The organism is Hydrogenophaga aromaticivorans (genome assembly GCF_013387465.1).
GTDB lineage: Bacteria > Pseudomonadota > Gammaproteobacteria > Burkholderiales > Burkholderiaceae_C > Hydrogenophaga > Hydrogenophaga aromaticivorans.
In genome coordinates this window covers 1-54,822 of the sequence record NZ_VYGV01000013.1, presented here as the reverse complement: position 1 = coordinate 54,822, position 54,822 = coordinate 1, and the positions used below count along the sequence as shown (strand labels likewise).

The window sequence follows — 54,822 nt, the reverse complement described above, 5'->3', positions numbered from 1 at the left end:
CTGGGACGCCTACGCGGCAGCGCTGCGGGAACCGGACGCCTGGTCCGCCATCCGGCTCACCTTCCTCACCGCGCTGGTGGCCGTGCCGCTGAACCTGGTGTTCGGCGTGGCGGCGGCCTGGTGCATCGCCAAGTACGAGTTCAAGGGCAAGTCCTTCCTGACCACGCTGATCGACCTGCCGTTCTCAGTGTCGCCCGTGGTGGCGGGCCTGATCTACGTGCTGGTGTTCGGCGCGCAGGGCTGGTTCGGTCCCTGGCTGGCCGAGCACGACATCCGAATCGTGTTCGCCGTGCCCGGCATCATCCTCGCTACCATCTTCGTCACATTCCCCTTCATCGCGCGTGAACTCATCCCGCTGATGCAGGCGCAGGGCAACGACGAGGAGCAGGCGGCCCAGGTGCTCGGCGCCACCGGCTGGCAGACCTTCTGGTACGTGACCCTGCCCAACATCCAGTGGGGCCTGATCTACGGCGTGATCCTGTGCAACGCGCGGGCCATGGGCGAGTTCGGCGCGGTCTCGGTGGTGTCGGGCCACATCCGCGGCCAGACCAACACCATGCCGCTGCATGTGGAGATCCTCTACAACGAATACCAGTCGGTGGCGGCGTTTGCCGTGGCTTCGCTGCTGGCCCTGCTGGCGCTGGTGACGCTGGCCATCAAGTCGATGGCCGAGTGGCGCATGGAGCGCGAACTCAAGGCCCTGGCCGAGCTGCCGCCCGAGCGGCCCACCCCTGCGCTGGGCGCCACCGCCGGCAGCGCCCACTGACTTTCACCGGGAATCCCCATGAGCATCCAGATCCGCAACGTCAACAAGCACTTCGGCAGCTTCCAGGCCCTGCGCGACGTCAACCTCGACATTGCATCGGGCGAACTGCTCGCGCTGCTCGGCCCCTCGGGCTGCGGCAAGACCACGCTGCTGCGCATCATCGCGGGCCTTGAAACGCCCGACACCGGCAGCATCCACTTCAGCGGCGAAGACACCACCGACGTGCACGTGCGCGAGCGCAACGTGGGCTTCGTGTTCCAGCACTACGCGCTGTTCCGCCACATGACTGTGTTCGAAAACGTGGCCTTCGGCCTGCGCGTGAAGCCGCGCGGCGAGCGCCCGAGCGAGGCCCAGATCCAGCAGAAGGTGACCGACCTGCTCAAGCTGGTGCAGCTCGACTGGCTGGCCGACCGCTACCCCTCGCAGCTCTCCGGCGGCCAGCGCCAGCGCATCGCGCTCGCCCGGGCGCTGGCGGTGGAGCCCCAGGTGCTGCTGCTCGACGAGCCCTTCGGCGCGCTCGACGCCAAGGTGCGCAAGGAACTGCGCCGCTGGCTGCGCCGCCTGCACGACGAACTGCACGTGACCAGCATTTTCGTCACGCACGACCAGGAAGAGGCGCTGGAGGTGGCCGACCGCGTGGTGCTGATGAACCAGGGTGTGGTCGAGCAGTGCGGTTCGCCGCAGGATGTGTGGGACCACCCGGCCAGCCCGTTCGTGTACGGCTTCCTGGGCGACGTGAACCTGTTCCATGGCCGCGCACATGAGGGCTTGTTGCACCTGGACGGCGTGGCCATTCACACGCCCGAACACGCCGGCGCGCAGAACGCCCAGGCCTTCGCCTACGTGCGCCCGCACGACCTCGACGTGCAGCGGTACACGGCGGGCGCCAGCGGCATCGTCGCCACGCTCAGCCGCGCCATCGTGGTCGGCCCGATCGCGCGGCTGGAGCTGTTGCCGGTGGAAAACAACCATCCGGCGGGCCACGACCCGCTGATCGAGGCTCAGATCCCCGCGTTGCAGTTCCGCGAGCTGGGCTTCAAGGAGGGCGAGACGCTGGTGGTCTCGCCGCGCAAGGCGCGCGTGTTCCTGCAGCCGCAGGCGAGCTGACCCCGTCCTTTTGACGCTTTGCCTGGCAGGTGCCACGGCGGACACCGGTTTGCCTGCCGGTGAGGTCCTGTCGCATCATGTCGGCTGGCCCTCGCCCGTCGCTGTCCCATCCACCCACCCGGAGCTCCCGACCATGTCTCCTTCGCTGCTGGCCCTGCTGGGCTTCATTGCCTGGACCCTGTTGCTGCTGGTGATCATGGAGACCATCCGGTCCAGGCTGGTCCTGATGGGCGCGGTGGCGGCCAACGGTTTCCAACCGGACAACGCCAACCTGTCGCCCTTCATGCAGCGCCTGGCGCGAGCCCACGCCAACTGCCTCGAAGGTCTGCCCGTTTTCGGCGGGTTGTTGCTCGTGGCGGCGGTGGCGGGCCGGACCGCGGTCACCGATCCACTGGCCTGGGTGCTGCTGGGCGCGCGGGTCGTGCAGTCGCTCATCCACCTGGCGTCCACCTCGCCGGCGGCCGTGACGGCCCGGTTCACCGCGTTTGCGGTGCAGATGGGCATTGCGGTCTATTGGGTTGTCCGCCTGTACGTCGCATAGGGCGCAGCGACTCGCAGTTTCAGAACCCCACCGCCTGCCCGTCGCGCCGCGGGTCGCTGGCCGCCACGTAGCCCTCGCTCGCCGGGTCGCCGAGGCGCCAGATGAACTGCCCCGCGCCGAAGTCCTGGTAGGGGTCGTCGATCAGGCGGGTCTGGTGGCCCAGGTCTTTCAGGCCCTGCACCGTGGCCGGGTCCATGGCGGATTCGACGTTGATGTGCAGTCCGGCGTCGAAGCGCCAGCGCGGTGCGTCGCAGGCGGCTTGCACGCTCTGGCCGTGGTCCAGCAAACGCACGAGGGTCTGCACATGGCCCTGGGGCTGCATGTTGGCGCCCATCACGCCGTAGCTCATCACCGGTTGCCCGTCTTTCGTGAGGAAGGCCGGCACGATGGTGTGGAACGGCCGCTTGCCCGGCGCCACCAGGTTGGCCGTGTTGCGGCCGGGGCTGGCCTGCAGGTTGAAGCCATGGCCGCGGTTCTGCAGGCTGATGCCGAACAACGGTTCCACGGTGCCCGAGCCGAAGCCCATGTAGTTGCTCTGGATGAAGCTGACCATCATGCCGCGCTCGTCGGCCGCGCTGAGGTACACCGTGCCGCCCTTGGCGGGGTTGCCGGCACCGAAGTCCTGCGCGCGCTGCCGGTCGATCAGCTTCGCGCGTCCGCGCAGGTAGGCCGGATCGAGCATCTGTTCGGTGCTCACGTCCATCGCGCCGGGTTCGGCCACGTAGCGGTAGACGTCGGCGAAGGCGAGTTTCATGGCTTCGATCTGCAGGTGCTGCGCGGCCACGCTGTCCACCGGCATGGATGCCAGGTCGAAGTTCGAGAGGATGCCCAGCGCGATCAGCGCGGCGATGCCCTGGCCGTTGGGCGGGATCTCGTGCAGCGTGTGGCCGCGGTAGTCCTGGCCGATGGGCGCGACCCACTCGGGGCGGAAGGCCGCCAGGTCGGCCTCGGTCAGCGCGCCGCCGTGTTGCGCCGCGAAGCGCGCCAGCGCCTGCGCGATGGGGCCGCGGTAGAAGGCCTCGCCTTTCGATTCGGCGATGGCGCGCAGGCCGCGCGCGGCGGCCGGAAACTTGAACAGTTCACCCACCTGCGGCGCGCGGCCCCAGGGCAGGAAGTGCTCGGCAAAGCCGGGCTGGCTTTGCAGCTCGGGTGTGGCGGCGGCCCATTTCTGCCGCACCACCACCGGCACCGCACAGCCTCGCTCGGCCAGTTCGATGGCCGGTTGCATGAGGTCGGCAAAGGGCAGTTTTCCAAAGCGTTCGCTCAGGGCCGCCCAGCCGGCCACGGCGCCGGGCACGGTGACCGAATCAATCCCGCGCTTCGGGGGCGTGAGTGCATCGCTGCCGTGCTTGCGGTGGAAGTAGCCCGGCGTCCAGGCCATCGGCGCGGTGCCCGACGCGTTGAGACCGTGCAGTTGCTGCCCGTCCCAGAGGATGCAGAACGCGTCCGAGCCCAGGCCGTTGCTCACCGGCTCGGTGATGGTGAGCGCGGCCGCGGCGGCGATAGCCGCGTCCACCGCGTTGCCGCCCTGCAGCAGCATGCGCAACCCGGCCTGCGCTGCCAGCGGGTGCGAGGTGCTGACGATGTTGCGCGCGAAGACCGGCAGGCGGGTGCTGGGGTAGGAGTTGGGGGTGTGCAGGTTCATGGCGTGGTGAGTGGGCATGATCGAAAGACGCTCCGCCTCTCAGGCGTAGTCGTAAGTGCCGCCCTTTTTCAGCGCGCGCTGGTAGGCCGGGCGGGCATGGATTTTCTTGAGCCAGGCCATGGTCGCGGGCCGCGAAGGGCCCAGGCCGGCGCGCGAGACGGCCGCTTCGAGTGGGAAGCTCATCATGATGTCGGCGGCGCTCATCTGTTGGCCCGCGAACCATGGGCGGGACGCCAGCTCCTGCTCGATGTAGTCCAGGTGTACGTCCACCATGGGCTGCACCTTCTTGATCGCGATCTTGCCCACCAAAGGAATCTTGGACATCGCCAGCATGAGCAGCAGCATGGGCATCACCGAACCTTCGGCGTAGTGCAGGAACTGCCGGTAGCGGCGCAGGCCCTCGCCCTGGTCGGCGGGGCCGAGAAGACCGGTCTTCTCGACCAGGTACTCGCAGATCGCGCCGGTTTCCACCAGCTTGACACCACCGTCCTCCAGCACCGGTGATTTGCCCAGCGGGTGCACTTCTTTCAGCTCCGGCGGCGCGAGCATGGTGTGTTTGTCGCGTTCGTAGAAGCGGATCTCGTAGGGCAGCTTCAGCTCTTCCAGCATCCAGAGCAGGCGCTGCGAGCGGGAGTTGTTCAGGTGGTGGACGATGAGGGGCATGGCAGAGGGCATGGAAGGAGACAAGGTTTGCATTGTGGTGCACAGCAACCGTCCCGTTTCAAACAGGGGCTCAACATGTCCACCAGCCCGCACGCCATCAACGGGTTTGAAATCCCCGCCACCGACTTCGCCCGCGCCAAGGTGTTCTACGAAGCCGTGCTCGGCCGCGGCTTCGGCTTCTTTGCCCACTTCATCGACACCGAGGGCAACAAGGTCGGCCTGCACTCGATGGGTTGAGCGCGGGCGCTCAGGCCCGCAGCGTTGTCCGTGCGGGCGACAGCATCGCTGCCGTCAGTCCGCTGTCCGCGATGTGCGCCGGCAGTGGCAGCCCGCGCGCCAGCGCCGCGCAGGACTCGCCCATGGCCGCGCTGGTCTGGATGCCGTAGCCGCCCTGCGCAGCGCACCAGAAAAAGCCCGGCGCGTTTGCATCGAAGCCACCCACCAGATCACCGTCGGCCACGAAGGAGCGCAGGCCGGCCCAGGTGTGGGAGGGGCGCGGGCTGAGCGTGGTCCAGGTCTCGATGGCGTACAGGCCGAGCGCGATGTCCAGCTCTTCGGGTTGCACGTCCTGCGGCACGGTCGGGTCGGCGTTCACCGGCGAGGCGAGCAGGGCGCCGGCGTCGGGCTTCATGTAGAAGCTCTCGTCGGCGGCGAGCAGCAGCGGCCAGTGCGCCGTGTCCACGCCGGCCGGGGGCGCGAAGGTGAAGGCTGTGCGGCGTTTGGGCACCAGGCCGATGGGCGCCACACCCGCCAGGCCGGCGATGGCATCGCACCACGCGCCCGTGGCATTGATCAGCACCGGCGCGGTGTATTCGCCACCGGCCGCGGTGCGCACGCGCCAGAGATCGCCCACGCGTTCGATGGCCGTGACCTCCGCATCCGTCACCAGCTCGCCGCCCGCGCGCCGGAAGCCGCGCAGGTAGCCCTGGTGGATGGCGTGCACGTCCATGTCAAAGCTGTCGGGTTCCAGGATGGCGGCGCTGACCTTCTCGGAGCGCAGCGCGGGCACCATCGCCAGGGCTTCGTCGGCGCCCAGCCAGCGGCCGCGGGGGCTGATGGCCTTGAGCACGTCCCAGGCTTCGTGCAGGTGGTGCATCTCGTCAGCACCCGCCACCGTCAGCAGGCCGCGTGGCGTGAGCAGCGGCGCGCTGGCAAAGCCTTCGGGCGGGTGCTGGAAGAAGGGCTCACTGGCCCGCGACAGCGCGCGCACCTGGGGCGTGCCGTAGGTGGCGATGAACTGCGCGGCCGAGCGGCCGGTGCTGTGGTAACCGGGCTGGCTCTCGCGCTCCAGCATGACGCAGCGACCGTGCGGCGCGAGGAAGTGGCCGGTGGAAGCGGCGGCAATGCCGGCGCCGATGAGGATGAAATCGTGCGTTGGAGTGCTCATGCTTGGCATGTTACGGCGCGCCGGATTGGCCCGGCGCCAACGTGGATTCACCAGCGGTCCAGGGCCTCGCGCAGCCGGGTTTTGACGTCCGCGTTGGCGAAGCTGGCGTCGATGGACGTGCGGGCCACGGCGCGCAGATCGTCGTCGGTCCAGCCGAAGGCGGCCTGGCACAGCGCGTATTCGGCTTCGAGCGTGGTCTCCAGCAGGGCCGGGTCGTCGGTGTTGAGCGAGACGGGCACACCCGCGCGGCGCAGCCGGTCCACCGGGTGGACGTCGATGGAAGGGTAGACGCCGAGTTTGAGGTTGGAGGTGGGGCAGACACCCAGGGGAATCTGGCGCTCGGCCAGCAGGGCCACGAGCGCGGGGTCTTCGATGGCGCGAACGCCGTGGTCGATGCGGTCGGCGCCCAGCCATTCGATCGCATCGCGCACGCCTTCGGGGCCGCTGGACTCACCCGCGTGCACGGTGCGCTTCAGACCCGCGGCGCCCGCGCGGCGGAAGGCCTCGGCAAAGCGCGGACCGGTGCGCCCCGCCGAGGCCTCGTTGCCGTCGATGGAGAGGGCGACCACACGCGGGTGCCGCAGCGCCACCAGCGTATCCACCAGTTCCGCCGCGGCGTCGGCCGACTGCGTGCGCAGCAGGCTCACGCACAGACCCACGGGGGGCAGACCGTCCTGCTCGGCGGCGCGAAACCCGGCGTCGAGCGCGTCGACCATGGCCGCCAGGCGGCCGTGCCAGGGCTTCCAGTGGGTGGGGTTGAAGATCAGGTCGACGTAGCCCGTGCCGCTGGCGGCCAGGCGCTGGCTGAAGCCGTAGGCCGCTTCGGCCAGTTCTTCCCGGCTGCGCACCAGTCCGCAGGCCCAGTCGAGAAAGTGCAGAAAGTCGGCGAGACCCTCGAACTTCAGCAACTGTTCGGGCGGGCGGGGCAGCGGCTCGCCGAAGCGCCGGGCCCAGGCCTCCAGCTGCGGCACCGGCAGGCAGCCCTCCAGGTGCACATGGACTTCGGCGCGTGGCAGGGTGCGCAGGCGGTCGTGCGGCGTGTCTGGGGTGATCGTTGTCATGGACTGGCGGTGATGTCTGGATGAACCGCCATGATCGGTGATGCCAGTGGCTGTGCCATACGGCCTGTCGCATAGCGGTTATCGGATCACCATGTAGACCGCCACCGCAAGCGGTGTGTGTCTGCGACCGGTCGCGTTGAGCCAGCAAGTCGCTGGCTACACTGGCCCCACCGGCGCCAGGAGGTGCCGCTCCAGGTCACCTTGAATCCCGCAACGCCTTCGTCAACCACCACCGGCATGCACGATCCGTTCAACCTCCAGCGTTTCATGGACGCCCAGTCCGGCGTCCATGAAACCGCGCTCGCCGAGCTGAAACAGGGTCGCAAGCAGACCCACTGGATCTGGTTCGTGCTGCCCCAGCTCCGGGGCCTGGGAAACAGCCACCACGCCCAGTTCTATGGCATCAGCGGCAAGGCCGAAGCGGTGGCCTATCTGGCCCATCCGCTGCTGGGCCCACGGCTGATCGAATGCATCCGCGCGATCAGCCACCACGTTGGCCAGAGCGCCGAGTCCATCCTCGGCCCCATTGACGCTCTCAAGTTCCGCAGTTGCCTGACGCTGTTCGAGGCGGTTTCACCGGAAACACCCGAGTTCTCTGCCGCGCTGCGGCAGTTCTACGGCGGCACCCGCTGCCCGAAGACGCTGGCGCTGCTGGCTGATGGGTAGAAGGCGTCGGTGAGCAGGTCCGCGGGTTGATCGGTTGAAGGCAAAAAAGGGGCGACGGTCACCCGGCGCCCCTTCGCATTTCTGAACCCCTCGGCCGAACTTAGACGAAGAAACTCTTCGCCTTTTCAAACCAGCCTTTGTCGTGCGGGCTGTGCTTGTGGCCGCCTTTCTTGAACGACTCGTCGAGTTCCTTGAGCAGCTTGCGCTGGTGCTCGGTGAGCTTGACCGGCGTTTCCACCGCCACGTGGCAATACAGGTCGCCGGGGTAGCTGCTGCGCACGCCCTTGACGCCTTTGCCGCGCAGGCGGAAGGTCTTGCCGCTCTGCGTGCCTTCGGGCAGGTCGATGGTAGCCTTGCCTTGCAGCGTGGGCACGTCGATCTCGCCGCCGAGTGCGGCGATGGTCATGCTCACGGGCACCTGGCAGTGCAGATCGTCGCCCTCGCGTTCGAAGATGTCGTGCTTGCGCAGCCGGATCTCGATGTAGAGGTCGCCCGAGGGGCCGCCGTTCTGGCCCGGCTCGCCGTTGCCGCTGCTGCGGATGCGCTGGCCGTCGTCGATGCCCGCGGGGATCTTGATCTCCAGCGTCTTCTGCTTCTTGATCTTGCCCTGGCCGTGGCAGCTGGTGCAGGGCTCGGGGATGATCTTGCCGCTGCCGTGGCAGGTGGGGCAGGTCTGCTGCACGCTGAAGAAGCCCTGGCGCATCTGCACCTGGCCCTGGCCGTGGCAGGTGGAACAGGTCTTGACGCTGGTGCCGGGCTTGGCACCGGTGCCCTTGCAGGCCTCGCAGTCGTCCCACGACGGGATCTTGATCTGTGCGTCCTTGCCGGTGGCGGCCTCTTCGAGGCTGATTTCCATGGCGTAGGACAGGTCGGCGCCGCGGTAGACCTGGCGGCCGTTGCGCTGGCCGCGGGCACCGCCAAAGATGTCGCCGAAGATGTCACCAAAGGCGTCGCCGAAGCCGTTGAAGCCTTCGGCGCCACCGCGCATGTTGGGGTCCACGCCGGCGTGGCCGTGCTGGTCGTAGGCGGCCTTCTTCTGCGGGTCCGACAGCATTTCGTAGGCCTCTTTGGCCTCCTTGAACCGTTCTTCGGCGGCCTTGGCCGCATCACCCTGGTTGCGGTCCGGGTGGTGCTTCATCGCCAGCTTGCGATACGCCTTCTTGATTTCGTCGTCCGAGGCGTTCTTGGGCACGCCCAGCACTTCGTAAAAATCGCGTTTAGCCATGGTCTTTTGCAGATCTGTTTGAACACAAACGCCGCGTCAGGTTGCCCAGACGCGGCGGCGGCTTGAAAGCCATCGAAATGGCGATCAGCCCTTCTTGACTTCTTTCACTTCGGCGTCAACGATGTCGTCGTCGGCCCCGGCCTTGCTGGCGCTCTCCTGGCTGGCGCCTTCGCTGGCACCGGCTGCAGCGGCTTCGGCCTGCGATGCGGCGTAGACTTTTTCACCCAGCTTCTGGCTGGCGCTCATGAGCGCTTCGGTCTTGGACTCGATGGCTTCCTTGTCCTCGCCCTTGAGCGCTTCTTCCACGTCCTTGATCGCGGCTTCGATGGCGTCTTTTTCGCCGCCGTCGAGCTTGTCACCGTGTTCGCCCAGCGACTTCTTCACGCTGTGCACCATGGCTTCGCCCTGGTTGCGGGCCTGCACCAGTTCGACCTTCTTCTTGTCGTCGGCGGCGTTGAGCTCGGCGTCTTTCACCATCTGCTGGATCTCGGCTTCGGACAGGCCGGAGTTCGCCTTGATGGTGATCTTGTTTTCCTTGCCGGTGCCCTTGTCCTTGGCGCCCACGTGCAGGATGCCGTTGGCGTCGATGTCGAACGACACTTCGATCTGCGGCATGCCGCGCGGTGCGCTCGGGATGCCTTCGAGGTTGAACTCGCCCAGCGCCTTGTTGCCGGCAGCGATCTCGCGCTCGCCCTGGAACACCTTGATGGTCACGGCCGGCTGGTTGTCTTCGGCGGTGGAGAACACCTGGCTGAACTTGGTCGGGATCGTGGTGTTCTTCTGGATCATCTTGGTCATGACGCCGCCCATGGTCTCGATGCCCAGGCTCAGCGGGGTCACGTCGAGCAGCAGCACGTCCTTGCGGTCACCGCTGAGCACCTGGCCCTGGATGGCAGCGCCCACGGCCACGGCTTCGTCGGGGTTCACGTCCTTGCGCGGTTCCTTGCCGAAGAATTCCTTGACCTTCTCCTGCACCTTGGGCATGCGGGTCATGCCGCCGACCAGGATCACGTCGTGGATGTCGCTGACGCTGATGCCGGCGTCCTTGATGGCCATGCGGCAAGGCGCGATGGTGCGTTCGATCAGCTCTTCCACCAGGGCTTCAAGCTTGGCGCGCGTGAGCTTGATGTTCAGGTGCTTGGGGCCCGATGCGTCGGCGGTGATGTAGGGCAGGTTCAGGTCGGTCGCGGCCGAGCTGGACAGTTCGATCTTGGCCTTTTCAGCGGCTTCCTTCAGGCGCTGCAGGGCCAGCACGTCCTTGGTCAGGTCAACGCCTTGTTCTTTCTTGAACTCGGTGACGATGTAATCAATGATGCGCTGGTCGAAGTCTTCGCCGCCCAGGAAGGTGTCGCCGTTGGTGGACAGCACTTCGAACTGCTTCTCGCCGTCGACGTCGGCGATTTCGATGATGGAGACGTCAAACGTGCCGCCACCCAGGTCGTACACAGCGATCTTGCGGTCGCCCTTTTCCTGCTTGTCCAGGCCGAAGGCCAGGGCCGCGGCGGTGGGCTCGTTGATGATGCGCTTGACGTCGAGGCCGGCGATGCGGCCGGCGTCCTTGGTGGCCTGGCGCTGGGCGTCGTTGAAGTAGGCCGGCACCGTGATCACGGCTTCGGTCACGGGCTCGCCCAGGTAGTCCTCGGCGGTCTTCTTCATCTTGCGCAGGATGTCGGCGCTGACCTGCTGGGCCGAGATCTGCTTGCCGCGCACTTCCACCCAGGCGTCGCCGTTGTCGGCGGCCACGATGGAGTAGGGCATGAGGTCGATGTCTTTCTGGACTTCTTTCTCGGTGAACTTGCGGCCGATCAGGCGCTTGATCGCGTAGAGCGTGTTCTTGGGGTTGGTCACGGCCTGGCGCTTGGCGGACGCGCCGACCAGCACTTCACCGTCTTCCTGGTAGGCCACGATCGACGGCGTGGTGCGCGCACCTTCCGAGTTCTCGATCACCTTGGTGGTGTTGCCTTCCATGATGGACACGCACGAGTTGGTGGTGCCCAGGTCGATGCCGATGATTTTTCCCATTTGTGTGCTCCGGTTCTAAAAAGTGAATGTTGAAAAGGGTGTGGATGCGGTGTGCATCCCTTGTGGAAGATGTGTGGATAACTCAGGTGTTTTTCAAGGCCCTGGCCACGCAAATGCCTTTATTTGGGGGCTGCCACGGTGACCAGGGCCGGGCGCAGCACGCGGTCGGCGATCAGGTAGCCTTTTTGCAGCACGGCGACCACGGTGTTGGCCTCCTGCTCGGCGGGCACCATGCTGATGGCCTGGTGCTGGTGGGGGTCGAACTTGCTGCCGCTGGCCGGGGCGATTTCCAGCACCTTGTGGCGCTCCAGAGCGCTCTTCAGCTGCTTGAGCGTGGCTTCGGAGCCTTCGCGCAGCTGCTCGCGCGTGGCTTCCTGGATGCCCAGACCGGCTTCGAGGCTGTCAGCGACGGCCAGCAAGCTCTCGGCAAAACTTTCCACCGCGAACTTGCGCGCCTTGCTGATGTCGTCCTCGGCCCGGCGGCGGGCGTTTTCGGCCTCGGCCTTGGCACGCAGGAACTGGTCGGCCAGATCGGCGTTTTTCGCTTTGAGTTCGGTGACTTCGTTGGTCAGGGCGGCCAGCGCATCGGCTTCGGCCACGGCCGCAGCGGCGAGGGCTTCTTCCGCGTTGAGGGGGGAGGTGTGCTCGGGGGTGGCGGCGGGGTTCGGTGGTTGGATCATGTCGATGAAGAATGGTCGTGAAATCGATGGCAAAGCTGGCCGTGCGCGGTAATTCGGGGCGGTCTGGCCGGATTCAAGGGGGCTGGCGGCAAAAGGGCCCGATGCGGGTGAAAATTGGCGTTTTTCACAGAGACAAGTCCATGAAACTCTTTCGCCACGGCCCACAGGGCGCCGAAAAACCCGGTCTGATCGACGCCAGCGGTGCGCTGCGCGACCTCTCGGGCGTGGTGCCGGACATCGGCCCGGCCACCCTGGGGCGTGATTTTATGTCGCGGCTGGCGGCGCTGGATGCGGCGACCTTACCGCTGCTGCCGGCCGACACCCGCCTGGGCCCCTGCGTGGGGGCTGTGGGCAATGTCGTGTGCATCGGTCTGAACTACGCCGACCACGCCGCCGAAGCCGGCCTGAAGGCGCCCGGCCAGCCGATCGTGTTCAACAAGCACAACGGCGCCATCAGCGGGCCGAACGACAGCGTCTGGCTGGCGCCCGGCTCGCAGAAGCTGGACTGGGAGGTGGAGTTGGGCATCGTGATCGGCGAGCGCGCCTTCCATGTGAGCGAAGCGGATGCGCTGAACCATGTAGCCGGGTTCTGCCTGGTGAACGACGTGTCGGAGCGGGCCTACCAGATCGAATACGAGGGCCAGTGGACCAAGGGCAAGAGCTACCCGACCCACTGCCCCATCGGTCCCTGGCTGGTGACACCCGACGAACTGGGCGATGAGCAGGACGTGGACCTGTGGCTGGACGTGAACGGTGTGCGCCGCCAGACCGGCAACACGCGCACCATGATCTTTGGCGTGAAGACCATCGTGAGCTATCTCTCCCGTTTCATGGCGTTGCAGCCCGGCGACGTGATCCCGACCGGCACGCCGCCGGGAGTGGGCATGGGCCAGAAGCCGCCGGTCTACCTGAGAGCCGGTGACGTGATCACGCTGGGCGGGCGCGGGCTGGGCGAGCAGCGCCAGGTGGTCAGGGAAGCCCCCCTGCGCCGCTGACACGACTTCCCCCTGAGGGGGACCACACCAGTGGCCCGGCAAAGCCGGTCCCACGGTGTGTGCTGGAAGGGTGCCCCTTCTCCGGCTGACGGTTCAGGCTGCGTGTGCCGCCGCACGCGCCAGCTGGTGCGACCACTTGCTGGCGAACTGCTGCACGTCGGTCATGCGGCGGGCGAGGTCGGCGCCCTGGCTGGTGAGCCGGTAGCCGTCGCCACCGTGGTCCACCAGGTGGGCGGCGCGCAGTTCCTTCAGGCGGGTGTTGAGCGTGTTGGGGGTGACCCCACCCACGCTGTCCTGCAGCAGGCGGAAGGTCTGGGGGTGACCATCGCTCAGTGCCCAGATCACACGCATGGCGTAGCGCGATTCCAGCAGATCAAAGAGCTGGATCACGGCGGAATGGTCTTTGGCACTCATGTTGTGTCTCCTGGTGCAGCCCTCTGTGACGGGGCTTGAGAAACACTATACGGCGCCTGCTAGCAGTTTGCTAGCTGTGTGCACTGCAGCAATGTGGCGCAATGTCCAAGGCTCCGGATATACCCGGATTGCGCGAGCCTGGGGACTACCGCAGATACACCTTGCGCAGCAGGGTATTGAGCGTCTCCAGCTCGGCGGGCGTCAGGGCGTGGGAGACGTCGTGCTCCAGCCGGGTGGCGGTGGTCTGGGCCTGCTTCTGCAGGCGCTTGCCCTCGGCCGAGAGGTGCAGCCCCTGCGCGCGGCGGTCGGACGGGTGGGGTTTGCGCACGATCAGGCCGCGTTTGTCCAGGCTCTTGATCATGCCCACCAGGTTGGGCGGCAGGATGTCGAGCTCAGCACACAGCTGGCGCGAGGTCACACCCGGGTTGTGGGCGATGAGCGTGAGCACCGAAAAATCCACCGGGCGCAGGCCAAAGGGTTCCATGCGCCGCAGGAACACGGTGATCACCGCCAGCGCGGCGCGCCGGGCGTTGTAGCCGAGCAGGGTTTCGAGGTAGCTGGTGTCCAGGCCCGAGGAGGGCTCGGGCGTGTCGACGGACGGACTCACCGGATCGGTGCTGGCGGTTTTGCGGGGCGCACGGGGACGGCGCAGGGTGTTGGCGACGGAAGGTTCAGACATGGCTGGCAAGCATAGCGCGAGCGCAAAGTTCGTCCTTGACAGGGGTCATGCCGCGTCCAGGCTGGCGTCGAGCATGGCCAGGCGCATGTCGAACTCGGGCCAGACCCAGCGCCAGAAACCGGTTTGTGTGGCTTGCCAGCGCGGCGCGTAGCCCCCGGTGGTGGCGCCGATGCGGGCCCAGGCCCAGGCCATCAGCAGCATGGCCACGGCGCGCAGAAAGTCGTCGGCCAGCCAATGGGCCAGGTCGGCGGGGGCGTCCTTGGCGGTGGCGCGGGGCAACAGGCGCTCGCGCAGGAAGCTTGTGAAGCGGGCGAATTGTGCCTTCACGCGCACGGCTTGTGCATCGTCGCCCAGCTCGCCGCCGATGTCGGCCAGCAGCTGCAACAGGGCCGCGCCGCCGTCGGGCAGGGTCTTGCGCAGCAGCAGGTCGATCGCCTGGATCTCGTTGGTGCCTTCATAGATCATGGCGACGCGCGAATCGCGCACGATCTGCTCGATGCCCCATTCGCGCACGAAACCGTGGCCGCCGAAGACCTGCAGGCAGGCGCTGGCACCGTGGAAGGCCTGATCGGTCCAGGCCGACTTGAGCACCGGCGTGACCAGGCTGCACCAGCGGCTGGCGAGCTCGCGGCGGGTGGCGTCGCCGTGGTTTTTCAGGATGTCCAGCTCCAGCGCGGTGCGGTAGGCCACGACCCGGCCGGCGTCGATCCAGGCGCGTTGGGCGTCGAGGATGCGGCGCATGGCGGGGTGTTGTTCGATCAGGTCTGCCTCGCCGGCCTTGGCCGATCCGCCGGGTGCGCGCATCTGACGGCGTTCCTTCGAATAGGCGTCGGCCTTCTGCCAGGCGGCGTCGAGCAGGCCGATGCCCTGCAGGCCCACGTGCAGGCGGGCAGCGTTCATCATCACGAACATGGCGTTCAGGCCTTTGCCGGGTTCGCCGACGATCCAGCCCGGGGCTTCGTCGAAGCGCATCACGCAGGTGGGGCTGCCGTGCAGGCCCATCTTTTCTTCAATGCGTTCGCAGACCACCGCGCTTCTGGAGCCGTCTTCGTAGAACTTCGGCACCAGGAACAGCGACAGGCCTTTCGGACCGGGTGGGCTGTCGGGCAGTCGCGCGAGCACCAGGTGCACGATGTTGTCGGTCAGGTCGTGTTCGCCGCCGGAGATGAAGATCTTGGTGCCGCTCAGGGCGTAGCGGCCATCGGCCAGGGGCACAGCTTTCGTGCGAACCAGACCGAGGTCGGAGCCGGCGTGCGGTTCGGTCAGGCACATGGTGGCCAGCCATTCGCCGGTGGCCACTTTCTCCAGGTAACGCGCCTTCAGCTCGGGCGAGGCGTGGTGTTTGATGCACTCATAGGCGCCGTGCAGCAGGCCGGGCGCCATGGTCCAGCCGTGGTTGGCCGCGCTCAGCATTTCGTAGAGCATGGCTTCCAGCGCAGCGGGCAGGCCCTGGCCACCGTCTTCGGCAGCGCAGGCCAGCGAGGGCCAGCCGGCCTGCCAGAAGGCCTGGTAGGCGTCGCGGAAACCCGGCGGCATGGTGACGGCCCCGGCCTTCCACTGGGCGCCGATTTCGTCACCTTCGCGGTTGAGCGGGGCAATGACTTCGGCGACGAACTTGCCCGCTTCCTCGACCACCTGCTGCATCAGCGCTGCGTCGGCCTCGGCGTGGACGGGCAGCGCCTGCAACTGCGCGGGGGCTTGCAGCACCTCGAACAGGATGAAGTTCATGTCGTCGGTGCGGGGCTGGAAGGCGTTCATGGGTTCACTCGAATTCGGATGGTGCGGTCTGACGGGTCAGCTGCAAAGGGCCTTGATGTCCTCAGGGACCGGGATGGCCTTGATGCGGGTCGGATCGTCGGGGTGCTTGATGCAGAAAGCGCGTGTCTCCGTGCCTTCGCAGAGCACGGTGTCGCCACGCATCACCACGTGTTTGTGGATCAGCACCTTGTCGCGCCACTCGGTCACGCTGGTGTGGATCTGCAGGCGCTCGCCGTAGGTGGCGGGCCGCATGAACTTGGTGTGTATCTCCAGCAGCGGGGTGCCGATGATGCCGGTGGTCTTGACCAGCTCGCGCCACGGCGGCACACCGCACTTCACGAAAAAGTTCAGCGACGAGGCGTCCATCCACTTCGAGAAATTGGGAAAGAACACGATGCCGGCGGGATCGCAGTCGCCGAACATCACCTCGACTTCGTACACAACGGTTTTTGACATAGGAGCTTCTGGAAAGTGGGGCTTGAACCGAGGGCGCCGCGGAACTGGCTTTGCCGGGCCGCCAGCGCCGCCCCCTGGGGGGTGACGCCGCGCAGCGGCGGCGCGGTGGGTACTTACCGTGGTGCCATCCTCAGAGCGCCGTCGAGGCGGATCGTTTCGCCGTTCAGGTGACCGTTGGTCACGATGTGGGTGGCCAGTTGCGCGAACTCCTCGGGCTTGCCCAGGCGCTGCGGGAACGGGATGCTCGCGGCCAGCGATTGCTGCACCGGCTCGGGCAGGGTCTTCATCAGCGGCGTGAGGAACAGGCCGGGGGCGATGGTGCAGACGCGGATGCCGTGCTGCGCCAGGTCGCGCGCCATGGGCAGCGTCATGCCGGCCACGCCGGCCTTGGAGGCGCTGTAGGCCTGTTGGCCCACCTGGCCGTCGAAGGCGGCCACGCTGGCGGTGAACACCATCACGCCGCGTTCGCCGTCTTCCATCGGTTCCAGCTTGGCACAGGCCGCCGCGAACAGGCGGGCTGCGTTGTAGGTGCCGATCAGGTTGATGTTGATGACCCGGGCGAAGTCTTCCAGCGGGGCGGCGTTGCCGTCCTTGCCGACCACGCGCTTGGCGCTGCCGATGCCGGCGATCTGCATCAGGATGCGCGCCGGGCCGTGGGCCGCGGCGGCGGCGTCGATGGCGGCCTGCATGCTCTCCGGGTTGCTCACGTCGCACTGGCAGGCGACGCCGCCGATCTCGGCCGCGACGCGCAGGGCGTTCTCCAGATTCAGGTCGAGCACCGCGACCCTGGCACCCAGGCGGGCGAGTTCGCGGGCGGTGGCTTCACCGAGGCCGGAGCCCCCGCCGGTGACGAGGGCGGCTTGTCCTTGAATGTTCATTTCAGTTTCCTTCCAGGTTCTCAATGAGGAGGGCAATGCCCTGTCCACCGCCCACACAGGCGCTGGAGATGCCGTACTTCTTGCCGCTGCGCTGCAGTTCGCGCGCCAGCGTGAGCGTCAGGCGAACGCCGGTGGTAGCGAGCGGATGACCCAGCGCGATGGCGCCGCCGTTGACGTTCAGGCGCGTGAGGTCCAGCCCGAGTTCGCGGCCCACGGCCAGCGTCTGCGCGCCCTGGGCTTCGTTGATCTCGAATCGCGCGATGTCGTCCAGCTTCAGGCCGGTGCGCTCCAGCAGCAGGCGGATGGCCGGCGCCGGGCCGATGCCCATGATCTCGGGCGGCACGCCCACGGCCGCCGCAGCGACCACGCGCGCCAGCGGCGTCTTGCCCTGGGCCTTGGCGTAAGCACCGGAGGCGACCACACAGGCCGCGGCCGCATCGACCAAAGCAGCGCTGTTGCCACCGGTCTGCACGCCACCCTCGTACACAGGTTTGAGTTTGGCCAACACCTCGGGCGGTGAGATGCGCGCGTGGGTGTCGGTCGCCACTTCGGTGACTTTGCCCTGCAGCCGGATGCCGCGCGGCTTGTAGCCGTCGAGCTCGAACTTCTCGCTGACCACCGGCACGATTTCGCCCGCCAGGAAACCGCTCTCTTGCGCAGCCACGGCCTTGGCGAACGAGGCCGAGGCAAACGCATCGACCTCTTCGCGCGTGATGCCGTATTTCTTGGCCAGGTTCTCGGCGGTCTGGATCATGTTGATGCCGGCCGCCGGGTCTTTCAGGGCTTCCCACATGTAGTCCTTGAAGCCCACCGGCGCGCCGAGCTTGAAGCCGGTGCGGTGGTCAAACGCTGCGATGGGGTTGCGCGTCATGCTCTCGGTGCCCACCACCAGCGCGGCCTCGCAGGCGCCGCCCTGGATGTGTTCGCCGGCCTGGCGGAACAGCTCGAAGCCGGTGCCGCAGATGCGCTGCGCCATGATCGCCGGCACGTCCACCGGCACGCCGGCGTAGAGGCCGATGTGGCGCGGCAGGAAGAACTGGTCGAAATCGCCGGGCGCCATGTTGCCCGTGACCACCGAGCCGATGTGATCGCCCGGCACGCCTGCGCGCGCCAACGCTTCGCGGGCGGCCTTGATGCCCAGGTCGGTCGGAGAGATGTGACCCAGCGCGCCGCAGTAGTCCACCATCGGCGTGCGCACGCCGTCGAGGATGAACACGTCGGCAAACGCGTTGAAGAAGCCTTTTTGTGCCATGGTGGGTGTCTCCTCAGACTTGAGGTTTGATGATGTAGCGCAGGCCTTCAGCGTGCAGCTTGGCTACCGTGTCGGCGCGGTGCGTCAGCACGGCGCGCTGGTTGATCGATCCCTTGTCGGTGACTTCGCCGCGGTCGATGGTGGGCGGGTCGGCCAGCAGACACATGCGGGCGATGCGGTTGGCGCTGCCGGTGGCGGTCTTGGCCAGTTCGTTCACGATCAACTGGAACTGCGCCAGCACGGCGGGGTGGTCGAGCACGTCGTGCAGGGAGGCGTCCGCGGGCAGGTCGCTGAGGTTGCGCACCGCCGCGGTGGGGAACACCATGGCACCGACCTCCTTGAGGTTGATGCCGGTGAGCACCACGTCCTGGATGTAGGGTGCGCCGGCCGCGATGATCTTGCCGCGCAGCGGACCCACGCTCACGAAGGTGCCGGTGGCGAGCTTGAAGTCTTCGGCGATGCGGCCGTCGAACTTCAGGCCCATGTGCACGTCGGTTTCGTCGATCCACTTCACCGCGTCGCCGGTCTTGAAGAAGCCTTCTTCGTCGAAGGCTTCGGCCGTCTCCTCGGGCTGGCGCCAGTAGCCGGGCGTGATGTTGGGGCCGCGGTAACGCACCTCGGTCTTGCCCTGCATGTCCACCAGCTTGAGCTCCAGGCCGGGCGTGGGCAAGCCGAGGTCGCCGGCCTTCACGTTGGGGTTGGTCACGAAGATGCCGAATGGGCCGGACTCGGTCATGCCCAGGCCCGTGGTCATGACGATGCGTTCGCCGATCTCGCGCTCCTGGCTTTCGAACAGGCTGTCCCAGATCGGCTGTGCCAGCGCCGCACCGGCGTAGAAGAACATGTTCACCTTGGACAGCAGCGTCTTGCGCAACAGGTCGTCGGTCTTCATCGCGTTGGCAATGGCTTCGAAGCCGGTCGGCACGTTGAAGTACACCGTGGGCGCGATCTCACGCAGGTTGCGCAGGGTCTCGTTCATCAGCGCGGGCGTGGGCTTTCCGTCGTCGATGTACAGCGTACCGCCGTGGTAGATCACCATGCCGAAGTTGTGGTTGCCGCCGAAGGTGTGGTTCCAGGGCAGCCAGTCCACCAGCACCAGCGGCTTCTCGGCCAGCACGGGCATGGACTGCGTCATCTGCTGCTGGTTGGCGCACCACAGGCGCTGCGTGTTGATCACGGCCTTGGGCATCTTGGTCGAGCCCGAGGTGAAGAGGAACTTGGCGATGGTGTCCGGCCCGGTGGCGGCCATCGCGGCGTCCACGGCGGGCGTGGGCTCGGTGGCCAGCAGCGCGGCGAACGAGGTGGTGTCGCGGCCTGGCACGGTGCCTTTGGTGGTGACCAGTTCCACGCCGTCACCCAGCGTGGCGAGCATGGCGCGGCTGTAGCGCAGCGCGTCGCTGGCGAACACCAGGCCCGGCGTCAGCGTCTTCACCACGTGGTGCAGCTTGTCGAAGTCCTGGCTGATCAGCGAGTAGGCCGGCGAGGTCGGGCAGTAAGCCACGCCGGCGTACAGGCAGCCCAGCGCCAGCAGCGCGTGTTCGAGGTCGTTCTCGCTCAGGATCAGCACCGGTCGCTCGGCGCTCAGGCCGCGGTTCAGCAGGCCCTGGCCGATGCGACGCGCCGCGTCCAGCGCCTGCGCGAACGTGATGTGTTGCCAGTCGCCGGTGCTGCCGTCGGCGTTCTTCACGCGGCGCGCAAACAGGGTCTGGTCCGGGCGTTCTTTCGCCCAGTGCACCAGCCGGTCGGTCAGGCGATCGGGGACGGGCAACAACGCCTGGTCAGCGGCCAGGTAGTGCACACCGGTGTCACCGTCGCGCAAGGTGGCGCGGGTGACGCCGAATTTCAGGGGGCGGTATTTCGCTGCGGTCATGTCTTGTCTCCAGATGCTCTTGTTTGCTTGCGCTGGGGGGTTCAAATTGCTCCGGCGCGCGTGTCTCAACACAGGGATGCCGAGGAACCGGCTTTGCCGGGTCTCTGGTATCGCCCCCCTTGGGGGGTGACGCCGCAGGCGGCGCAGGGGGGTTATTCCTTGGTCACCTTCGCAGCCTTGCCTTCGAGGAAGGCTCGCACTCGTTCTTTGGCTTCGGGCGCGCTCTGGGCGATGGACGCCATCAGTGCTTCGGTGAACAGACCGTGGTCGGCGGGCTGTTCGGCAATGCGGGGCAGGGCGTGCATGAGCGCGTAGTTGGTCATGGGCGCGTTGGTGGCGATGCGGGTGGCGAGCTCGATGGCTTTGTCCAGCGCGGTGCCGGTGGGCACGAGGTATTGCGCCAGTCCGATGCGCTCGCCGTCGGCGGCGTTGTAGACGCGGCCGGTGAGCATCATGTCGGTCATGCGCGCCGCGCCGATCAGCTTGGGGATGCGCACCGCGCCACCGCCGCCCACGAAGATGCCACGCGTGCCTTCGGGCAAGGCGTAGAAGGTGGTTTCGTCGGCCACGCGGATGTGGCAGGCGCTGGCCAGCTCAAGGCCGCCACCGACCACCGCGCCGTGCAGCGCAGCGATCACCGGCACGGTGCCTTTTTCGACGCAGTCGAGCGCGGTGTGCCACATGCGCGAGTGCATCACGCCTTCGCCCGCATCGCGCTCGCTCAGTTCCGACAGGTCCAGGCCGGCGCAGAAGTGTTCGCCGCTGCCGTCGATCACCGCCGCGCGCACGCTCTTGGGCAGGTTCTGGAACAGATCGCGGATCGCGAGGATCAGACCATCGTTCAGGGCGTTGCGTTTGGCTGCGCGGTTGAGCGTGACCACGGCAACTTCGGACTGTTCGCCACGCAGGCTCAGGGTGAGATCGGGATGGGTATTGGCGTTCATGATGAAGGGAGTAACCTGCTTGTTGAGTGATGCGATTATTGTTATAACCCATAACTAAATCAAGAAAAACCCTTCGGATCAACCTCCGTGTTTACCCTTAGAAGAGAGCCACCATGGACCACCACAACCTCATCGCCATCGACATCCACACCCACGCCGAAGTGAGCTGCCGCAACCCCTTTGACAACTATGGCGAGGAATACGATCGCGCCGCCGACAAGTACTTCGGTAGCGACCGCCGGCCGACCATCGCCGAAACGGTGGCGTACTACCGCGAACGCAAAATCGGTCTGGTGATGTTCACGGTGGACAGCGAGTCGCAGCTGGGCCGCCGCCGCATCCCCAACGAAGAAATCGCCCAGGCCGCACGCGAGAACAGCGACATGATGGTGGCCTTCGCCAGCATCGATCCGCACAAAGGCAAGATGGGCGCTCGCGAGGCCGAACGCCTGATCCAGGAAGAGGGCATCAAGGGCTTCAAGTTTCACCCCACGGTGCAGGGCTACCACCCCTACGACAAGATGGCCTGGCCGATCTACGAGGTGATCAACGCGCACAAGCTGCCCGCCATTTTTCACACAGGGCACAGCGGCATCGGCTCGGGCATGCGTTGCGGCGGCGGTCTGCGCCTGGAATACAGCAACCCCATGCACCTCGACGATGTGGCGATCGATTTCCCCGACATGCAGATCGTCATGGCGCACCCCAGCTTCCCCTGGCAGGATGAGGCGCTGAGCGTGGCGACGCACAAGCCCAATGTGTGGATCGACCTTTCGGGCTGGAGCCCGAAGTACTTCCCCAAGCAGCTGGTGCAGTACGCCAACACGCTGCTGAAGGACCGCATCCTGTTCGGCAGCGATTACCCGCTGATCACCCCCGAGCGCTGGATGAAGGATTTTGAAGTCGCCGGCTTCAAGCCCGAGGTGATGCCTGGCATCCTGAAGGGCAACGCAGTGCGTCTGCTGGGACTGGCCTGAACAACCCTCAGGCTCTGGTGCACGGCTCCTGTGGTGCCGTGGCCGGAAGGTGCCGATGGGACCGGGGCGCTAGGGAAAACACCCATGCAGTCCGGTGCGCTTATGGTTATAAACAATAACTAAGCGGTTGCGATGACGCAGAACGCTCGCCACCGCTCATTGATTGAGCACCACCATTGGAGAAACGCATGACTGCATGGAAATTCAAGATCGCCACATTGGCGCTGGCTGCCTCGGCCAGCTTGTCCGCTTTCGCGCAGGAAGTGACCCTGCGCCTGCACCAGTTCCTGCCGCCGCAGGGCACGGTGCCGGCCAAGGCGCTGACTCCCTGGGCGAAGAAGATCGAGGCCGATTCGAACGGTCGCATCAAGATCCAGATGTTCAGCTCGATGCAGCTGGGCGGCACCCCGCCGCAGCTGTTCGACCAGGCGCGCGACGGCGTGGTGGACATCGTCTGGACGCTGCCGGGCTACACGCCGGGCCGCTTCCCCAAGTCGGAGGTGTTCGAGCTGCCTTTCATCGCGGGCCTGTCGGCCGAGAAGACCTCTCGTGCGCTGTGGGAGTACGTGCAGAAGAACGCCATGGATGAGTACAAGGACGTCCACGTGCTGGCTGTGCACACCCACGGTCCCGGCCTGTTCCACACCAAGCAGCCGGTGGTTGGCCTGGAAAGCCTGCGCGGCATGAAGATCCGCGGTGGCACCCGTGTCGTCAACAACATGCTGGTCAAGCTCGGCGCCACGCCCGTGGGCATGCCGGTGCCGGCCGTGACCGAAGCGCTTTCCAAGGGCGTGCTCGATGGCACCACGATTCCCTGGGAAGTGGCGCCTGCGCTGAAGGTGCATGAACTGGTGAAGAACCACACCACCTTTGCCGGCGACAAGGCCTTGTATGTGACAACCTTCGTCGTCGCCATGAACAAGGGCGCCTACAACAAGCTGCCAGCCGATCTCAAGAAGATCATCGATGACAACTCGGGCCTCGAATTCAGCGCGATGATTGCCCGCACACAGGATGTGGGTGACAACGTCGGTCGCGACCTGGCTGTGAAGGCCGGCAACAAAATCACCGAACTCGACGTGGCCGAAGTGCAGCGCTGGAAGCGCACCGCTGGCGTGGTCGAGAGCGACTGGATCAACGACATGAAGGCCAAGAACATCGACGGCGCCAAGCTGGTGTCCGATGCGCGCGCGATGATCGCGAAACACGCCAAATAAGCGCCGGTCCCGGGTACAGGAAAAAGCCGGGCCGCACAAGCCCGGCTTTTCCACGCCGGGCCGATCAGCCTTGTGCCCCGTCGGAGCAGGCCAGAGCAGAACATCTTTCAACGACAGGAGACTGCAATGCGTACCATCAAACGCCGAGCCGCGTTGGCAGCCTTGGCCGCCGCCGCCGCCAGCACCTTGTTCGCGGGCACCGCCTCGGCCCAGCAGACCATGACCCTGCGGCTGCACCAGATGCTGCCCCCGCAGGCCACCATCCCCGCCAAGGCCATCGTGCCCTGGGCCCAGAAGGTGGAGGCCGAGTCCGGCGGCCGCATCAAGATCCAGCTGTTCCACGCCATGCAGCTGGGCGGCGCGCCTCCGCAGCTGTTTGACCAGGCGCGCGATGGCGTGGTGGACATCACCTGGACCGTGCTGGGTTACACGCCGGGGCGTTTCAACAAGTCCGAGGTGTTTGAACTGCCGTTCATGAGCGGCTCGGCCGAGCAATCCTCGCGCGCCTTCCAGGAGTACGTGGAGAAGTTCGCCGCCGACGAGTTCAAGGACGTCAAGCTCATCGCGGTGCACACCCACGGCCCGGGTCTGTTCCACACCAAGGCCCCGGTGACGGGTCTTGAGAGCCTGCGCGGCATGAAGGTCCGCGGCGGTTCGCGCATCATCAACAACATGCTCACCAAGCTGGGTGCGAACCCGGTGGGCATGCCGGTGCCGGCCGTGACCGAAGCCTTGTCCAAAGGCGTGATCGATGGCACCACGATTCCCTGGGAAGTGACGCCCGCGCTCAAGGTGAGCGAGCTGGTGAAGAACCACACCACCTTCGCCGGCCAGCAGGGTCTGTACACCCAGACCTTCGCGTTCTCCATGAACCGCTCGGCCTACGACAAGCTGCCCGCCGACCTGAAGAAGGTGATCGACAACAACTCGGGCATCGAGACCGCGGCCATGTTCGGCCGGGCCATGGACGAAGGCGACAAGGTGGGCCGCGCGATCGCCGAGAAGGCCGGCAACAACATCGTGGCGCTGGACGTGGCCGAGACCCAGCGCTGGCGTCGCACCGCTGGCACCGTGGAGACCGACTGGGTCAACGAGATGAAGGGCAAGAACATCGATGGCGCCAAGCTGGCCTCGGAGGCCCGTGCACTGATTGCCAAGTACTCGAAGTGAACGCCTGAGCAGGCGATGGGCCGTCGGGCCCATCGCCCGTGCGCTTCCGGATGCGCCAGCACGACAGGGGTTGGCGCTTTTTTTGGGGTGCGTGCGCTTGTTCGTTCGATGGCATCAGGTTTTGTCATGTCATACCAATCTGACATTGAACCAGTTGGTACATATCAACCCGGCATAGCTGAAAGAAGCGTTCCGATCTGGTCAGCGCCCTTGATCAGGTTCAAAGTTCCGGCGCTTGCCAAACGATGGCCGCGCTATGACGCAGCCACTTGCGCCGTGATCAGCGGACGACTTTTTTCATCCCCGGAGAACCCATGAGCTTCTTGAAACGCCGAACCACCCTGGCCGCGCTGGGCGCCGCCCTGACCACCCTGATGGCGGGTAGCGCGCTGGCCCAGCAGACCGTGACGCTGCGTCTGCACCAGTTCCTGCCGCCCCAGGCCCCCATTCCCTCCAAGGCCCTGGTGCCCTGGGCCAAGAAGATCGAAGCCGAATCGGGTGGCCGCATCAAGGTGCAGCTGTTCCACGCCATGGCCATGGGCGGCACGCCGCCCCAGCTGTTTGACCAGGCGCGCGATGGTGTGGCCGACATCACCTGGACCGTGCTGGGTTACACCCCGGGCCGTTTCAACAAGTCCGAAGTGTTCGAGCTGCCTTTCATGGGTGGTGTCTCCGAACAGTCCTCGCGGGCCTTTCAGGAATACGTCGAGAAGTTCGCGGCCGACGAATTCCGCAGCGTCAAGCTGATCGCCGTGCACACGCACGGCCCGGGCCTGTTCCACACCAAGCAGCCGGTGACCGGCCTGGAGAGCCTGCGCGGCATGAAGATCCGTGGCGGCTCGCGCATCATCAACAACATGCTGGGCAAGCTGGGCGCCACGCCCGTGGGCATGCCGGTACCGGCGGTGACCGAGGCCCTGTCCAAGGGCGTGATCGACGGCACGACCATCCCCTGGGAAGTCACGCCTTCGCTCAAGATCACCGAACTGGTGAAGAACCACACCACGTTCGCGGGCAAGGAAGGTCTGTTCACCCAGACCTTTGCCTTCACCATGAACCGCACGGCTTACGACAAGCTGCCGGCCGACCTGAAGAAGGTGATCGACAACAACTCGGGTGTCGAAACCGCGGCCATGTTCGGCCGCGTGATGGACGATGCCGACAAGGTGGGTCGTGACATCGCCGTCAAGGCGGGCAACAACATCGTGGCACTCGACGTGGCCGAGACCCAGCGCTGGCGCCGCACCGCGGGCGCGGTCGAGGCCGACTGGGTCAAGGAGATGAAGGGCAAGAACATCGACGGCGCCAAGCTGGCCTCGGAGGCCCGTGCGCTGATTGCCAAACACGCGAAGTAAGGGCTTTTTGGTGCCGCCCCGGGGTGGACGCTGTCTTCTGACGGACGGCCACTCGGGGGCGATGTCCTGCCAGGGGCAGGACATCGCGAAGATTTCGATAAGGGAAATTGATTTAACAATAAGAAATTTTGAGCTATAGTCCCGCCGCTGCGCAACAGGCGGCGGTGGAAGAAAAACCATGGGAGACAATTGGCGCAGGCCAACCCCCATAACAAGGACCAGAAATGATTGACTGGATTTACCGGTTTGCCCGGTGGACCGCCCTGTTTGGCGGCATCATGCTCGTGGCACTGACCCTCATGGTCGTGGCCAGCGTCGCCGGACGTGCACTGATCGGCATCGGGCTCGGGCCCGTGCCGGGCGACTTTGAACTGGTGGAAGTCGGCGTCGGTATCGCCATCTTCTTCTTCATGCCCTGGTGCTACCTGCGCGGCGGTCATGCCACGGTGGACCTGCTCTACATGCACACGCCGCGCTGGGCGCAAAAGGCGGTGGACACCGGCAGCGACATCCTGATGTCGCTGGTCTGGCTGGTGCTGACCTGGAAGCTCTGGGAAGGCATGCTGGAGAAAAAGGAGTACCTGGAGACCACGTTCATCCTGCAGATGCCGGTGTGGTGGGCCTATGCCCTGTGTCTGGTGGGCGCCGTGATCGGCTGTGTCTGCTACGTCGCCAAAACCCTGACCCGTTTTGGTCTCGGGTCCGAGCCCGAAGGCTGGACGGTTGAATCCAACGCAGGGCACTGAACATCATGTCAACTGTCGAACTCGCTCTCTGGTCGTTTCCGCTCCTGCTGCTGCTGATCTTCATCCGTGTGCCCATCGGGCTGTCCATGCTGGTGTGTGGCCTGGGCGGTGCGTGGATGGTCTACGGGTCGGTGGACCCGATCCTCAATCAGCTCAAGCAGGTGACCTACAGCACCTTCTCGAACTACAACCTGTCGGTCATTCCGCTGTTCCTGCTCATGGGGCAGTTCGCTGCGCTGGGCGGCCTGTCGCAGGCGCTGTTCAAGGCGGCCGAGGCCTGGATCGGTCACCGCAAGGGTGGCGTGGCCATGGCCGCGGTGGGCGCCTGTGCCGGTTTCGGCGCCATCTGCGGCTCTTCGCTCGCCACGGCGGCGACGATGGGTCAGGTGGCCCTGCCCGAACTCAAGCGCGCGGGCTACGCCGGTGGCATCTCCACCGCCTGTCTGGCCGCGGGCGGTACGCTGGGCATCCTGATCCCGCCGTCGGTGGTGCTGGTGATCTACGCCATCCTGACCGAGCAGAACATCGCCAAGCTGTTCCTGGCGGCTTTCGTGCCCGGCATTCTGGCCGCCGTGGGCTACATGATCGTGATTGCGATCTATGCGCGCCTCAAGCCGCATGAAGTGGGCTCCATGGCGCCCATGCCCATGAAAGACCGCTGGATCGCCACCGTCAAGGTGTGGCCCGTGATGGTGATCTTCCTGACCGTGGTCGGCGGTATCTACACCGGCCTGTTCACGCCCACCGAGGGTGCGGCCATCGGCGCGTTCGGCACGGGCCTCTCGGCCTGGTTCAGCGGCGGCCTCAACCGCAAGACCCTGCTCGAAGCCGTGCTGGGCACCGCGATCGCCACCGGCATGATCTTCATGATCGTGCTGGGCGCGGGCCTGTACAACACCTTCCTGGCGCTGTCGCAGCTGCCGCAGGAAGCCGCTGCCATGGTGTCGGGCTGGGGTGTGAGTCCCCTGCTGGTGCTGATCGCCATCCTGGTGCTGTACGTGATCCTGGGCTGTTTCATGGACTCGCTGTCCATGATCCTGCTGACCATTCCGGTGTTCTTCCCCATCGTGACCGCGCTCGACTTCGGCCTGCCGCCCGAGGAGTTCGCCATCTGGTTCGGCATCCTTGTGCTGATCGTGGTGGAGGTGGGATTGATCACGCCGCCGGTGGGCATGAACCTGTTCGTCATCAACTCGATGGCACGCGACACACCGATCACGCAGACCTACCGCGCCATCCTGCCCTTCGTGACCAGCGACTTCATCCGCACCGCGATCCTGGTGGCCTTCCCCGGCATCACGCTGTTCGTGCTGCGCCTGTGAAGACCGGTTATCGAAAGCCTGCATAGCTGAAAGGGCCTGCAAGCAATTGCAGGCCCTTTTTCTGGGCGCTACATTGGGGCGGCTTTTGCGATCGACACCCCACAACAGGAGACCAGCATGAACCTCAAGACCTTGTTTTCCCGGCGCACCGTGATGGTTTCCGCGATCGCCCTGGGTGCTTTTGGCCTGGCCACCCCCGCGATGGCACAGGCCTTCCCCAGCAAACCGCTGCGCATCGTGGTGCCGTTCGCCGCCGGGGGGGCCGGTGACCTCACCGCCCGCATCGTGGGTGCGGAGTTGACCCAGTCGCTGGGCCAGCCGGTCACCATTGAAAACCGACCCGGCGCCGGTGGTGTGGTGGCCGCCAGCACGGTGGCACGTGCCGAGTCCGACGGCCACACCCTGTTCCTCATGTCCAACGGCACCGCCGTGACCGCCAGCCTGTACAAGAGCCTGCCCTACGACACGGTCAAGGACTTCACGCCCGTCTCCACACTCGGCACTTTCGATCTGGTGGTGCTGGTGCCGGCCGACTCGCCTCACAAGACCCTGGGCGATCTGCTCGCGTTCGCCAAGGCCCATCCCAACCAGCTCAACATCGGCAGCATCAACATCGGCAGCACGCAGAACCTGGCGGCCGAGCTGCTCAAGTCCAGTGCCGACATTCAGGCCCAGATCGTGCCTTTCAACGGCACGCCGAACCTGGTCGGTGCCTTGCGTGGCAAGCAGGTGGATGCCGCCGTCGAGATCCTCGGCCCGGCGCTGACGCAGATCCAGGCCGGCGCCTTCCGCGCGCTCGCGGTCACCGGCCAGAAGCGTTCCACCGTGCTGCCCGAGGTGCCGACCGCCGTCGAGCAGGGCGTGAAGGGTTTTGTGGCCTCGTCGTGGAATGCATTGGCCGTGCCCTCGAAGACACCGCGAGACGTGGTGGCGCGCCTGAACAAGGACATCAACGCCGCCCTGGCGAAACCCGACGTTCGCAAGAAGCTGGCCGACCTGAACATCGACCCCGAAGGCAGCACGCCCGAAACGGCGGCTGAACTGCTGGCCGCTGACATCAAACGCTGGGGCGCGGTGATCGAGCGCGCGAACATCCCGAAACAATGAGAGAGGACGGCTCATGGACATCCTGCCAGTGGACACGCTGCGTATTGGTCTGATCGGCTACGGAGAGGTGGGCCGCATCTTCGGCGCTGGCCTCAACGCGGCCGCAGCCTGGGACCTCAGATTCGCCGATCCGGCGCAACGCGACGAGCCGCTGGCGCATGCCGCTGCGCAGGGCATTGAGGCCTGTGACGGCGTGGCCAGCCTGTGTGCCCGGTCAACGCTGGTGATCTCGGCCGTGACCGCTTCAAGCACGCTGGCCGTGGCGCAGGCCGCTGCCGCCGACATCCAGCCCGGCAGTTTTTTCCTGGATCTCAACTCCGCATCGCCCGGCACCAAGCAGCGGGCCGCTGCCCTGATCGAAGCGGCGGGCGCGCACTACGTGGAGGCCGGCGTCATGACCTCGGTGCCGCCCTATGGCATCCGCGTGCCCATGCTGCTGGGCGGTCCACACGCGGCGCGCCTGTTGCCGGTGCTGGCCGCCCTGGGCATGGACGCCAAAGTGGCCAGCGAGCAGCTGGGCATCGCCTCGGCCACCAAGATGTGCCGCAGCGTGATGATCAAGGGGCTGGAGGCGCTGGTGATCGAAAGCTACGCCACCGCGCGCCACCACGGCGTCGAAGACGCCATGATCGCCACGCTGCAGGAGACCTTTCCTTCGATCGACTGGCAGAAGCAGGGCAGCTATTTCTTCAGCCGCGTGGCGCAGCACGGCAAGCGCCGCGCCGAAGAGATGCGCGAGGTGGCCAACACCGTGCGCGAGGCCGGCTTCGAGCCCTTCATGGCCACGGCCATCGCCGAGAAACACGACTGGATGGCGGCGCAGGCGCGCGCCGGGCATTTCGCCGACCTGGGTCAGAACCCACCGTGGCAGGCCTTTGCCGACCGCCTGCTGGCAGCGCGCCCCGCCGCCAACGACGCATAAACCGAACGCTTCTTCATGCTCGACATCCTGGCCATCACCGGCCCGATCTACCTCTGCATCGCGGCCGGTTATGCCAGCGTGCGCTGGAACCTGTTCACCAAAGCCGACATGCGCGTCTTCGGCAAGTTCGTGATCCAGATCGCGCTGCCCGCGTTGCTGTTCAACGCACTGGCCTCGCGGCCGCTGGGCGAGGTGGTGCACCCGGGTTACCTGCTGGCCTTCACCGCCGGTTCGCTGGCGCTGATCGGGGCGGCGCTGTGGTTCTCGCGCAGCGTGCTGCGCAAGAGCCTGACCGAGAGCGCGTATGTGGCCATGGGCATGACCTGCTCCAACAGTGGCTATGTGGGCTACCCCGTGATGCTGCTGCTGTTTGGACCCCTGGGTGGTGTGATCCTGGCGCTCAACCTGATCGTGGAAAACCTCATCAAGCTGCCGCTGCTGTTCACGCTGGCCGACGCGGGCGCGCACGAAGGCGAGCGGCCTTCGCTGCTGCAGGCGCTGAAACAGACGGGCGAGCGCCTGGTGCGCAACCCCATGATCGTGGCCATCTTTGCCGGCTTCGTGGTGGCCTTGCTGGGCTGGCAGCTGCCCGCGGTGATCACGCGCACCGTGACCCTGTTTTCCGCCGCGAGCAGCGGCATGGCGCTGTTCATCATCGGCGGCACGCTGGTGGGCCTGCAGGTCAAGGGCATGCGCCGCCAGGTGTCGCTGATCGCCGTGGGCAAGCTGCTGCTGCACCCGCTGGCGGTGTTCGCCGCCGTCTCGCTCTTGCCGCTGCTGGGGCTGCCTTCCGTTGACGGCGATCTGCGCACCGCGGCCGTGCTCTCGGCGGCCATGCCCATGCTGGGCATCTATTCCATCCTCGCGCAGCGCCACGGCTTTGAAGGCTTCACCGCGGCGGCGCTGCTGGCGACCACGGCGGCCTCCTTCTTCACGCTCAGTGCCATCCTCTGGCTGATGCGCCACAGCGCGGGCTGGCTAGCTTGATGAATTGATCGCATCCAGCGTCTGGCGGATCAGGTTCAGTGTGGTCTGCTGCGTGAGCGTGGCGGGTCGCAGCGAGCTGGTGGCCAGGCACAGGCGGGTGCGCAGTGGCGGCTGGATGGAGCGCGTGCGGTAGGCCGACGGCCGGATCGAGCTGGCCACCGCGTTGCGCGAGAGCAGGGCGGCACCCGCGCCGTCGGCCACGAGGTCGAGGATGGCGGACACACCGTCGATCTCCAGCGCCACCCGCGGACGGCACCCGATGTTGGCCATTTCGGACTCTACGTGCATGCGCAACGCGTTGGGCCGGCTCGGGATCACCAGCAGCAATTGCGCCACCTCGGCCAATGACACCGGTGGCGGGGGTGGCTCTTCGGCCAGTCCGGCCGGGCGGGGTTCCACCAGCAGCAACTCTTCGTCCTGCAGCGGCGAGATGTCGATTTCCGGCGCGGGCTGGGCGTTGTAGAGCACGGCGATGTCCAGCCGCCCGGTCACCAGCCATTCCTGCATGGTGGCCGACAGGCCTTCGCTGATGGACAGGCTGGCTTCTGGCAGCTGGGCGCGAAAGGCGCGCGTAAGCGGCACGGTGAGCACCCGCGCCAGGCTCGGCGGCAAGCCGATGGCCACGCGCCCCGCCAGCGCACCGCGCACCCGGCCCAGCTCTTCGCGCGCTCGCTCCACCTGGTGCAGGATGCCGCGGCCGTGTTCCAGCAGCAGCTTGCCGGCTTCGGTGGGTGTGGCGCCGCGGCCGTTGCGCACCAGCAGGTTCTGGCGCAACTCCACCTCCAGCAGGCGCACCTGTCGCGAGAGGGCGGGTTGCGCCACGTCCAGCGCGAGCGAGGCTTTGGTGAAGCTGCCCAGCTCGGCGACGCGCACGAAATATTCGAGTTGTTTGAGATCCATGATCTGTATTGCTAAGGAATAGCTCCATCATAGATATAGTTTTTTGTTCTAGCTGATAGCGCGCCGGGAGGCTGGTTTCGCAGCGTGGTGAAGTTCACAATCCGCCATTCAAAGCCCCGTCCGGCATGGGCCGCAACCGCACCAGGAACCTTCCGCATGAGCCAGCAAAAGCCCCTCATCATCGACTGCCACGGCCACTACACCACGGCGCCCAAGGCCCTGGAGAACTGGCGCAACGCGCAGATCGCCGGCATCAAGGACCCGGCTTCGATGCCCAAGGTCTCGGACCTGAAGATCAGCGACGACGAGCTGCGCGAGTCCATCGAGACCAACCAGCTGCGCCTGATGAAAGAGCGTGGCTCCGACTTCACCATCTTCTCGCCGCGCGCGAGCTTCATGGCCCACCACATCGGCGACTTCAACATCAGCTCCACCTGGGCCGCGATCTGCAACGAGCTCTGCTACCGCGTGAGCCAGCTGTTCCCCGACCACTTCATTCCCGCCGCGATGCTGCCGCAGAGCCCGGGCGTGGACCCGGCCACCTGCATCCCCGAGCTGGAGAAGTGCGTCAAGGAATACGGCAACGTCGGCATCAACCTGAACCCCGATCCTTCGGGCGGCCACTGGACCAGCCCGCCGCTGTCCGACAAGGCCTGGTACCCCATCTACGAGAAGATGGTGGAGCACGACATCCCGGCCATGGTGCACGTGAGCACCAGCTGCAACGCCTGCTTCCACACCACCGGCGCGCACTACCTGAACGCCGACACCACGGCCTTCATGCAGTGCCTGACCAGCGACCTGTTCAAGGACTTCCCGACGCTGAAGTTCATCATCCCCCACGGTGGCGGCGCGGTGCCTTACCACTGGGGCCGTTTCCGTGGCCTGGCGCAGGAGCTGAAGAAGCCGCTGCTGAAAGACCACCTGCTCAACAACATCTTCTTCGACACCTGCGTGTACCACCAGCCGGGCATCGACCTGCTGACCAAGGTGATCCCGGTGGACAACATCCTGTTCGCCTCGGAAATGATCGGCGCCGTGCGCGGCATCGACCCCGAGACCGGTCACTACTACGACGACACCAAGCGCTACATCGAAGCGAGCACCATCGTCGTGGGCGATGACCGCTACAAGGTGTACGAGGGCAATGCGCGGCGTGTGTTCCCGCGCCTGGACGCGGCTTTGAAACAGAAAGGAATCTGACCATGTACGAACTCGGCGTCGTTTACCGCAACATCACCCGTGCCGACCGCGCTGCGGCCGACGGCCTGGCCGCGCTGGGCTCGGCCACCGTGCACGAAGCCATGGGCCGTGTCGGTCTGTTGAAGCCCTACATGCGCCCGATCCAGACCGGTGTGCAGGTATCCGGCACAGCCATCACCGTGCTGTTGCAGCCGGGTGACAACTGGATGATGCACGTGGCCGCCGAGCAGATCCAGCCCGGCGACATCGTGGTCGCGGCCGTCACGGCCGAGTGCAGCGACGGCTATTTCGGCGACCTGCTGGCCACCAGTTTCCAGGCGCGCGGCGCCCGCGGCCTGATCATCGACGCCGGCGTGCGCGACGTGAAGACGCTCAAGGAAATGAACTTCCCGGTGTGGTCCAAAGCGATCTCTTCCAAGGGAACCATCAAGGCCACGCTGGGCTCGGTGAACATCCCCATCGTCTGCGCCGGCATGCTGGTCACGCCCGGCGACGTGGTCGTGGCCGACGACGATGGCGTGGTCTGCGTGCCAGCGGCGCGTGCAGCGGAAACGCTGGCTGCGGCGATCAAGCGCGAGAGCTTCGAAGGCGAGAAGCGCGACAAGCTGGCTTCGGGCGTCTTGGGGCTGGACATGTACAAGATGCGCGAGCCGCTGGCAGCGGCTGGCTTGCGTTATATCGACTGAATTTTCTCCGGCTGGCCCCGGCGGCGACGCCGGAAGCCAGCGGGGCTCATCAGTCCTTCGGCCAGCAAATCGCCCCGCTGTTTTCCGCCATCTCCGCCTCCTCTGCACGCGAACAGATTGAAAGCACTTCAATGAGCAAACCGACTTCCGGTGACTTCACCAAAACCGCCGGCTGGATGGACTGGTACACCGGTCCTTCCAAACCCCGCTTCAAGCTGCCCGCCGGCGCGGTGGACGCGCACTGCCACGTGTTCGGTCCGGGGGCCGAGTTCCCCTACGCGCCAGAACGCAAGTACACGCCCTGCGACGCATCGAAGCACCAGTTGTACGCACTGCGCGACCACCTCGGTTTTGCCCGCAACGTGGTGGTGCAGGCCACCTGCCACGGGGCGGACAACCGCGCCATGGTGGACGCACTGGTCAACAGCGGCGGCAAGGCGCGTGGCGTGGCCACGGTCAAGCGCAGCGTGAGCGACGCCGAGATCCAGGCCATGCACGACGCCGGTGTGCGCGGCGTGCGCTTCAACTTCGTCAAGCGTCTGGTGGACTTCACGCCCAAGGACGAGCTGCTGGAGATCGCTGGCCGCATCGCGAAATGGGGCTGGCATGTGGTGATTTACTTCGAGGCGGTGGACCTGCCCGAGCTGTGGGACTTCTTCACCGCGTTGCCGACCACCGTGGTGGTGGACCACATGGGCCGGCCCGATGTGTCGTTGCCGGTCGATGGCCCGCAGTTCGCGCTGTTCGAGAAGTTCATGCGCGAACACAGCAACGTGTGGAGCAAGGTCAGCTGCCCCGAGCGCCTGTCGGTCACCGGCCCGAAGGCGCTGAACGGCGAGCAGAACGCCTACACCGACGTGATCCCGTTCGCGAAACGCATCGTCGAGCAGTTCCCCGACCGCGTGCTCTGGGGCACCGACTGGCCGCACCCCAACCTGAAGGACCACATGCCCGACGACGGCCTGCTGGTCGACTTCATCCCGCACATCGCGACCACGCCCGAGTTGCAGCAGAAGCTGCTCGTGACGAACCCGATGCGTCTCTATTGGCCCGAGGAGGTCTGACATGTCCCTCGAAAAACCGTACCTCGACGTGCCCGGCACGATCATCTTTGATGCCGAGCAGAGCCGCAAAGGCTACTGGCTCAACCAGTTCTGCATGTCGCTGATGAAGGCACAAAACCGCGAGCGTTTCAAGACCGACGAGCGCGCCTACCTCGACGAATGGCCGATGACCGAAGAGCAGAAACAGGCCGTGCTGGCGCGCGACCTCAACTGGTGCATGCGCACCGGCGGCAACATCTACTTTCTGGCCAAGATCGGCGCCACCGACGGCAAGAGCTTCCAGCAGATGGCGGGCTCCATGACCGGCATGACCGAAACCGAATACCGCGACATGATGATCCAGGGCGGCCGGTCCGTCGAAGGCAACCGCTACGTGGGTGAGGACGGTGACGCGCAGGCGCACCGCCAGCCCCAGGGCGCCGCAGGAAAGAAAGTCTGACCATGGCCAAAATCACCGCATCCGTTTTCACCTCGCACGTGCCCGCCATCGGCGCGGCCATGGACCTGGGCAAGACCCAGGAGGACTACTGGAAACCCGTGTTCGCGGGCTACGACTTCTCCAAGCAATGGATGAAGGACAACAAGCCCGACGTCATCTTCCTCGTCTTCAACGACCACGCCACGGCGTTCAGCCTGGAGATGATTCCCACGTTTGCCATCGGCACCGCGGCCGAGTTCCAGCCGGCCGACGAAGGCTGGGGCCCACGCCCGGTGCCCAAGGTCATCGGCCACCCGGACCTGGCGTCGCACATCGCACAGAGCGTGATCCAGCAGGACTTCGACCTCACCATCGTCAACAAGATGGACGTGGACCACGGCCTCACCGTGCCGCTGTCGCTGATGTGTGGCGAGCTCGACCCGAAGACGGACGCCTGGCCCTGCCCGGTGATCCCGTTCGCGGTCAACGTGGTGCAGTACCCGGTGCCCTCGGGCAAGCGCTGCTTCATGCTCGGCCAGGCCATCCGCAAGGCGGTGGATAGCTACGACGAAGATTTGAACGTGCACATCTGGGGCACGGGCGGCATGAGCCACCAGCTGCAGGGCGCACGCGCCGGCCTGATCAACCGCGAGTGGGACAACGCCTGGCTCGACCAGATGATTGCCGACCCCGTAGGCTGCGCCAACACGCCGCACATCGACTACGTGCGCGAAGCCGGCAGCGAAGGCATCGAACTCGTGATGTGGCTGATCGCCCGCGGCGCCATGTCCGATATCGTCGACGGCAAGGTGCAGGGTCCGGCCCCGACCGTGAAGCACCGCTTCTACCATGTGCCCGCATCCAACACGGCCGTGGGCCACCTCATCCTGGAGAACAACTGACATGACCATCAAAGTAGCCCTCGCCGGCGCCGGCGCCTTCGGCATCAAACACCTGGACGGCATCAAAAATATTGACGGCGTTGAAGTGGTTTCGCTGATCAGCCGCGACCTGGAAAAGACCAAAGAGGTCGCCGACAAGTACGGTATCCAGCACGTCACCACCGACCTCGCCGACAGCCTGGCGTTGAAAGAAGTCGACGCCGTGATCCTGTGCACCCCCACGCAGATGCACGCCGAGCAGACCCTGGCCTGCCTGAAGGCCGGCAAACACGTGCAGGTGGAAATTCCGCTCGCCGACAGCCTCAAGGGCGCCGAAGACGTGGTGGCGCTGCAGAAGCAGACCGGCCTGGTGGCCATGTGCGGCCACACCCGCCGCTTCAACCCCAGCCACCAGTACGTGCACAACAAGATCCAGGCCGGCGAATTCAACATCCAGCAGATGGATGTGCAGACCTATTTCTTCCGCCGCACCAACACCAACGCGCTGGGTCAGGCCCGCAGCTGGACCGACCACCTGCTGTGGCACCACGCCGCCCACACCGTGGACCTGTTCGCCTACCAGTGCAACAGCCCCATCGTGATGGCCAACGCCATCCAGGGCCCGATCCACCCCGTGCTCGGCATCGCCATGGACATGAGCATCCAGCTCAAGGCCGCCAACGGCGCCATCTGCACACTGAGCCTGAGCTTCAACAACGACGGGCCGCTCGGCACCTTCTTCCGCTACATCGGCGACACCGCGACCTACCTCGCGCGCTACGACGACCTGTTCACCGGCAAGGAAGAAAAGATCGACGTGAGCCAGGTGGCGGTGTCCATGAACGGCATCGAGCTGCAGGACCGCGAGTTCTTCGCTGCCATCCAGGAAGGCCGCGAGCCGAACTCCAGCGTGGGCAAGGTGTTCAACTGCTACCAGGTGCTGCACAACCTGGAACAGCAACTGAAGGGATAGGCCCACCTCTGCGGCGCTGCGCGCCTTCCCCTCAAGGGGACGACGCCAGCGGCCCGGCAAAGCCGGTTCCGCGGCGTCACTGGGTGGAGCCACCTCGCGCCGAGGCATACCATTCACGGCTCCATCCTCACGGCTGGGGCCGTTTTCCATTTCAGGAGCTCTCACCATGCAACAACGCCAACTCGGCCCCTTCAAAGTCTCGGCCATCGGTCTGGGCTGCATGAACATCTGCCACGCCTACGGCGCCCCCGTGTCCGAGCAGCAGGCCGAGCGTGTGCTGCTCGGCGCGCTCGACGCGGGCGTGACCCACTTCGACACCGCAGCGCTCTACGGCTTTGGCGCCAGCGAAACGCTGGTGGGCAAGGTGTTGTCGAAGCACCGCTCGAAGTTCACGCTCGCCAGCAAATGCGGCATGCAGGGCGTGCCCAACGCCGACGGTGTGAAGGTGCGCGTCATCGACGGCCGGCCCGAGACCATCAAGGCCACCTGCGAAGCGGCCTTGAAGCGCCTGCAGACCGATGTGATCGACCTCTACTACCTGCACCGCTGGGACAAGCAGGTGCCCATCGAAGACAGCGTGGGCGCCCTGAGCGACCTGGTGCGGGCCGGCAAGATCCAGACCATCGGCCTCTCCGAGGTGTCGGCCCCCACCTTGCGCCGTGCGCAGGCGGTGCACCCCATCACCGCCTTGCAGACCGAGTACTCGTTGTGGACGCGCAACCCCGAGATCGCCGTGCTCGACACCTGCCGCGAATTCGGCATCGCCTTCGTCGCCTTCAGCCCGGTGGGTCGCGGCTTCCTGTGCGGCGAGCTCAACGTGAGCAGCTTCGACGCCAAGGACATCCGCCGCAGCATGCCGCGTTTTGCGCCCGAGAACTACGCCGCCAACCTCACGCTGCTGCCCGGCTACCTGGCCGTGGCCAACGAGGTCGGCTGTACCCCGGCGCAGCTCGCCATCGCCTGGCTGCTGCACCGGGGCGAGAACATCCTGCCCATCCCCGGCACCACCAGCGTGGAGCACCTGCAGGACGACCTGGGCGCGGTGAACGTCAAGCTCGACGCTTCCGTGATGGCGCGGCTCGATGACCACATCAACCAGCACACCGTGAAGGGCGAGCGCTACAACGCGCAGGGCAACAGCGAGGTGGACACCGAGGTGTTCTGAGCGCGCAAACCCACCGGTTGCCCAGGTGTAAGCTGGAGACATAAACACCAGCCAATGCAACGGGAAAGGGAGGAGCGCCATGCAGCACATCCAGCGGTTTTTCTGGGCCTATCTGCTGGTCCTGACGGGTCTCTGGTGGTTCACCGATCAGACCGTCTGGGCCGAGCTTCCCCACTTTTTTGCCTGGCGCAGCGTCTTGATGCAGGGCAGCGGCGTGCTGGCCATCGGGGTGATGAGTGCGGCGATGGTGCTGGCCGTGCGGCCTGTGGTGTTCGAGCCCTGGCTGGGTGGGCTGGACAAGATGTACCGGCTGCACAAGTGGCTGGGCATCTCGGGCCTGGTGCTGTCCATCGGCCACTGGCTGTTGTCGGAGTCGGCCAAGTGGTTGGTCGGCCTGGGCTGGCTGGTGCGCCCCGAGCGCGGACCCCGCCCGACCCTGGTGGATGAACCGGTCCGGCAGTTCTTCATGAACCAGCGCGGACTCGCCGAGGGCCTGGGTGAGTGGGCGTTTTATGCGGCCGTGGCGCTGATGGCGCTGGCACTGATCAAGCGCTTCCCGTACCGGTACTTCTTCCGTACCCACCACCTGCTCGCCGTGGCCTATCTGGTGCTGGTGTGGCACTCGGTGGTGCTGCTGCAGTTCGATTACTGGAGCGGTGTGCTGGGGCCGGTGATGGCGCTGCTGATGGCCGCGGGCAGCATCGCCGCCGTGATGGTGCTGTTCGGCCGCGTGGCCGTCCACCGGCAACTGGTGGGCGAGGTGGCGGCCGTCCGTCTCCACCCTGCGCTGGATGTCGTCGAGGTCGACATCGGGTTCCAGGGGCGCTGGGCGGGCCACGAGGCGGGCCAGTTCGCCTTCGTGACCTTGCACGAAAAGGAGGGCGCGCATCCCTACACCATCACCTCTGCGTGGGCCGACGATGGCCGTCTGACCTTCATCATCAAGGCCCTGGGCGACTACACCCGCACCCTGTCCGCCACGGTCAAGGTGGGGGATGTGGTCAAGGTGGAGGGGCCCTACGGACGCTTCAATTTCGCGGGCCAGCAGAAGCGCCAGATCTGGGTGGGCGCGGGCATCGGCATCACGCCCTTCATCTCGCGCATGAAGGCCCTGGCCCAGGCGCCCGATGGCAAGAGCATCGACCTGTTCCACACCACGGCCGTCTACGATGAGCACGCCATCGGTCTGATCGAGGCCGACGCGAAAGCCGCGGGTGTCCGCCTGCATGTGTCGTGGGACGAACGCGACGGCTGGCTGACCGCGGCACGCATCGCCGAGCAGGTTCCCGAGTGGCGCGATGCGGACTTCTGGTTTTGCGGGCCGGCCGTGTTCGGCCGCACGCTGAAGAAGGATTTCGTGGCCCTGGGGCTGGACGAGACCCGCTTCCACCAGGAACTGTTCGAGATGCGGTGACGGCGGCGCTCCGGCGGCGACCTTTCCGGAACCTTTCTCCCGTCCAGCGCCCCTGCTGCCCTCGGCCGCAGGGGGCTTGCCTTGCGGGTGTTTCAGCGGGCGCTCAGGAAGTCGCCCACTTCCAGCAGGATCAGCTCGTTGTCGTCGGCCTTGTTGGGTTCGCGGCTGCTGGAGAACGGCAGGTTGTTGTCGTTGCCGACCACGATGTGCGTTGCGTCCACCACGTCCACGTTCTCGATCGTGAAGAAGGGGAAGGCCAGCACGCCGTTGGTCAGGGGCTTGAGCGAGAGCTTGTTAGGGTCGGCAATCGCCATCAGGTCGATGTGGCCGATCTTGCGCAGCGGGCCACCCACATTGGCCTCGCTCAGTTCGACCTTGACGATGCGTTTGAATTTCGCCAGGTCGTGGAAGCAGTCGGTGCGCTTCTGGCTTTCGGGGCAGGCCTTGTCGGCCGTGCCTTCGCCGTTGTCGCGTTCGATGATCAAGCCCGTCGTCGCGTCGATCATGTTGAAGTCGCCGATGGCGTGGTGGTTGGCGTCGAGCACGTACTTCCAGTGGCGGCCGGTCCACTGCTCGGTCTTCACGTCGAACTCCAGCACGCGCAGGTACTGCTTGCCGTCCAGCGCTTCGGGTGCCTTGGTGGCTTCGTCCCACAGCGCGCCTTCGAGCAGGGCGTAGAGCTTGCTGCCGTCGGGCGATGAGGCCAGGCCCTCGTAGCCCTTGGAGCGGCGCGACTGGAACTTCAGTTCGCCGTTCGGCGCGCCCGGGGTGATGACCGAAGGATGGTCCGGCGAGATGACGGTCTTGCCGTCCACCTTCGTTTCATGGACGGCCCGTACCCGGCCCTTCATGTCGGCCTTGATCAGGTACGGGCCAAACTCGTCGCCGATCCAGAAGTGCCCGCCAGCGATCTGGAAGCCTTCGGTGTCGAAGTCGGAGCCGGTGAGGTAGCGCTGCTTCGTGCCTTCGTGGACGATGCGGAACGGCACCTTCTTGTCGGGGTCGTGCAGGAACACGGTCTCCAGGCGCTTGAACTGGCCGCTCTTGAAGTCCACCGCGTAACGGTTGAGGAACAGCGCGAAGTCGGGCGAATTGGCCTTGGAGCCGGCGCCGTTGTCGGTCAGCAGCCAGAAGCTGCCGTCGGCCAGGCGCTTGATGCCCGAATGGCCCTGCACCGGCTGGCCCTTGAAGGGCAGCGACACGCCGGTGGGGCGGCCGGCCGACTTGCCTTCAACACCGCCGATCTTTTCGACCCGCTGGCCGGTGGTGAACTTGCCACTGACCTGCAGGTCGGCCGGGGCGTCCTTGGGGGCGGCGATGAAGGTCTGCGCAGGCAGCACCGCGTGGCCCGTGAGCGTGGCGGGGAAGGCGGTCTGGGTCTGGGCTTGCAGCGGCAGGCTGGCGAGGGCGAGCAGGGTGGCGCTCAGGCTCAGGGACAAGGTGGGGGATCGGCGCATGGTCGGGGCTCTCGGTCGTCGGTGGTGGGGAGCGCTTGCAACGGTGCAGGCGGCCGCGCCACTGTGCCGCGCGCGTTTGACGCGACGGCGACGGTCCGATGGCAACGCCGTGACAGGCGCTGCCTTGGCCTCACCGGTCAGGCGCCGCCGCGGAACAGCGAGAAGCCCCAGGCCGTGAACTTGAATGGCAGGTGGACATGCTGCGCCGTGTCGGCGATGTGGAAGCGGTAGGGCACCACCTCCAGGAACGCCGGGTCGGGCACGGCAGCGCCCTGGCCGCGGTAGAAGGCGCCGACCTCGAACCGCACCTCGTAACCCCCGGCCGTGATGGCTTCGCTCATCAGCGCCGGGTGGGCCAGCAGGCCGTTGCCGCTCACGGTGCCCTCGGCGATCAGCGGCCCTTGCGGCAGGCCGTCCGGTCCCAGGCGCTGCACCGCCACGCGCAGGCCCGCCGCGACGCGGCCGCTGGCCACGTCCACACAGTGAATGGAGAGTCCGCCGTTCATGGCCGGCTCAGTTCAGCCGCGCGCCCGAGGCCTTCACCTCCGGCGCCCACTCGGTGACCTGGTCGCTCACGAACTTCGTGAACTCGGCCGACGTCATCTTCTCTACCGCGACGCCCAGATCGGCCAGGCGTTTGGCCACGTCGGGGCGCGACACCACGTCGGCGACGGCGGCGTTCACCTTGTCCACCACGTCTTTGGGCGTGCCGGCCGGTGCCGAGATGCCGAGGAAGTTCTCCGCCAGCAGCTTGGGGTAACCGGCCTCGACCACGGACGGCACGTTGGGCGACATCGGCGCACGGGCGCGCGAGGTCACGGCGATGCCGACCAGCTTGCCGTCTTTCATGTAGGGCACGTTCTGCGTCAGCGTGTCCACCGCGAACTGCAGCTGGCCGCCGAGCAGGTCGGTGTGCATGGGCGACGAGCCTTTGTAGGGCACGTGCTCCATCTTCAGCTTGTACTGGTTCTTGAACATCTCGCCGACGATGTGGCCGATGGAGCCCACGCCGCCGCTGCCGTAGTTGACCGGCGTCGTCTGCGCGCTGATCCACTTCACCAGCTCGGGCATGGTCCTGGCCGGCACCGAGGGGTGCACCACGAACACGTTGGGCACCGAGCCGATGTGCGCGATGTGGGTGAAGCTCTTGACCGGGTCGTAGGGCGCCTTGTCCATCATGAACGGCGAGATGCTCATCGGCGCGGTGTTCGACAGCAGCAGGGTGTAGCCGTCGGGCGCGGCCTTGGCCACCTCGTTGGCGCCGATGGTGCTGCCGGCTCCCGGCTTGTTCTCGACGATCACGGTCTGTCCCAGCTTCTCCTGAAGGCCGGGCTGCAACAGGCGCGCCACGATGTCCGACGAACCGCCGGGTGCGAAGGTGACGACGATCTTGATCGGCTTCTGCGGCCAGACCTGGGCGTGGGCGGTGGCTGCCGCGAAGGGCAGCAGGGCGCTGGCGGCGAGGAAGATGCGGCGGGTGGGTTTCATGGCTGGGTTCCTGCAAGGGTGGAGACGGCGGGGCGAGACGAAAGGGGGGTGGGGGCGTCGGGCTGGACCACACGGGCCAGCCGTCCGCGCATGACTTCGCAGATCTGCTGCAAGGCGGCCTGGCGTTCGGTGGCGTCGTCGTGGGTCAGGCGCGCTTCGAAGGCCTCGAACACCGAAGCCAGTGTGTCGTGCAGCCGCAGCGCGGCGATGAAGGGGTAGCCGAAGCGCGCGTGGTAGCGCTGGTTGAGTGCGGTCATGCGCTGCACGGTGGTGGCGTCCAGGCTCAGCAGGCCCAGGCGGGCCTGTTCGTTTTGAGAGTCCCTGGTCATGGTGCCCGCTTGGGCCTCCTGGCCCGCGAGTTCGGGGTGGGCGCACAACAGCGCCCGTTGTAGCGCCTCGTCGGCGCCGTGGATCACGCGGGCCATGGCGTTGAAGAGGGCGGACTGGCTGGCGAACGGGCGCAGCGACCACGCGCGCTCTGCGACCCAGGGCGAGTGCTCGACCACCGAGCCCAGAAGCGCATTGAACGCGGCTTCGTCCAGCGAACGGAGCTCGGAGATCGTCAAGGGGGTGGTGGGCGTGGAGGGCATCTTGGACCGCAGTTTGAGCTCGCTTTGCGTTGCCGTCCATCGCATAATTTGCTGTATTTCGTTCGAATAAACAGCACGATGAGCAACCTCCACAGTCCCCTGCATCCGAAAGCGCTGCGCTATGTGGCGGCCGTGGCCCAGCTCGGATCGGTCCAGGCCGCCGCGCGCGAGGTGTCGATTTCCGCCTCCGCCATCGACCGCCAGATCCTGATCCTGGAGGAAGACCTGGGCGTGCCGCTGTTCGAGCGCCTGCCGCGCGGCATGCGGCTCACGGCGGCGGGCGAGCTGCTGCTGGCGCTGTCGCAGCGCTGGAAGGCCGACCTCAACCGCACGCTGTCCGACATCAAGCAGCTGCAGGGCGTCAACCACGGCCAGCTGCGCCTGGCCGCCATGGACAGCCACGCCAACGGCTTCCTGCCCGACTTCCTGCAGGTGGCAGCGCGCGAGCACCCGGGCATCGTGATCGACATCGAGATCGTCAGCCCCGACGAGGCGGTGACCCACCTGCTCAGCGGCGACGTGGACATCGCCGTGGCCTTCAACCTCAAACCCCAGCGCGACCTGAACCTGATCTGGAGCGCCGAGCTGCCGCTGGGCTGCGCGGTGGCGGCCGCGCACCCGCTGGCAGCGCTGGCCGAGGTCGGTTTCAAGGAAGTGGCGGCCTGGCCGCTGGCCGCGCAGAGCCGTGCGCTGGCGATCCGCCGATACCTGGAAAAGCGCCACGGCTGGCTGCTGCAGGAAGCGCGGCCACCGCTGGTGACGAACTCGCTGCAGTTGGTCAAGAGCCTGGTGCGCAGCGGCAGCCACGTGGCGCTGACCTCGGAGCTGGACGTGGGTCCCGAGGTGTTGGACGGCAGCGTGGTGTTTGTACCGCTGCGCGACCGCAACGCGCAGGCGCAGAGCGTGTCGGTGGCCACCAGCGCCAGCCGTCCGCTGCCGCGCATTGCGCGCATCGTGGCCGAGTCGCTGGCGGTCCATGTGGACCTGCATCTGCAGCGGGTGCGCCAGGTGGGCGCTGAAACAAAACGAAAAGAACCGGTACCTCGCTGACACCCTGGGACGGCCTGGCCCCGGCACCATGACGGTCATGTTCAACAAGGTTCTGAAAGGACCCCCGTCATGAAAACCTGGATCAAACGCACCCTCATCGGTCTGACCACCGCCACCGTGGTGCTGGGCGGCCTCACCGCCTGCGGCAGCCGTGGCGACCACGCCCGTGGCTGGAGCGAAGAACGCGTCACCGAAATGCGCGGCAAGGCGATCGAACGCATCAGCAGCAAGCTCGAACTCAACGCCGAACAGAAGCAGAAGCTCGGTGTTCTGGCCGATGAAATGATCGCCTCGCGCAAGGCCTTCCGGGGTGACGGTGGCGATCCTCGCGCCGACTTCAAGGCCCTGGTCGCAGGCGAGAAGTTCGACCGCGCCAAGGCGCAGAGCCTGCTCGACCAGAAAACCGCCGCCGTGCAAGGCAGCGCGCCCAAGGTGCTGACCGCACTGGCCGACTTCTACGACAGTCTCAACCCGGAGCAGCAACGCCAGGTGCGCGAAAAGCTGGGCAAGCGAGGCCACGGCCGGTGGGGCCGGGGCTGATCGGGCGAGCGAAGCACACGTTCTGAATGCACGGCCATGTCACCCGCTTTTGAACCCATCCACCACCTGGCTCTGCAGAGCCGGGCCCATGCCCCGGCCTTGCTGGCCGGGGCCGACGACCCGCACGCCGAGCTGCTCGCCATGGTCTGGGGCCCGCGTTTCGACCGCCAGCACGCGCTCGATCTCTGGGCCCGGCTCTCGCAGCAACAACCCGCCGAGGCCTTGCCGCTGCTGCCCGCGCTGATCTCGGCGGCCGACCGCTTCGACACCCTGGGTGTTCCGGTGCAGCACCGGCTGCGCCGCCTGATCGTGCGACACCGTGCCCTGTCAGAATGAGTTCATGCACCGCATCCTGCTCATCGACGACGACGAACAGCTCGGCCCTCCGCTGGCCACGTACTTCCAGCGTTTCGAGCTGCAACTCACCCACGCTTTTCGACCCAGCGACGGACTGGCCCGTTTGCGCGCGGGGCGCTTCGACGCCGCCATCCTCGACGTGATGCTGCCCGAGATGGACGGTTTCGAACTCTGCCGCACCATCCGCAAGGAGAGCGACATCCCCATCGTCATGCTCACCGCGCGCGGCGAGGTGATGGACCGCGTGGTCGGCCTGGAAATCGGTGCCGACGATTACCTGCCGAAGCCTTTCGAGCCGCGTGAACTCGTGGCGCGCCTGCAGACCGTGCTGCGCCGCCGCCGGGCCAGCCTGGCGCCGCTGAACGCCACGCCGGACCCCGCCAACGGTGAACTCCGTTTCGAGGGCCTCACGCTCGACCCCGCGCGCCGCAGCGTCGTGCGCGAAGGGCAAGACGTCGAACTCACCGGCACCGAATTCGAACTGCTGCTGTTGCTCGCGCGCGAGCCGGGCAAGGTGTTCAGCCGCGACGACATCCTCAACCAGCTGCGCGGCCACGAGGCCGAGCTGTACACCCGCGCGGTGGACATCGTGGTCAGCCGCCTGCGCAAGAAGCTGGAGCCGCTGGACTGCATCAAGACCCTGCGCAACGCCGGCTACTCGCTGGCGTTGCGGCGCCTGACCCAGTGAGCCGCTCTCCATGACCGACGCTCGAGCCAAGAAACTGTCTTCGTGGAAGCGCGCCAAGCACCGCATCGCACACTCCATCAAGCTGCGCATGGTGCTGGTGTTCCTGCTGCTCGCGGCGGGCATGACCTTCGTGTTCTTCACGGGCGCGCAGAAGGCGTTTTCCATGGGCTGGCGCGAAGCCGCGCGCCCGCTGCTGATGGACTACGTGGACCGCATCGCCGCCGAGATCACGAACGGCGGTCAGCCCAGCGTGGAGCGCGCCTTGTCCATCACCGAGCGCCTGCCGCTCACCGTGCGCATCGCCGGACCGCAGGTGAATTGGGCCTCACACCCCGGTCAGGCCGAGTCGGACTGGATGCGCGACAAACCCGATGACAGCGGGCCGCGCAACGGCGAAAAATGGGGCAACGGCAAAGACTGGAACGGCATCCTGCAGCGCGACACCGCCGACGGGCACACCATCCAGTTCGGTATCAATGACGAGGTGTTCGTGCGCCGCCCGCGCCTGATCGGCTACGCGCTCACCTCGTTGCTCGTGCTCACGCTGCTGGCCTGGCTCTACGTGCGCCGTCTGCTCAAGCCGCTGGACGCCATCGGCGAAGGCGCTCGCCGCTTCGGTGCGGGCGACTTCAGCCAGCCCATTCCCGAGCGCTGCCTGCACGGCCCCGACGAACTGGGCGAACTTGCCGCCACCATCAACACCATGGGCCAGGACATCCAGCAGATGCTTGACGCCAAGCGCGCGCTGCTGCTCGCCATCAGCCACGAGCTGCGCAGTCCGCTCACCCGTGCGCGGCTCAACACCGAGCTGCTGCCCGAAACGGCCGAGGTCAACCCGCAGCGCGAAGCCCTGTTGCGCGACCTGCAGGAAATGGCCCGTCTCATCACGGACCTGCTGGAGAGCGAACGCCTGGCCACGAAGCACGCCGCGCTGCAGCGCGAACCGGTGGCGCTCGAAGCGCTGGCGCGCGAGGTCATCGGCGAGCTGCAGGCCCGCCACCCCGAGGCCGCCCGCACCGCGCTGCACGCCGCGCCCGGCCTTCCCACCTTGCCGCTCGATCCGGCGCGCATGCGCCTGCTGCTGCGCAACCTGCTCGACAACGCCTTGCGCCACAGCGCGGGGGCGCCGCTGCCGCCCGAACTGCACCTGAGCATCGAAGGGCAGGGCATCCGGATCGAGGTGCGCGACCACGGTCCGGGTGTGCCCGACGAGCAGATCCCCCACCTGGCCGAACCCTTCTTCCGCCCCGACACCGCGCGTACCCGTGCGCAGGGCGGCGTGGGCCTGGGGCTGTATCTGTGCAAGCTGGTGGCGCAGGCGCACGGCGGCACGTTTGCGGTGCGCAATGCGTTGCCCGGGCTGGCGGTTACGGTCACGCTGCCCGGGGCCTGACTGCTCCCCTGGGCTTCACCATCGTCATTTCCGGGTCTGACGGCTTGTGCCATGCTGCCTTCATGAATATCCCCACGCTTCCCGGCTTCGCCACCGCGCCCACGCGCTTCCTGTTTTTCACCGGCAAGGGCGGCGTCGGCAAGACCTCGCTCTCCACCGCCACCGCCATCGCGCTGGCCGACGCGGGAAAGCGTGTGCTGCTGGTCAGCACCGACGCGGCGTCCAACCTTGACGAAATGCTGGGTGTGCCGCTGTCCAACCGGCCGGTGCCCGTGCCCGGCGTGCCGGGGCTGCAGATGCTCAATATCGACCCCGACACCGCCGCCGAGGCCTACCGCCAGCGTGTGCTCGCACAGCTCGAAGCCGGTACCAGCGACGACGAACGCCAGACCGTGCGCGAACAGCTCTCGGGCGCCTGCACCACCGAGATCGCCGCCTTCGACGAATTCGCCGCGCTGCTGGCGGGCGAGGGCATCGACGGCGGCTACGACCACGTGGTCTTCGACACCGCGCCCACCGGCCACACCCTGCGCCTGCTGAGCCTGCCCAAGGCCTGGACCGGCTTCCTCGCCGGCAACGACCGCGGCGCCTCCTGCCTGGGGCCGCACTCGGGCCTGAAGATGCAGGAAGCGCGTTTCAACGCCGCGCTGCAGGCGCTGAGCGACCCCGCGCTCACCACCGTCGTGCTCGTCACCCGGCCCGACCCGCGCCCCATGCAGGAAGCCGCGCGCACCGCCGAAGAACTGAGCCAGCTCGGCCTGGCCAACCAGCGTCTGGCCGTCAACGGCGTGTTCCACGCCATCAGCGCCAGCGACCCGATTGCCAACGCCATCGAAGCCCTCGGCCGCCAGGCCTTGCGCGAGATGCCCGACGCGCTAGCCCGCCTGCCGCGCGACGAGGTGCCGCTGCGCGCCTTCGACACCGTGGGCCTGCCCGCGCTGCGTGCGCTGCTGCAAGGCGGTGAGGTGACCGCCCCTGCGCCCCAGGCGGCAAGGCCCGCGCTGCCCGCCGAACCGCTCAGCCGCATGGCCGACGAAATCGCTGCCATCGGCCACGGCCTCATCATGGTCATGGGCAAAGGCGGCGTGGGCAAGACGACGATCGCCGCCGCACTCGCCGTCGGCCTGGTGCGGCGGGGCCACAGCGTGCACCTCACCACCACCGACCCGGCGGCCCATGTGGCCGACGCGCTGAACGGCAACCTCGAAGGCCTCAAGGTCGGGCGCATTGACCCCAAGGCCGAGACCGAGGCCTACATCCACAAGATCATGGCCACCCGCGGCAAGGCGCTCGACGAACAAGGCCAGGCCCTGCTGCTGGAAGATCTGCAATCGCCCTGCACCGAAGAAGTCGCCGTGTTCCACGCCTTCAGCCGAGTCGTCAACGAAGCGCGCAGCGCCTTCGTGGTGCTCGACACCGCGCCCACCGGCCACAGCCTGCTGCTCATGGACGCCACCGGCGCCTACCACCGGCAGATGGTGCAGCAGTACGAAGGCAAGGCAGAGAGCAAAGGCCTGCACATCATCACGCCGCTCATGCGCCTGCAAGACGGCAACATGACGCGCGTGATCATCGTCACCCTGCCCGAAGTCACCCCGGTCAGCCAGGCCGCCGCGCTGCAAGACGACCTGCGTCGCGCCCAGATCGAACCCTGGGCCTGGGTCATCAACAAAAGCATCGCCGCCACCGGCACGACCGACCCGCTGCTGCAGGCGCGGCTGGCGGGGGAAGTCCGGCAGACCGAGCGCATTGCGGGCGGGCTGGCGAAGAGGACGTTTGTGCTGCCTTGGTTGCCGCAGGCGCCGGTGGGGGTGGAGGCGCTGGGGGCGTTGGTGGCGTTGGTGGCGCCAGATTCAACTGTCGAAACTCGTTGATTCCATTAGATTTTCCGTAAATATCGAGAAAGCCTGGTTCCACACGGAAAACTGGGTACTACCCACGATCTGCTCAGCGCGGCACATCCATTCGGTGCCCGGTTCTTTCAGACTGCGTAGTGAGCAGGTCCGCATGGAGCGGAAGAGACTGCTTGCCAATATTGGATGTTGGTTTTATATTCAATATTCGCGATTTGCGAACAAAGAATGAAATGCAGCTTAAACCTCAAGATTTCCTGGTCGCCCTCAAGCTTGTGGCTTGGGGTGAGCAGCGCTGGACGTATGCACGTCTGGCGCAGGAGCTGGGCCTGAGCGCTTCGGAGGCACACGCAGCCGTCAAGCGTGGTCTGCAGGCCGGTCTGCTGGATCAGAACTATGCGGTTGTGCCACCGTCTCTTGCAGTGGACATCGCAACGCTCGCAGCGATGCCTTTCCAAGAGCCTCTGGGAATTTACCGCGTAGCGAAGAAGCGGTCACGCCGCCCAAGTGCTGATGATCAGGCCGACAACCCGGTGCGCCCACACCCGCACAACCTCGCCGAGTTCGCGCTGCATGGCGCCAAGTACGCCTTTCCCGGGATCCGTTTGCCGCTGGCGGTGGGCGTGCCCACGAGCCATAGCGCGCCGGCCTTTGCGGGCGTGTTCGCGCCGGGATCGATGGACTTTGTGTGGCCGCACCCTAATGGCACGATTCGCGGCATCGGCGTGGAACCCTTGCACCCATCAGTGCCCTTTGCTGCGATGCAGGATTCCAAGTTGTACGAAATGCTGGCACTGTTTGACGCGCTGCGGGTGGGCAAGGCGCGCGAGCGAGGCATGGCTCTCGAACGCCTGCAAACATTGATCGACCCGCAGGCACCCAAACCCATCAAGGAGCCGTTGCGTGGCTGATCCGAATCTGGCTTTGCTGGTGGGCATGGTTCAGGCCATGGGGCCGCTTTGCGATCAGGTGGTTTTTGTGGGCGGTTGCGCCACAGGGCTCTTGATCGACAACGCGAAATTGATGGATGTGAGGCCGACCGAAGATGTCGATGCCATCGTGGAAGTGGCCACCCTGGCGGGCTACCACGCACTGGCGGAGCAACTCATGCAACGCGGCTTCAATCAGACCATGGCCGACAACACACCGCCATTTCGCTGGTACTGGAATCGCATGCAGTTGGATCTGGTTCCGCTGGACGAAAAAGTGTTGGGCTTTGCCAATCGCTGGTACCGGGCTGGATTTGCAGCCGCTGTGCAAACGCCTGTTGCTGACGGGTTGGTCCTGCGCCATCTGTCGGCGCCGTACTTCCTGGCCACGAAGTTCGAGGCGTTCGCGGATCGGGGGCAGAACGATGTGTACGCCAGCCACGATCTGGAAGACATCATGACCGTCGTGGAGGGGCGCGCCGCTGTGGCGCGGGAGCTGGCAGAAGCTGATTCCGATGTACGCCTGCACGTGGTCGGCGAGGTCAGGGCGCTCCTGGGCAACGCGGCATTTCACAACGCGCTACCAGGTCTGTTGAGCCAGCCCGAACGTGAGCCAATCGTCGGGGCTCGACTGAGCCAGATCGCTTCGTTGGAGATGTGATGAAAACCCTTCCCCTCCGCCTCACCCCAGGCCAGGACCTGCGCGAAGCGCTCGAAGCCGCCGTGCGCGCCCAAGGCTTCCAGGCCGCGTTCGTGCTCTCGGGCATCGGCAGTCTGGTGGATGCGCGCATTCGCTTTGCCGGGGCGGACGAGCCGCTGTGCATCTGTGGTGACTCGGAAATCCTGAGCCTGTCGGGTACGGTGGGTGTGGGTGCTGCGGGCGATGCGGGGCGGGGCCATTCACACCTGCACATGGCCGTGGCGGCCGCCACAGGCGAGGTGTTTGGCGGCCATGTGGCGCCGGGTTGCCGGGTGCGCACCACGGCCGAGGTGTTGCTGGCGCTGTTGCCCGAGTGGGCGTTCACGCGTGAGCCGGATGCCGCCACTGGCTACGCGGAACTGGTGGTGAAGGCGCGCGAGGGCTGAACCCCGCGCTACCGCTCACTTCACCAGCAGGCTCGCCAGATCAAAGCCCGCATCGCCGGCCTGCTCGCGCGTGGGCGACACGCCGGCGTCGAGCAGCTTGCGCACCAGCAGGTGGTCTTTGCTGGCGTTGACGCTGTCTGCGGCGATGAGCTGCTCGCCCTTGAAGTGGTACACGGTGAACGTGCCGGCGGCCATGTCGCCGCGCACGGCCCAGCCGTCAGCGCCCATGGACAGGCCGGCCATCTGCAGCTTCTTGTCGTACTGGTCGCTCCAGAACCAGGGCGTGGCGGTGAAGGGGCGCTCCTGGCCGAGCAGCGCGGCGGCGGCGCTCTTGCCCTGTTCGGTGGCGTTCTGCACCGATTCGAGCCGCAGCAGGTTGCCATCGACCAGGCGGCGCGCAGTGCAGTCGCCGGCGGCCACGATGAGCGGGTCGCTGGTGCGGCAGCAGGCGTCGACCACGATGCCACGGTCGCAGGCGAGCCCGGCGGCCTGGGCGAGCTGGTCGTTGGCGCTGACGCCGATGCCGACCACCACCAGGCCCGCGGGCACGACGCTGCCGTCGGCCAGTCTCACGCCGCTGACCGCGCCGTCGACGCCGGTCTCGAGGGCGGCGACCTGCGCACCCAGCATCAGCTGCACGCCGTGGCCGCGGTGCAGCTCGGCGTACCAGTCGCTCAGCACCGGTGCGAGCACGCGGCCGAGCAGGCGCGGCGCGGCCTCGAGAACGGTGACGGCCAGGCCTTTCTTGCGTGCGGTGGCGGCCACTTCGAGGCCGATGAAACCACCGCCGATGACCACCACCGGGCGCTGCTGTTCGATGCACGCGGCCAGGCGGTCGGCGATGGCGCTGGCGTCGTCGCGCGTGCGCAGGGCCAGCACACCGGGCGCGTCGCTGCCGGGCAGGGGCAGGGCTCGCGGCGTGCTGCCGGTGGCGAGCACGAGGCCGGTGTAGGGCAGGGCGCTGCCGTCACCGAGGATCACGGTCTGTGCGCTGCGGTCGATGGCCTTGACGGTCACGCCGGTGCGCAGCGCGATGTTCTTGCGCGCCAGCATCTCGGGCGCGCGCATCACCAGCTGGGCCGCTTCGATCTCGCCGGCCATCCAGGCTTTGGAGAGCGGCGGGCGGTGGTAGGGGCCGTGGGGTTCGTCACCCAGCAGGGTGATGGGGCCCTCAAAGCCACCGCTGCGCAGGGCCTCGGCGGTCATCACGCCGGCCTGGCCCGCGCCGATGATGACGATGCCGGCCGCGCTGGTTTCGGCGTTCATTCCTGGCATTCCGGCAGGTGCACCACGCCGCCTTCCAGCGCGGGGCCGGCCTTGATCTGGCAGGCCAGGCGGCTGTTCGGACGGCGCTCGGCCACCACGTTCTCCAGCATGTCCAGCTCGCCCTGCGAGGGCGCGGGCAGCACACCGGCCAGCAGCTCGTCCACATAGCAGTGGCAGGTGGCGCAGGCGCAGGAGCCGCCACATTCGCCGACGATGCCGTCCACGCCGTTGGCGGTGGCGCCCTGCATCAGGCTCCAGCCGTCGGCGAGGTTGAGGGTGGTGGACTGGCCGTTGGCCTCGATGAAGGTGATGTTTGCCATGGTGTCTCCAGAAAACAGAAAGGCGCTGCCCGGTGACAGGCAGCGCGATGGTAAGTGAGGCGCCTTAAGCGGCTCTGAGTTCGAGCACCAGCGGGCTGCGGAAGGTGCTGGAGGGCATCCACGGCAGCTGGTCGGCCACGCGGCTGTAGTCGGGCACCACCTTGTGGAACTCGTCGAAGGCGATTTTCACCGCCAGGCGCGCGATCGCCGTGCCGAGGCAGGCGTGCACACCGCCGCCAAAACCGAGGTGGCCACGCGGCTTGCGGGTGATGTCGTACACGTCGGGGTTGGGGTACTGGCGCTCGTCGCGGTTGCCGCTGCCGTAGGCCAGGCAGACGAAATCGCCTTCCTTCATGGTCTGGCCGTGGATGTTCACGTCCTTCATCAGGCGGCGGCGGAAGCGTTGGGCCGAGGTGTTGAAGCGCAGGCTTTCCTCGATCGCGTCGGGCAGCAGCTCGGGGTTGGCCACCACGGCCTTGCGGGCTTCGTCGAAGCTGGCGAGGTTGTAGGCGAACATCATCATGAAGCCGCCGAGCGATTCGACGCCGGCCATGATCAGCGTGGTGGTGGTCAGCAGCACCTCGCGGTCGTCCAGCCGGTCACCGTCGATCTCGGCCAGCGCGAAGTTGCTGATCAGGTCGTTGCGCGGCTCGGCGCGGCGCATCGCGATCACCTTGCTGGCGTACTCCTGCATCCAGTTGTAGGCAGCGATGTGCTCCGGGCCCTTGGCGCGGGTGCGGGCATCGCTCTGCACCATCAGCACGGCGTTGTCGCGCACGATCTGCTCGTCCACGATGGCCTCTTCGCCCATGGGCAGGCCGAGCGCGGCCATCAGCACCTTGACGGTGAATTGCGACGAGACTTCCTTGAAGTCGAACTGCTTCGTACCCTTGAGCTGGCCAAACACCTGCTTCGCCACATCGCGGATCGGCTCTTCGAGCGCCAGCAGGTTGCGCTTCATGAACGCGTGCTGGATCAGGCCGCGCAGGCGGTCATGTTTCGGTGGGTCGGAGCTGCCGAGCGTCGCGCCGGCGCGGCCGGGCAATTCCGTCATGAGGTTGCCGCTGGCGCTGGAGTAGGTCTGCCAGTCCTGGCCGGCGGAGACGATGTCCGCGTAGCGCGAGAGGATCCACATCTGGGCTTCTTCGCTCCAGAAGCAGGGCGCCTCGTCACGCAGGTGCTTGTAATAGGGGAAGGGGTCGGCGTCAACGGCCGGCGAGTAGGGGTCGAAATGGAAGCTCATGGCTTTGTCTCCTGTGGGTGGAATCCGGTACGGACTGTAGGCCTCCTGGCGTCGATTGGCACTGTACTTAGAAGGGATAATTCTTGTACTTTTGAATCAAGGTGTTCCGCCATGCCGCAGACAAACCCATCCCCGCCACGCGCCCGGCCCTCGCGCGGCCAGCCCATGGCCATCCCGCGTTTTGCGCTCTACGGCGAGACCGCGGCACCCGGCCAGGACATGCTGCACATCGAGTCGGTGGCGTCGCGCAGCCGGCTCTACCACTGGGAGATCGAGCCCCACGTGCACCAGGGTCTGTACCAGATCCTCTGGCTGGAAAGGGGTTCGGCCGAGGTGGTGCTGGACGAATGGCGCGCCTCGGTGGCCGGGCCGGCGGCCATCGTGGTGCCGCCAGGGGTGGTGCACGGCTTCGTTTTTGCGCCCGAAACCGATGGCCGCGTGCTCACGCTCAGTGCGCGGTTTCTGGTGGAGGGCGAGTTCCAGGCCGTGGGCGAGGCGTTCCAGGCGCTGTTTTCGGCGCCGGGGGTCTTGCATTTTTCGCCCGATGATGGCGAGGCCCAGCGTCTGAGCGTGCAGCTTGGCGAACTGGCCGCCGAGTTCGCCTTGCCCGGCTCGGCCGATGCGCCGGTGGTGCAGTGGCTGGCGCGGGCCGTGGTCTGGCGCCTGGCCCGCGCGAGCGAGCAGGGCCAGCGCGAAGGCGGCGAGCGCGCCCACCAGCACCAGGCCCTGTTCACGCGCTTCCTGCTGCTGGTGGAGCAGCATTTTCTGGAGCACTGGCCGCTGGAGCGCTACGCCTCGCGCCTGGGGCTGTCCACGCAGCGGCTCAACCGCCTGGCCCGCGCGGGCAGCGGGCGCAGCGCGCTGGAGCTGGTGCACGAGCGCCTCACGCGCGAAGCCTGCCGGCGGCTGGTGTACATCGCCGCGCCCGCCAGTACGTGATGGACCGCCAGCAGTTCGGCCGCCCGCTCGCCGCCAACCAGCTGATCCAGAAAAAGCTGGCCGACATGCTGACCGAAATCAGCCTCGGCCTGCAAGGCTGCCTGCGC

General features: G+C 66.5%; 56 protein-coding genes and 1 pseudogene (1 of these 57 only partly in view). 34 read left to right on the top strand and 23 right to left on the bottom strand.

Annotated elements, in window-relative coordinates; genetic code table 11:
- The 3 genes from cysW to F3K02_RS15125 form a co-directional block, all read left to right on the top strand.
- Positions 1–766, top strand: partial view of a sulfate ABC transporter permease subunit CysW gene (gene cysW, locus F3K02_RS15135; protein ID WP_177136463.1) — the 3' portion only. The gene continues 224 nt to the left of window position 1, outside the view; only the last 766 of its 990 coding nucleotides appear in the window; the start codon falls outside the window, past its left edge; the stop codon is at positions 764–766.
- Between the two features lie 18 nt (positions 767–784).
- Positions 785–1,873, top strand: a complete 1,089-nt coding sequence (locus F3K02_RS15130; RefSeq protein ID WP_177136462.1) for a sulfate/molybdate ABC transporter ATP-binding protein — start codon at positions 785–787, stop codon at positions 1,871–1,873.
- A 133-nt stretch (positions 1,874–2,006) separates the two neighbouring features.
- A complete protein-coding gene (locus F3K02_RS15125) occupies positions 2,007–2,414 on the top strand; it encodes an MAPEG family protein (protein WP_177136461.1) in 408 nt (135 codons plus the stop codon).
- Positions 2,415–2,433: 19 nt separating this feature from the next.
- On the opposite strand, the gene F3K02_RS15120 is transcribed toward F3K02_RS15125, so the two are convergent.
- Together F3K02_RS15120 and F3K02_RS15115 are read right to left on the bottom strand one after the other, a co-directional pair.
- The gene (locus tag F3K02_RS15120; protein WP_281362807.1) at positions 2,434–4,077 is read right to left on the bottom strand and encodes a gamma-glutamyltransferase family protein; all 1,644 of its coding nucleotides are present in this window, start codon (positions 4,075–4,077) and stop codon (positions 2,434–2,436) included.
- Positions 4,078–4,098: 21 nt separating this feature from the next.
- On the bottom strand, positions 4,099–4,722 hold the full coding sequence (locus tag F3K02_RS15115) for a glutathione S-transferase family protein (RefSeq protein WP_177136460.1): 624 nt from the start codon (positions 4,720–4,722) through the stop codon (positions 4,099–4,101).
- Between the two features lie 75 nt (positions 4,723–4,797).
- Between F3K02_RS15115 and F3K02_RS15110 the strand changes: the two genes are divergently transcribed.
- A complete protein-coding gene (locus F3K02_RS15110; protein ID WP_177136459.1) occupies positions 4,798–4,959 on the top strand; it encodes a VOC family protein in 162 nt (53 codons plus the stop codon).
- 10 nt (positions 4,960–4,969) lie between these two features.
- Here the strand turns inward: F3K02_RS15110 and F3K02_RS15105 are convergent, their stop codons facing one another.
- Both F3K02_RS15105 and add read right to left on the bottom strand, forming a co-directional pair.
- A complete protein-coding gene (locus F3K02_RS15105) occupies positions 4,970–6,109 on the bottom strand; it encodes an NAD(P)/FAD-dependent oxidoreductase (protein ID WP_218179470.1) in 1,140 nt (379 codons plus the stop codon).
- Positions 6,110–6,156: 47 nt separating this feature from the next.
- Positions 6,157–7,170 (bottom strand): adenosine deaminase, encoded by a 1,014-nt coding sequence (gene add, locus F3K02_RS15100; RefSeq protein ID WP_177136457.1) that lies wholly within the window; start codon positions 7,168–7,170, stop codon positions 6,157–6,159.
- Between the two features lie 237 nt (positions 7,171–7,407).
- On the opposite strand from add, the gene F3K02_RS15095 reads away from it, so the two are divergent.
- Positions 7,408–7,836, top strand: coding sequence for a DUF1810 domain-containing protein (locus F3K02_RS15095; RefSeq protein ID WP_177136456.1), 429 nt, complete (start codon positions 7,408–7,410; stop codon positions 7,834–7,836).
- 100 nt (positions 7,837–7,936) lie between these two features.
- Here the strand turns inward: F3K02_RS15095 and dnaJ are convergent, their stop codons facing one another.
- From dnaJ to grpE, 3 genes are all read right to left on the bottom strand, one after another.
- The gene (dnaJ, locus tag F3K02_RS15090; protein WP_177136455.1) at positions 7,937–9,061 is read right to left on the bottom strand and encodes a molecular chaperone DnaJ; all 1,125 of its coding nucleotides are present in this window, start codon (positions 9,059–9,061) and stop codon (positions 7,937–7,939) included.
- Positions 9,062–9,145: 84 nt separating this feature from the next.
- Positions 9,146–11,083 carry a molecular chaperone DnaK gene (gene dnaK / locus F3K02_RS15085; protein ID WP_177136454.1) on the bottom strand — a complete coding sequence of 646 codons (1,938 nt, stop codon included), beginning with the start codon at positions 11,081–11,083 and terminating at the stop codon, positions 9,146–9,148.
- Between the two features lie 119 nt (positions 11,084–11,202).
- Entirely contained in the window at positions 11,203–11,763 is a 561-nt protein-coding gene (gene grpE / locus F3K02_RS15080) for a nucleotide exchange factor GrpE (protein ID WP_177136453.1), read from the bottom strand.
- A gap of 140 nt (positions 11,764–11,903) precedes the next feature.
- Here grpE and F3K02_RS15075 point away from each other — a divergent pair, with 140 nt between their 5' ends.
- Complete coding sequence (locus F3K02_RS15075; RefSeq protein ID WP_177136452.1) at positions 11,904–12,758, top strand: fumarylacetoacetate hydrolase family protein; 855 nt, start codon at positions 11,904–11,906, stop codon at positions 12,756–12,758.
- Positions 12,759–12,851: 93 nt separating this feature from the next.
- On the opposite strand, the gene F3K02_RS15070 is transcribed toward F3K02_RS15075, so the two are convergent.
- From F3K02_RS15070 to F3K02_RS15035, 8 genes are all read right to left on the bottom strand, one after another.
- Positions 12,852–13,172, bottom strand: coding sequence for a winged helix-turn-helix transcriptional regulator (locus tag F3K02_RS15070; protein WP_177136451.1), 321 nt, complete (start codon positions 13,170–13,172; stop codon positions 12,852–12,854).
- 145 nt (positions 13,173–13,317) lie between these two features.
- A complete protein-coding gene (locus tag F3K02_RS15065) occupies positions 13,318–13,851 on the bottom strand; it encodes a MarR family winged helix-turn-helix transcriptional regulator (protein ID WP_177136450.1) in 534 nt (177 codons plus the stop codon).
- A gap of 45 nt (positions 13,852–13,896) precedes the next feature.
- Positions 13,897–15,609 (bottom strand): acyl-CoA dehydrogenase family protein, encoded by a 1,713-nt coding sequence (locus tag F3K02_RS15060; protein ID WP_177136449.1) that lies wholly within the window; start codon positions 15,607–15,609, stop codon positions 13,897–13,899.
- Positions 15,610–15,645: 36 nt separating this feature from the next.
- Positions 15,646–16,065, bottom strand: a complete 420-nt coding sequence (locus F3K02_RS15055) for an acyl-CoA thioesterase (protein WP_177136448.1) — start codon at positions 16,063–16,065, stop codon at positions 15,646–15,648.
- A 113-nt stretch (positions 16,066–16,178) separates the two neighbouring features.
- Positions 16,179–16,943, bottom strand: coding sequence for an SDR family NAD(P)-dependent oxidoreductase (locus F3K02_RS15050; RefSeq protein ID WP_177136447.1), 765 nt, complete (start codon positions 16,941–16,943; stop codon positions 16,179–16,181).
- 1 nt (position 16,944) lies between these two features.
- The gene (locus F3K02_RS15045) at positions 16,945–18,195 is read right to left on the bottom strand and encodes a thiolase family protein (protein WP_177136446.1); all 1,251 of its coding nucleotides are present in this window, start codon (positions 18,193–18,195) and stop codon (positions 16,945–16,947) included.
- 13 nt (positions 18,196–18,208) lie between these two features.
- Positions 18,209–20,065 carry a feruloyl-CoA synthase gene (locus F3K02_RS15040; protein WP_177136445.1) on the bottom strand — a complete coding sequence of 619 codons (1,857 nt, stop codon included), beginning with the start codon at positions 20,063–20,065 and terminating at the stop codon, positions 18,209–18,211.
- 152 nt (positions 20,066–20,217) lie between these two features.
- Positions 20,218–21,009 (bottom strand): crotonase/enoyl-CoA hydratase family protein, encoded by a 792-nt coding sequence (locus F3K02_RS15035; RefSeq protein WP_177136444.1) that lies wholly within the window; start codon positions 21,007–21,009, stop codon positions 20,218–20,220.
- 113 nt (positions 21,010–21,122) lie between these two features.
- Here F3K02_RS15035 and F3K02_RS15030 point away from each other — a divergent pair, with 113 nt between their 5' ends.
- The 9 genes from F3K02_RS15030 to F3K02_RS14990 all read left to right on the top strand — a co-directional run bounded on the left by F3K02_RS15030 (position 21,123) and on the right by F3K02_RS14990 (position 30,812).
- Positions 21,123–21,986, top strand: coding sequence for an amidohydrolase family protein (locus F3K02_RS15030; RefSeq protein WP_177136443.1), 864 nt, complete (start codon positions 21,123–21,125; stop codon positions 21,984–21,986).
- A gap of 188 nt (positions 21,987–22,174) precedes the next feature.
- Entirely contained in the window at positions 22,175–23,203 is a 1,029-nt protein-coding gene (locus F3K02_RS15025) for a TRAP transporter substrate-binding protein (protein ID WP_177136442.1), read from the top strand.
- A 126-nt stretch (positions 23,204–23,329) separates the two neighbouring features.
- Complete coding sequence (locus tag F3K02_RS15020; RefSeq protein WP_177136441.1) at positions 23,330–24,373, top strand: TRAP transporter substrate-binding protein; 1,044 nt, start codon at positions 23,330–23,332, stop codon at positions 24,371–24,373.
- Positions 24,374–24,687: 314 nt separating this feature from the next.
- Positions 24,688–25,728, top strand: coding sequence for a TRAP transporter substrate-binding protein (locus F3K02_RS15015; protein WP_177136440.1), 1,041 nt, complete (start codon positions 24,688–24,690; stop codon positions 25,726–25,728).
- 224 nt (positions 25,729–25,952) lie between these two features.
- Positions 25,953–26,474, top strand: a complete 522-nt coding sequence (locus F3K02_RS15010; protein ID WP_177136439.1) for a TRAP transporter small permease — start codon at positions 25,953–25,955, stop codon at positions 26,472–26,474.
- A gap of 5 nt (positions 26,475–26,479) precedes the next feature.
- Positions 26,480–27,796 carry a TRAP transporter large permease gene (locus F3K02_RS15005; protein WP_177136438.1) on the top strand — a complete coding sequence of 439 codons (1,317 nt, stop codon included), beginning with the start codon at positions 26,480–26,482 and terminating at the stop codon, positions 27,794–27,796.
- A gap of 117 nt (positions 27,797–27,913) precedes the next feature.
- Positions 27,914–28,903 carry a Bug family tripartite tricarboxylate transporter substrate binding protein gene (locus tag F3K02_RS15000; RefSeq protein ID WP_177136437.1) on the top strand — a complete coding sequence of 330 codons (990 nt, stop codon included), beginning with the start codon at positions 27,914–27,916 and terminating at the stop codon, positions 28,901–28,903.
- A 13-nt stretch (positions 28,904–28,916) separates the two neighbouring features.
- On the top strand, positions 28,917–29,825 hold the full coding sequence (locus tag F3K02_RS14995) for a DUF1932 domain-containing protein (protein WP_177136436.1): 909 nt from the start codon (positions 28,917–28,919) through the stop codon (positions 29,823–29,825).
- 15 nt (positions 29,826–29,840) lie between these two features.
- A complete protein-coding gene (locus F3K02_RS14990; protein ID WP_177136435.1) occupies positions 29,841–30,812 on the top strand; it encodes an AEC family transporter in 972 nt (323 codons plus the stop codon).
- Here F3K02_RS14990 and F3K02_RS14985 read toward each other — a convergent pair.
- The gene (locus tag F3K02_RS14985) at positions 30,804–31,712 is read right to left on the bottom strand and encodes a LysR substrate-binding domain-containing protein (protein ID WP_177136434.1); all 909 of its coding nucleotides are present in this window, start codon (positions 31,710–31,712) and stop codon (positions 30,804–30,806) included. The genes F3K02_RS14990 and F3K02_RS14985 overlap by 9 nt on opposite strands.
- Positions 31,713–31,868: 156 nt before the next feature.
- Between F3K02_RS14985 and F3K02_RS14980 the strand changes: the two genes are divergently transcribed.
- The 8 genes from F3K02_RS14980 (at position 31,869) to F3K02_RS14945 (ending at position 39,516) form a co-directional block, all read left to right on the top strand.
- A complete protein-coding gene (locus F3K02_RS14980; RefSeq protein WP_177136433.1) occupies positions 31,869–32,915 on the top strand; it encodes an amidohydrolase family protein in 1,047 nt (348 codons plus the stop codon).
- Between the two features lie 2 nt (positions 32,916–32,917).
- A complete protein-coding gene (gene ligK, locus F3K02_RS14975) occupies positions 32,918–33,601 on the top strand; it encodes a 4-carboxy-4-hydroxy-2-oxoadipate aldolase/oxaloacetate decarboxylase (RefSeq protein WP_177136432.1) in 684 nt (227 codons plus the stop codon).
- A gap of 131 nt (positions 33,602–33,732) precedes the next feature.
- A complete protein-coding gene (locus tag F3K02_RS14970; RefSeq protein WP_177136431.1) occupies positions 33,733–34,665 on the top strand; it encodes an amidohydrolase family protein in 933 nt (310 codons plus the stop codon).
- A gap of 1 nt (position 34,666) precedes the next feature.
- Positions 34,667–35,104, top strand: coding sequence for a protocatechuate 4,5-dioxygenase subunit alpha (gene ligA, locus F3K02_RS14965; RefSeq protein WP_177136430.1), 438 nt, complete (start codon positions 34,667–34,669; stop codon positions 35,102–35,104).
- 2 nt (positions 35,105–35,106) lie between these two features.
- Positions 35,107–35,985, top strand: coding sequence for a class III extradiol dioxygenase subunit beta (locus F3K02_RS14960; RefSeq protein ID WP_177136429.1), 879 nt, complete (start codon positions 35,107–35,109; stop codon positions 35,983–35,985).
- A 1-nt stretch (position 35,986) separates the two neighbouring features.
- Positions 35,987–36,937 (top strand): Gfo/Idh/MocA family oxidoreductase, encoded by a 951-nt coding sequence (locus F3K02_RS14955; protein ID WP_177136428.1) that lies wholly within the window; start codon positions 35,987–35,989, stop codon positions 36,935–36,937.
- A 166-nt stretch (positions 36,938–37,103) separates the two neighbouring features.
- On the top strand, positions 37,104–38,102 hold the full coding sequence (locus F3K02_RS14950) for an aldo/keto reductase (RefSeq protein WP_177136427.1): 999 nt from the start codon (positions 37,104–37,106) through the stop codon (positions 38,100–38,102).
- A 79-nt stretch (positions 38,103–38,181) separates the two neighbouring features.
- Entirely contained in the window at positions 38,182–39,516 is a 1,335-nt protein-coding gene (locus F3K02_RS14945; RefSeq protein WP_177136426.1) for a ferredoxin reductase family protein, read from the top strand.
- A gap of 92 nt (positions 39,517–39,608) precedes the next feature.
- On the opposite strand, the gene F3K02_RS14940 is transcribed toward F3K02_RS14945, so the two are convergent.
- From F3K02_RS14940 to uraD, 4 genes are all read right to left on the bottom strand, one after another.
- Complete coding sequence (locus F3K02_RS14940) at positions 39,609–40,973, bottom strand: esterase-like activity of phytase family protein (RefSeq protein ID WP_177136425.1); 1,365 nt, start codon at positions 40,971–40,973, stop codon at positions 39,609–39,611.
- A 137-nt stretch (positions 40,974–41,110) separates the two neighbouring features.
- Positions 41,111–41,479, bottom strand: a complete 369-nt coding sequence (locus tag F3K02_RS14935; RefSeq protein WP_177136424.1) for a hydroxyisourate hydrolase — start codon at positions 41,477–41,479, stop codon at positions 41,111–41,113.
- 7 nt (positions 41,480–41,486) lie between these two features.
- A complete protein-coding gene (locus F3K02_RS14930; RefSeq protein WP_177136423.1) occupies positions 41,487–42,461 on the bottom strand; it encodes a Bug family tripartite tricarboxylate transporter substrate binding protein in 975 nt (324 codons plus the stop codon).
- Positions 42,458–43,051 (bottom strand): 2-oxo-4-hydroxy-4-carboxy-5-ureidoimidazoline decarboxylase, encoded by a 594-nt coding sequence (gene uraD, locus F3K02_RS14925; RefSeq protein ID WP_218179469.1) that lies wholly within the window; start codon positions 43,049–43,051, stop codon positions 42,458–42,460. Before uraD ends, F3K02_RS14930 begins: the two co-directional genes overlap by 4 nt.
- Before the next feature lie 78 nt (positions 43,052–43,129).
- On the opposite strand from uraD, the gene F3K02_RS14920 reads away from it, so the two are divergent.
- The 9 genes from F3K02_RS14920 (at position 43,130) to F3K02_RS14880 (ending at position 50,947) form a co-directional block, all read left to right on the top strand.
- Entirely contained in the window at positions 43,130–44,101 is a 972-nt protein-coding gene (locus tag F3K02_RS14920; RefSeq protein ID WP_177136421.1) for a LysR family transcriptional regulator, read from the top strand.
- A 69-nt stretch (positions 44,102–44,170) separates the two neighbouring features.
- Entirely contained in the window at positions 44,171–44,641 is a 471-nt protein-coding gene (locus F3K02_RS14915) for a Spy/CpxP family protein refolding chaperone (protein ID WP_177136420.1), read from the top strand.
- A gap of 36 nt (positions 44,642–44,677) precedes the next feature.
- Positions 44,678–44,977, top strand: coding sequence for a hypothetical protein (locus tag F3K02_RS14910; protein ID WP_177136419.1), 300 nt, complete (start codon positions 44,678–44,680; stop codon positions 44,975–44,977).
- A gap of 4 nt (positions 44,978–44,981) precedes the next feature.
- Positions 44,982–45,686 (top strand): response regulator transcription factor, encoded by a 705-nt coding sequence (locus F3K02_RS14905; protein ID WP_177136418.1) that lies wholly within the window; start codon positions 44,982–44,984, stop codon positions 45,684–45,686.
- Positions 45,687–45,696: 10 nt separating this feature from the next.
- Positions 45,697–47,079, top strand: a complete 1,383-nt coding sequence (locus F3K02_RS14900; protein ID WP_177136417.1) for a HAMP domain-containing sensor histidine kinase — start codon at positions 45,697–45,699, stop codon at positions 47,077–47,079.
- A 62-nt stretch (positions 47,080–47,141) separates the two neighbouring features.
- A complete protein-coding gene (gene arsA / locus F3K02_RS14895; RefSeq protein ID WP_177136416.1) occupies positions 47,142–48,953 on the top strand; it encodes an arsenical pump-driving ATPase in 1,812 nt (603 codons plus the stop codon).
- A 152-nt stretch (positions 48,954–49,105) separates the two neighbouring features.
- Positions 49,106–49,843, top strand: coding sequence for a hypothetical protein (locus F3K02_RS14890; protein ID WP_177136415.1), 738 nt, complete (start codon positions 49,106–49,108; stop codon positions 49,841–49,843).
- A complete protein-coding gene (locus F3K02_RS14885) occupies positions 49,836–50,522 on the top strand; it encodes a hypothetical protein (protein WP_177136414.1) in 687 nt (228 codons plus the stop codon). Before F3K02_RS14890 ends, F3K02_RS14885 begins: the two co-directional genes overlap by 8 nt.
- The gene (locus F3K02_RS14880; protein WP_177136413.1) at positions 50,522–50,947 is read left to right on the top strand and encodes a PPC domain-containing DNA-binding protein; all 426 of its coding nucleotides are present in this window, start codon (positions 50,522–50,524) and stop codon (positions 50,945–50,947) included. Before F3K02_RS14885 ends, F3K02_RS14880 begins: the two co-directional genes overlap by 1 nt.
- Before the next feature lie 15 nt (positions 50,948–50,962).
- On the opposite strand, the gene F3K02_RS14875 is transcribed toward F3K02_RS14880, so the two are convergent.
- The 3 genes from F3K02_RS14875 to F3K02_RS14865 all read right to left on the bottom strand — a co-directional run bounded on the left by F3K02_RS14875 (position 50,963) and on the right by F3K02_RS14865 (position 53,776).
- Positions 50,963–52,213: an NAD(P)/FAD-dependent oxidoreductase gene (locus F3K02_RS14875; RefSeq protein WP_177136412.1), complete on the bottom strand. Its 1,251-nt coding sequence runs from the start codon at positions 52,211–52,213 to the stop codon at positions 50,963–50,965.
- Positions 52,210–52,533 (bottom strand): 2Fe-2S iron-sulfur cluster-binding protein, encoded by a 324-nt coding sequence (locus F3K02_RS14870; protein WP_068174187.1) that lies wholly within the window; start codon positions 52,531–52,533, stop codon positions 52,210–52,212. Before F3K02_RS14870 ends, F3K02_RS14875 begins: the two co-directional genes overlap by 4 nt.
- A gap of 64 nt (positions 52,534–52,597) precedes the next feature.
- Complete coding sequence (locus F3K02_RS14865; RefSeq protein ID WP_177136411.1) at positions 52,598–53,776, bottom strand: cytochrome P450; 1,179 nt, start codon at positions 53,774–53,776, stop codon at positions 52,598–52,600.
- 111 nt (positions 53,777–53,887) lie between these two features.
- Here F3K02_RS14865 and F3K02_RS14860 point away from each other — a divergent pair, with 111 nt between their 5' ends.
- Together F3K02_RS14860 and F3K02_RS14855 are read left to right on the top strand one after the other, a co-directional pair.
- Positions 53,888–54,715, top strand: coding sequence for an AraC family ligand binding domain-containing protein (locus F3K02_RS14860; RefSeq protein ID WP_177136410.1), 828 nt, complete (start codon positions 53,888–53,890; stop codon positions 54,713–54,715).
- A pseudogene (locus F3K02_RS14855) lies at positions 54,697–54,822 on the top strand (acyl-CoA dehydrogenase family protein); the annotation flags it as partial. The gene F3K02_RS14860 and the pseudogene F3K02_RS14855, both read left to right, overlap by 19 nt.

Coding starts and splice junctions, on each gene's coding strand:
- F3K02_RS15130 (WP_177136462.1), top strand. CDS start 785: ATGAGCATCCAGATCCGCAACGTCAACAAGCACTTCGGCAGCTTCCAG.
- F3K02_RS15125 (WP_177136461.1), top strand. CDS start 2,007: ATGTCTCCTTCGCTGCTGGCCCTGCTGGGCTTCATTGCCTGGACCCTG.
- F3K02_RS15120 (WP_281362807.1), bottom strand. CDS start 4,077: ATGCCCACTCACCACGCCATGAACCTGCACACCCCCAACTCCTACCCC.
- F3K02_RS15115 (WP_177136460.1), bottom strand. CDS start 4,722: ATGCCCCTCATCGTCCACCACCTGAACAACTCCCGCTCGCAGCGCCTG.
- F3K02_RS15110 (WP_177136459.1), top strand. CDS start 4,798: ATGTCCACCAGCCCGCACGCCATCAACGGGTTTGAAATCCCCGCCACC.
- F3K02_RS15105 (WP_218179470.1), bottom strand. CDS start 6,109: ATGAGCACTCCAACGCACGATTTCATCCTCATCGGCGCCGGCATTGCC.
- add (WP_177136457.1), bottom strand. CDS start 7,170: ATGACAACGATCACCCCAGACACGCCGCACGACCGCCTGCGCACCCTG.
- F3K02_RS15095 (WP_177136456.1), top strand. CDS start 7,408: ATGCACGATCCGTTCAACCTCCAGCGTTTCATGGACGCCCAGTCCGGC.
- dnaJ (WP_177136455.1), bottom strand. CDS start 9,061: ATGGCTAAACGCGATTTTTACGAAGTGCTGGGCGTGCCCAAGAACGCC.
- dnaK (WP_177136454.1), bottom strand. CDS start 11,083: ATGGGAAAAATCATCGGCATCGACCTGGGCACCACCAACTCGTGCGTG.
- grpE (WP_177136453.1), bottom strand. CDS start 11,763: ATGATCCAACCACCGAACCCCGCCGCCACCCCCGAGCACACCTCCCCC.
- F3K02_RS15075 (WP_177136452.1), top strand. CDS start 11,904: ATGAAACTCTTTCGCCACGGCCCACAGGGCGCCGAAAAACCCGGTCTG.
- F3K02_RS15070 (WP_177136451.1), bottom strand. CDS start 13,172: ATGAGTGCCAAAGACCATTCCGCCGTGATCCAGCTCTTTGATCTGCTG.
- F3K02_RS15065 (WP_177136450.1), bottom strand. CDS start 13,851: ATGTCTGAACCTTCCGTCGCCAACACCCTGCGCCGTCCCCGTGCGCCC.
- F3K02_RS15060 (WP_177136449.1), bottom strand. CDS start 15,609: ATGAACGCCTTCCAGCCCCGCACCGACGACATGAACTTCATCCTGTTC.
- F3K02_RS15055 (WP_177136448.1), bottom strand. CDS start 16,065: ATGTCAAAAACCGTTGTGTACGAAGTCGAGGTGATGTTCGGCGACTGC.
- F3K02_RS15050 (WP_177136447.1), bottom strand. CDS start 16,943: ATGAACATTCAAGGACAAGCCGCCCTCGTCACCGGCGGGGGCTCCGGC.
- F3K02_RS15045 (WP_177136446.1), bottom strand. CDS start 18,195: ATGGCACAAAAAGGCTTCTTCAACGCGTTTGCCGACGTGTTCATCCTC.
- F3K02_RS15040 (WP_177136445.1), bottom strand. CDS start 20,065: ATGACCGCAGCGAAATACCGCCCCCTGAAATTCGGCGTCACCCGCGCC.
- F3K02_RS15035 (WP_177136444.1), bottom strand. CDS start 21,009: ATGAACGCCAATACCCATCCCGATCTCACCCTGAGCCTGCGTGGCGAA.
- F3K02_RS15030 (WP_177136443.1), top strand. CDS start 21,123: ATGGACCACCACAACCTCATCGCCATCGACATCCACACCCACGCCGAA.
- F3K02_RS15025 (WP_177136442.1), top strand. CDS start 22,175: ATGACTGCATGGAAATTCAAGATCGCCACATTGGCGCTGGCTGCCTCG.
- F3K02_RS15020 (WP_177136441.1), top strand. CDS start 23,330: ATGCGTACCATCAAACGCCGAGCCGCGTTGGCAGCCTTGGCCGCCGCC.
- F3K02_RS15015 (WP_177136440.1), top strand. CDS start 24,688: ATGAGCTTCTTGAAACGCCGAACCACCCTGGCCGCGCTGGGCGCCGCC.
- F3K02_RS15010 (WP_177136439.1), top strand. CDS start 25,953: ATGATTGACTGGATTTACCGGTTTGCCCGGTGGACCGCCCTGTTTGGC.
- F3K02_RS15005 (WP_177136438.1), top strand. CDS start 26,480: ATGTCAACTGTCGAACTCGCTCTCTGGTCGTTTCCGCTCCTGCTGCTG.
- F3K02_RS15000 (WP_177136437.1), top strand. CDS start 27,914: ATGAACCTCAAGACCTTGTTTTCCCGGCGCACCGTGATGGTTTCCGCG.
- F3K02_RS14995 (WP_177136436.1), top strand. CDS start 28,917: ATGGACATCCTGCCAGTGGACACGCTGCGTATTGGTCTGATCGGCTAC.
- F3K02_RS14990 (WP_177136435.1), top strand. CDS start 29,841: ATGCTCGACATCCTGGCCATCACCGGCCCGATCTACCTCTGCATCGCG.
- F3K02_RS14985 (WP_177136434.1), bottom strand. CDS start 31,712: ATGGATCTCAAACAACTCGAATATTTCGTGCGCGTCGCCGAGCTGGGC.
- F3K02_RS14980 (WP_177136433.1), top strand. CDS start 31,869: ATGAGCCAGCAAAAGCCCCTCATCATCGACTGCCACGGCCACTACACC.
- ligK (WP_177136432.1), top strand. CDS start 32,918: ATGTACGAACTCGGCGTCGTTTACCGCAACATCACCCGTGCCGACCGC.
- F3K02_RS14970 (WP_177136431.1), top strand. CDS start 33,733: ATGAGCAAACCGACTTCCGGTGACTTCACCAAAACCGCCGGCTGGATG.
- ligA (WP_177136430.1), top strand. CDS start 34,667: ATGTCCCTCGAAAAACCGTACCTCGACGTGCCCGGCACGATCATCTTT.
- F3K02_RS14960 (WP_177136429.1), top strand. CDS start 35,107: ATGGCCAAAATCACCGCATCCGTTTTCACCTCGCACGTGCCCGCCATC.
- F3K02_RS14955 (WP_177136428.1), top strand. CDS start 35,987: ATGACCATCAAAGTAGCCCTCGCCGGCGCCGGCGCCTTCGGCATCAAA.
- F3K02_RS14950 (WP_177136427.1), top strand. CDS start 37,104: ATGCAACAACGCCAACTCGGCCCCTTCAAAGTCTCGGCCATCGGTCTG.
- F3K02_RS14945 (WP_177136426.1), top strand. CDS start 38,182: ATGCAGCACATCCAGCGGTTTTTCTGGGCCTATCTGCTGGTCCTGACG.
- F3K02_RS14940 (WP_177136425.1), bottom strand. CDS start 40,973: ATGCGCCGATCCCCCACCTTGTCCCTGAGCCTGAGCGCCACCCTGCTC.
- F3K02_RS14935 (WP_177136424.1), bottom strand. CDS start 41,479: ATGAACGGCGGACTCTCCATTCACTGTGTGGACGTGGCCAGCGGCCGC.
- F3K02_RS14930 (WP_177136423.1), bottom strand. CDS start 42,461: ATGAAACCCACCCGCCGCATCTTCCTCGCCGCCAGCGCCCTGCTGCCC.
- uraD (WP_218179469.1), bottom strand. CDS start 43,051: ATGCCCTCCACGCCCACCACCCCCTTGACGATCTCCGAGCTCCGTTCG.
- F3K02_RS14920 (WP_177136421.1), top strand. CDS start 43,130: ATGAGCAACCTCCACAGTCCCCTGCATCCGAAAGCGCTGCGCTATGTG.
- F3K02_RS14915 (WP_177136420.1), top strand. CDS start 44,171: ATGAAAACCTGGATCAAACGCACCCTCATCGGTCTGACCACCGCCACC.
- F3K02_RS14910 (WP_177136419.1), top strand. CDS start 44,678: ATGTCACCCGCTTTTGAACCCATCCACCACCTGGCTCTGCAGAGCCGG.
- F3K02_RS14905 (WP_177136418.1), top strand. CDS start 44,982: ATGCACCGCATCCTGCTCATCGACGACGACGAACAGCTCGGCCCTCCG.
- F3K02_RS14900 (WP_177136417.1), top strand. CDS start 45,697: ATGACCGACGCTCGAGCCAAGAAACTGTCTTCGTGGAAGCGCGCCAAG.
- arsA (WP_177136416.1), top strand. CDS start 47,142: ATGAATATCCCCACGCTTCCCGGCTTCGCCACCGCGCCCACGCGCTTC.
- F3K02_RS14880 (WP_177136413.1), top strand. CDS start 50,522: ATGAAAACCCTTCCCCTCCGCCTCACCCCAGGCCAGGACCTGCGCGAA.
- F3K02_RS14875 (WP_177136412.1), bottom strand. CDS start 52,213: ATGAACGCCGAAACCAGCGCGGCCGGCATCGTCATCATCGGCGCGGGC.
- F3K02_RS14870 (WP_068174187.1), bottom strand. CDS start 52,533: ATGGCAAACATCACCTTCATCGAGGCCAACGGCCAGTCCACCACCCTC.
- F3K02_RS14865 (WP_177136411.1), bottom strand. CDS start 53,776: ATGAGCTTCCATTTCGACCCCTACTCGCCGGCCGTTGACGCCGACCCC.
- F3K02_RS14860 (WP_177136410.1), top strand. CDS start 53,888: ATGCCGCAGACAAACCCATCCCCGCCACGCGCCCGGCCCTCGCGCGGC.